This window comes from Mesomycoplasma ovipneumoniae ATCC 29419 (assembly GCF_028885435.1).
GTDB classification, from domain to species: Bacteria; Bacillota_I; Bacilli_A; order Mycoplasmatales; family Metamycoplasmataceae; genus Mesomycoplasma; species Mesomycoplasma ovipneumoniae.
Genome location: NZ_CP118522.1, coordinates 288,358 through 346,028, shown reverse-complemented (window position 1 = coordinate 346,028; position 57,671 = coordinate 288,358). Strand labels below are relative to the sequence as shown.

The window sequence follows — 57,671 nt, the reverse complement described above, 5'->3', positions numbered from 1 at the left end:
TTTGGACCTCAATATTATATTCTTGTTTTAAATATTCTTTGACAGAATCCTTTGAACTCTGTTCTCCTTGTGAAGCAAGTTTTTTTAATTTTTCGTCAAAAGTTTCAGAAGATTCAGTTTGAGACTCAACTGAAAACTCACCCTTGATTGCTTTTTTAACTAAATCAGGACTTTCTAGATATTTTTTAAGAACCTCGGCCACTTTTGAGTCTGGTGCTAAACTTTTTGTGTTATATTGAGAAATTAATTTAGCAATACTTTGATTAGGATTTTTTCTAAAATATTCCGCAACTTGTGGTTTTAGACTAATATATTTATTTTGATTTTTATTTATTTTTGCAAATATTTTATCTTTAATTGAGTCAACTGAACTAAGACCAGTAATTTCTAGTCCAATTAATTTTTCTTTGTTAGATTTATCCAATAATTTTAGTCAAATTTTTGCAGTACCTTTTGCATCGTCAATATCAATTTTAACTAATGATTTTTCAGAAGTAACTGGTAATAAAGTATACTCATTTGGAATTAGACTCTGTAATCCAGAAGCGGCAATTAATTCAAGTCCACCAAATGATTCTAAAGTTTGTTTAAGTGCAAGTTCAAGATTAGGATTTGTTGGTTTTAATTTAGAAACTAAAGGAACTTCAGGGGCTTTTGGGGTCTCAGGAGTTGCATCAACTTTAGGGGCTTCAGGGGAAGAACCGTCTGTGCCTGGTTGATTTGAATCACCTTGGGTTCCAGCGCCTGCTCCATTTGAAGCAGTGTCACCATTTGTTCCTCCGCCAGTTCCTGCACCTGTTCCTGCGCCATCTTGAAACTGAGTTGCCACTCCAGCAGCAACGCCATCTGGAGTTTTATTTACAGCATCAAAAATTTCAGGAGAAATCTTACGAAGATTGGTTAGTAATTGATCTTGAAATTTAAGGGCAAAAGCTGAAGGAAAAATTGAATCTGAAGCAAACTTTTTAGTTAGTTGAGATTTATCAAGATTGTATTTTGAAGACTCAGCAATGAAATTTTCAAGAAAATCTTCTTTGGCAATTGCACTAAATCCAGAAAGATTTGCAGTAAAAGCACGACTTGCTACTTCTTTTTTTGTTTTTTTATCAAAAACAAAAACAGTCAAGTTCCTAATTGAATTTGACTCAACCTTTGTTTCTTCAGTTACTTGAATATCGAAAAATAAATTAGAAAATTTGTTATCAACTTTTGAAAAATCAACTGCTTGACTTAATTTAAAGGCATATAATTTATCGTTGTGTAATTTAAATGCCTGTGAAGCTGAAATTTTGCTTCATTCGGGTTTTAGACTAAAATTGCTGATGGCGGCGACCAAATCAGCATCGTTTATTGGCGGGTTTAATTTCGTTTCGGACTTATCATTATCAAATAATGACTGATAAGACGAGTTAAGTGCTGATCGTTGTAGACCAATACCAACTCCGGCTGTAATTCCGATGAAACTAAGTCCCGCTAAAACTATTAATACTTTGTTGCGAATTTCTTTTTTCATAATGTAAAAAATTATACCAAAAAAAATTAATTTTTTTTATTTTTGAAATACTTAATTATCCTTTTTTTTTTTTTTTGCAGGTTGTTTGAATTTCCAAATATATTATAAATTATTTTTTTGACTAATAAATGAATTTCTCCTATTTTTTTAAACTATAATTTTCATAAATAGTAAAATTATACCAAAAAGAAAATTATTTTTTCCTTTTTATTCAAAAATATGCTAAAATTAAGGCATTTTCTGCGTCACTAGCAAGACCAAAGCCAAGACTAACCAAGCCAAAAACCGCCCTAATAAATAAAATAAAAATAAATTATATATTATATTAAAAAAGTGGTATAATATTTAGCGGTTAAAAAGAATGAGTTAATAAATTAAGGAAGGAAACTAATCTAATGAAAAAGGTTATCAATTTTTTTAAGACTTCTTCAGAACTACGGCTTGCATACCGTCTTTTAAAGCAGATTAACCAAAAGCGCGGTTATTATGGTTCAATGACCGATCAGGATCTTGCTAATCAGACAAATGTTCTCAAAAAGCGGCTTGCTAATGGTGAAAAACTCAAAGATATTCGGGTTGATGCTTTTGCCGTGGCCCGCGAGGCAACAAAAAGAATCCTTGGAAAAACGCCATATGATGTCCAAATTCTTGGTGGACTAATTCTTGACATGGGTTCTGTTGCTGAGATGAAAACTGGTGAAGGTAAGACAATTGCCTCAATTGCACCAGTTTATCTTAATGCACTTTCAGGCCAAGGAGTTATTGTCTCAACTGTCAATGAATATCTATCTGAGCGGGATGCTGAAGATAATGGTAAGGTCTATAATTTTTTAGGTCTTTCTGTTGGAATTAACAAAGCCCAAATGGATCCTGAAACTAAAAGAATGATGTACGCTGCAGATATTACCTACTCAATTCATTCAGAATTAGGATTTGACTATTTGCGTGATAACATGGTCTATAGTGCTGCTGAAAAAGTTCAAAGGGGACTAAATTTTTGCCTTATTGATGAAATTGATTCAATTTTAATTGACGAGGCTAAAACCCCTTTGATTATTAGTGGTGGAAAATCTAACCTTCCAGCTCAGTATTTATCTGCCAACCAATTTGTAAATACACTTGTAAATGAAGATTTTTATATCGACCAAGAAACAAAAGGTATTAAATTAAATGACAAAGGTATTGACAAAGCTAATGCTTTTTTTGGTTTGCGCAACCTTTATGAAATTGAAAACTCTGAACTTGTTCACCGGATTCAAAATGCTCTTCGTGCCAATAAGGTAATGAAAAAAGACGTTGAGTATATTGTCCAAGACGGTAAAATCGAGCTTGTTGACCAATTTACCGGGCGAATTATGGCCGGAAGATCTTATTCTGAAGGTCTCCAGCAAGCCCTTCAGGCAAAAGAAGGAATTGAAATTGAACCTGAGACAAAAACATTGGCAACAATTACTTACCAAAACTTTTTTCGCCTTTTTAAAAAACTCTCAGGAATGACCGGAACTGCTAAGACCGAAGAGCAAGAATTCATCGATGTTTACAATATGCGTGTCAATGTTATTCCAACAAATAAACCACTGGCGCGCCGCGATGAAAAAGATGAAATTTTTGCCACAATTGAACAAAAAAATAAAGCAATTATTGCCGAAGTCCAAAGAGTTCATAAAACTGGCCAGCCAATCTTAATTGGAACCTCCCAAGTTGTTGACTCTGAGACCTTATCAGAAATGCTTAACCAAAAAGGGCTGTTTCATACAGTTTTAAATGCAAAACAAAACCAACTTGAGGCTGAAATTATCGCAAAAGCAGGCCGTAAAAATGCAATAACAATCGCAACAAATATGGCCGGGCGGGGAACAGATATTATTCTTGAACCTGGAGTTATTGACCTTGGCGGACTTTATATTTTAGGAACAGACAAGGCTGAATCAAGAAGAATTGACAACCAACTTCGTGGTCGGGCAGGTCGTCAAGGTGATATTGGTGTCTCAAGGTTTTTTATTTCCCTTCAAGACCAGTTATTGCGCCGTTTTTCCAATTTTGAACAAATTTTTGACACATACGGCCTAACTGCAGGAGCAATCAAAGGAAAATATATTCACTCAGTTTTACTAGCAGCCCAGAAAAAAATTGAAGGCTTTAACTTTGATATGCGAAAAACCGTGCTGAGCTACGATGATGTTATTCGCCAGCAACGTGATTTAATTTATACTCAGCGTGATATTTTGCTCCAAATTGACAATTTTGATCACTATATTAAAAAAATGATCATTAGAACTGTTGAGGTTATTTTAGGTTATGACTTTATTTTGCTGCCAAACCAAGAAATTCACTATAAAAATTTAGTTGATTTTTTAAACGACAACCTTTCAAGAATAACTCGCTATGACTTTGGCCAAAGCGGACTTGAAAAATACCCTTTTGAAGAACTTAGCAACTTTTTAGTTCAGGAACTAAATAAAATTTATTTTGAAACTCTCCAGCCAACACTAAAAGAAAATATTGGCCAAAACTATTTTGACTCCGAGCGGCACATAATTTTATCTGTCCTTGATAATCAGTGACAAAATCATATTGACACAATCGACAAACTTCGCTCTTCGGCAAATTTAGTCCAGTATTCCCAAAAAAATCCTTACCAAATTTTTACCGAACAGGCTACTTCTAAATTTAACATTTTAATTTCCGAGTCAGCTTTTCAGGCAATTGTTGGCCTTTTTAATAATTCTAATGCCGAAAAAATCGAATATGTCCAGGCAATTCTTTCTGATGGTAGTGCAATTTCTTATCCATCTGACACCCCAGATCACATCGTTGCCCAGCTAATTGCAACTAATGAAGACCGAATTGCTTATGCAAAACAAATTGAAAAAGAATCCCAGCCTGAATTTATTTACGAACAACTCAAAAATAATAACATTCAAAGACTCGATGCTAGCGGCGGATTTGAACTCTGACAAATTGCCAACAATAAACTTGTTAATCTCAAAGAAGATATGCCCCTTGACGAAAAACGTAATATTTTGCTAAGAATGAACCAAGAACAACTTGAACTTCTGGGCCAAAAAGAACTCAAAATTGACTCTGGAATGCCGGGAGCTGAGCCTAACCAAAATGCTGAGAGCTTTTTTGAGGCAAGTCAGCAAAACCAAAATAACCAAAACAACCAAAATAAACAAGACGACTTTTTACCTTCAAACTTCTTTTTCGATGTAAAAGACGATCCTGATGCCATCATGAAAATGTTAGAACTTGACAGACAAAAAGAAATGGCCAAAGCTGAGCAGAGTACCCAACAAGAGTCAGAAAATTTGGAAAATACAGAAAAACCCAGACCAGATCAGGCTTCTGACTTGCAAAATTCAAGCGACTAAAGGACCCCCCTAAAATTAAAGAAAAACTTTAAAATGCAAAGAAAATAAGAAAACTTGCTTGTTTTTACTTTTTTCTTTGTTTTTCACTAAAAGATGCTAAAATTGGCAGAGAGGATAAGTCAAAGGATGCTAAAAAATACTAATGTTTTGCTTTTATTGGCGAAAATTAGCTACTTTTTGTCACTTTTAGGTTTTGTCCTTTCTGTTGTAGAAAATTTTTTCTACTTTTGGTTCTTTCAAAACTTCACCTTTGCGATTTTTGTAGGCCTTAGTGGTCTTGCTAGTTTTTTGTTTTTTTTGTTGCTTTTTTTGCTGTTTTTGCCAAAAATTAATCCAATTTATTGAAAAAATAGTTTATTTAATGACAAAAGATTCCAGAAAGATTTGTGCAATTTTTCGCAGAAAAAAGGTAAACCCTTTTTAATTGCAGTTTCTTTGGCTTTTTCATTTTTAATTATTTTCAATTTGGTTAATTTATTGTTGTACGGGATTATTTATTATAGTTTTTCATTAGTTTTTGGTTCTTGCTTTAGTCTTTTTTGGATTAAGTTTCGAATTTGCGCAAAATGTTATGCTGTTTAGAAATCTTTTTAACATTTGCAAAAATTTACTATCCAAAATGCTTTTTTATATTATAGTTTTTCATTAGTTTTTGGTTCATGCTTTAGTCTTTTTTGGATTAAGTTTCAAATTTGCGCAAAATGTTATGCCGTTTAGAAATCATTTTTAACATTTGCAAAAATTTAATAGCCAAAATGCTTTTTTATATTATAATATGCCTAAGAGGAGAATCATGACACCACATATTGAAGCTAAGAAACATGAAATTGCGTCAGTTGTATTAATGCCAGGAGATCCACTTCGTGCAGAATTTATTGCTAAAAATTTCTTAACTGACGCCAAACTTGTTTCAAAAGTCCGTAATAACTTAATTTTTACCGGTAAATATAAAGACAAAGAAGTAACTATCGCTGCCTCAGGGATGGGTTCTGGTTCTATTGGTATTTATGCCTATGAACTGTTTAAATTTTATGATGTTGAGAAAATAATTCGGATTGGATCAGCTGGTTCTTATGATAAGGATCTTGAAATTTTTGACCTTGTTATTGCAAAATCAGCTTGATCAGATTCTTGTTCATTTCCGGCACTTTTAGGTCAGGGTCAATCTCATTTAAGTTACCCTGATTTGGAACTTGTAGCAAATTTATTCCATAGTGCTGAAAAATTAGGTTTGAGTCCGGTTTATACAAATATTCACTCAACTGATGTTTTTTACTCTACCCGCGATTTATCAAAAACAATCGAACTTTCAAGAGCACAAGCAGTAGAAATGGAATCTTTTGCTCTTTTTACAATAGCTAATCACTTGCAAAAAAAGGCAGCTTCAATTCTTACAATTTCTGATAGTTTAATTACCAAAACTTCACTTGATCCTTTAGCAAGACAAGAAAAATTTGAAGAAATGATTGAAATTGCCCTTGGAGCACTTTAAAATATGAATTTATTTGAAATTATTGAAAAAAAAGTCAAAAAAGAACATTTAAGCGAAGAAGAAATTCATTTCATGATTAATGGATTTTTGTCTGGCCTAATTGCCGACTACCAGTTTTCTTCATTTTTAATGGCAATTTTAATTAATGGCCTTGATGATGATGAGCTTTATTTTTTTACTCGCGAAATTATTGCATCAGGTAAGACAATAAATCTCAGAAAAATTAACGGAGTTAAAATCGACAAGCACTCAACAGGTGGTGTTGGTGATAAAATATCACTAATAATAGGACCAATTTTTGCCGCTCTTGGCTACAAAGTGGCCAAAATGTCTGGAAGAGGTCTTGGATTTACTGGTGGTACAATCGACAAACTTGAGTCAATTCCAGGATTTCAAACTCAGCTAACTGAAGCTAGTTTTTTGGATCAAGTTCAAAAAATCGGAATTGCAATTACCGCACAGTCAAATGCAATTGTTCCTGCTGATAAAAAAATTTACGCGCTTCGTGATGTTAGTGGAACAGTTTCGTCAATTCCGTTAATTGCAAGTTCGATAATGTCAAAAAAAATTGCTACTGACACAGATGTTATTTTAATTGATGTAAAATGTGGTAGTGGCGCTTTTATGACTGATCTTGGACAAGCAAAAAAACTAGCAAGTAAAATAAAAATGCTCGGAAAAAGATTTGGGAAAAAAACTATTGTTAAAATTACCAATATGGATGCCCCACTTGGAAGAATGATCGGAAATAAAAATGAAATTATTGAATCACTGGCGATTCTTCAAGGTCAACAGTCCCAACTTGCTGATTTTGCAAAAGAATTAGTGGCCCAAACACTTTCTGAAATTGAAAAGCTAAAAATTGAAAAAGCCCGTGAAAAAGTTACTAAAATTATTGAGTCTGAACTTCCAAATGAAATTTTCTTAAAAATGGTAGTAGCCCAAGGTGGAAATCCGGCAACAATTCAGTCTTCAAACTTTTGAATTCCAGCATATAAGGAACAAATTTTTGCCCCTCAAAGTGGATATATAAAATGGGAAAATGCAATAAATTTTGGAAAAATTGTTGCATTTTTAGGCGGAGGTCGTACTAAATTAAACCAAAAAATCGACTATGAAGCCGGAATTTGTCTAGAAGTTGAATCTGGAACATATGTTCAAGACGATCAGTTAATTTTTAGCCTTTATTCTTCTAATCCGATTGACTTGAGCAAAATTCAGGATTTAATTGCAAAAACTTTTTCAATCAAACCTGAACCAGAAGTTGAAAATATGTTTTTAAATTAGGCTAATTTAAAAACATATTTTTTATTTTAAAAGGAGATTTATGAATTTCAATAAATTAATCGATCACACAATTTTAAAAGCCCAGACAACTTCTCAAGATATCAAAAACCTGATCGCTGAAGCAAAAAAATACAATTTTGGTGCTATTTGCATCGCGCCTACTTGAGTTAAATTAGCAAAACAAGAACTAAAAGACACTGATATTAAAATTGTCACTGTAATTGGCTTCCCGCTTGGAAATCAAGTTAGTGCTGTAAAACAAAAAGAAGCCAGTCTTGCGATAATGCACGGGGCTGATGAAATTGATATGGTAATGAACATTGGTAAATTTAAGGAAAAAGAATTTGACTTTGTTATCAATGAAATTAACCTAATAAAAAAAGAAATTGGCACAAAAATTCTGAAAGTTATAGTCGAAACTGCACTTTTATCAGCAAATGAAATTGCCGAAGCTACTAAAATTGTAAGCAAATCAAATGCAGATTTTATTAAAACCTCAACAGGATTTTCTTACCGCGGTGCAAGTCTTCAAGACATTGAAATAATGAGTGCTAATAAATCCAAAAACTTACAAATAAAAGCAGCAGGCGGAATTTCGACAATTGAAGATATTGAAACATATTATAAATTAGGCGCTACTCGGTTTGGGACTTCTAAGTCTGTAAGTATTGTTGAAAATTTGGACGATAAAAAATCTGAATATTAGTCTTTGAATTTTTTAAATTATGTTATAATTTAAAAAATTCAAATTTCAAAGTTAATTTTAATTTTAAATTTAAAGGAAAAAATTATGCAAGTAAATGTTAGTCATCCTATAATTGCTAGCGAAATTGCTAAAATAAGGCAAAATGTTTCTTTAGTTGATTTCCGGGCTGCAATTGAGAAAATTTCCTATTTACTTGCCTTCCCTGTTTTAGCCAAACTTAATTCAACAGATTTTAATGGCACATCTGTTCTTAAAGAACCTTTTTCAGGAACAAAAATTAGCGACTCTGTTGTTTTTGTGCCAATTTTGCGCGCTGGATTTGCAATGTTAGATCCTTTTTTGAATCTAGTTCCTGATGCAAAAGTTGCCCCTGTGGGAATGAAACGAAACTTAGATCTTTCAAATACGACTTACTATCTAAATTTGCCTAAAGCTAGTCCAAATTCAGTTGCAATTATTTTAGACCCTATTTTAGCAACAGGGAATTCGATAATTAGCACGATTGATTACCTTATTGAAAAAGGGTTTGACAAAATAATTATTGCTACAATTTTAACTGTTCAGGAAGGTCTTGATAAAATTGCCAAAAAATATCCGCAAGTAAGTATCTTTTTTGGCCAAAAAGATGAAAAACTTAATGAAAAAGGTTACATTATTCCTGGAATTGGTGATGCCGGTGATCGTTTCTTTGGGGATTAGAGTTGAAAACTTCAATTTCGTGAAATTCTAACTATAATTTCAAAATAGCAATTACTGGAATTTTATTTAGTCTTTCGCTACTTTTTTTTATTTTTTCACAAAATTATTTTTCCTGACCTCTTTTCCAAAATCTTGGGCTAAAATTTGACTTATCTACTCTTTTTTTAGTTCCAATATTCTTAATGGGTAGTTTTTGGTTAGGTTTTTGTTGCCTTGTTGTTAGGTTTGCAATAGGTCCTTGACTTATTTTTAACCATTTTTTTTCAATTGATATTATCTATTTTGGCCATTTTGTACTATTTTTAGCATCAGTAATATACATTTTTTCATTTTTAGGTTTTCGTTATCTTTTTATCAAAATTTTTAAAAATTTCGCTAAAATAAAAAGGTTTATTATTTTATCACTGATTGTCTCAACACTTACAACCAGTTTAATGATGACTTTTTTAAACGGAGTTTTGATTCTTCCAGTTTATTTAAAACTTTTGAAAGCAATAAGTTCAGTATCTCTTGACTTAGTTTATAAGGGGTGGGATGATATTCAAAAAAAGTTTTTAGGAACCGAAAATTTTTCGTATTGGTCTTTTATTTTTAGCGTTTTTATTCCTTTTAATCTTGCAAATTTTGCTTTCCAGTCAATTTTAGCTTCTCCTATTTACGTGATTATTGAACATTTTCACAAAAATAAGCGGCTAAACTAAGTAATTTATAAGCAAACTTCTTTATAATAAAAATATTTATTCATAATTTTGCTAATTTTTTTGAGTTGTTAAAATTTTTTTAGTTTTTGTGATATAATTATCTAGAAAAAATTGAAATAAACAATCAAAGGACATTTGAGGAGTTTTTACTATGCCAGTTCATTCATACCGATTTTTAGTCGCATCAGAGGATATTTATTTCCCAAACACCGCTCAGCAAACTATTAGTTTTAGTGACCCTGAATCAATTAAGATTCTCAGGGAAATTTACCATTCAACTTCACGGACAACTTTAACAAACAAAGAGTTGTTAATTGTTTACCGTAAAGAAAATGAAGAAGTAGATTTATTTGAAGAAGAAATTATCGATGAACAACTTGACAAAAAGGCCGCTGAACAAAACAAGTCAGGGGCTGCTGGTGCTGCTAAGTCTAAAACTTCAGAAAACGAAAAGCTAACTGTAGATCCCAAAATCGAAAATGACTTTTCGCCAAAAATTGTTGACATTGATGAACTTTCTAAATATGCTTCTCTAATTAGAGTTCAAAGTTATCGCGCAAAAACCAGACCTGATAAAAGCGATTGGCAAACCGTTATTTTAGATTTTACTGTTCTTGAAAAAGTTCAAGTTGTCGATTTAATAACTGACCCAAATAGTACAAAAGCTGACCAAATAACTATTAAATCAACTCGCGAAATTATAAAAAATCGTGAAATTCACGTAACTTTAATTAATGATTTACTTGAATTTGGGCGAAAAACAAAAAACTTTAAGATGCCAGGTGAACTTCTTTTGGTTGTTGACAAATTTCAAAATAGTAACACCGAAGTTGAAAAAAATGAATTCATCAAAGGTGTAACAAATACATTATCTTCATCTGTTAGTCTTAACTATCAACAAAAATACCATTTATTTTCACTAAATTCTTATGCCTCAAAAATTAAAAAACTATACGAGCATGTTCATACCTTTAATGAACAAATTCGACTTGAGGATGAAATTAATGTTATTCTCAAATCTAACCTTGACAAACAACAAACAGAATTTATCCTCAAAGAAAAAATTAAGGCAATCCGTAAAAAATTAGGCGAAGATTCCCGTTATGAAGATGAAATTGAAGAGCTTTTACACTCAGAAATTGGAAAATTAATTTTCCCCAAAGAAGTTGCAAAAACAATAAAACGTGAAGCTAACCGTTTAAAATCAATGATGGCTACTTCACCTGAGTCTAATATCACCAAAAATTACCTTGATTTACTAGTTGCCCTACCTTGAAGACGTGTAAGAAAAGACATTTTAGATATTCAAAATGTTCGCCAAAAACTTGAAGAAGCTCATTATGGCCTTGACGAAATTAAAAAACGAATAATTGAATATCTTGCTGCCCTAATTCACCGGCGTTCACAGTCAAATCAAGAGCCAACCCTTGAGAAAATTGATGGCGATTATTGTGATTCAAATTTATTTGTCAGTTCTAAAGTTCAAAAAGGAAGAACTAACTCAATTCCAATTTTAACACTTGTAGGGCCTCCAGGAACTGGAAAAACTTCAATTGCAATGGCAATTGCTGAATCAATTGGCAAAGAATTTGTTAAAATTTCACTTGGAGGTGTCCGGGACGAGGCTGAAATAAGAGGTCACCGTCGGACATATGTTGGGGCTCTTCCTGGAAAAATTATTCAAGCTCTCAAAAAAGCTGGCGTTTCAAATCCCTTAATTTTACTTGATGAAATTGATAAAATGGGTTCAGATTTTAAAGGTGATCCGGCCGCTGCGATGCTTGAGGTTTTAGATCCAGAACAAAACCGTTTTTTCCAAGATCATTACTTAGAACTTGAATATGACCTGTCGCAAATTCTCTTTGTTGCCACAGCTAATGAAATTCATGACATTCCTGAGCCTTTACTTGACCGGGTTGAAATAATTGAGCTCTCATCTTACACATTTTTAGAAAAACTACAAATTGCAAAATCACACCTAATTCCTGCAGTTCTAAAAGAAAACTCTTTAGACCCAAAATATTTCCCAATTGATGATGAGACAATCGACTACCTCATTCGCTACTATACTCGGGAGGCAGGTGTCCGGGGACTCAAACGGGTTTTTGACAAAATTGCAAGAAAAATTATTGTCAGACTGCTTGAAAACACATTGGCTGAGAACTTTAAAATTGATGTCAAATTTGCCCGTGAGCTTTTAGGAATTGAAAAATTTGACCCCGATCCTGTTGATGCTAGTCCACAAATTGGAACTGTAAATGGTCTAGGGTACTCGCCTCTGGGTGGTTCAACTTTGCAAATTGAAGTTAGCACAATTCCGGGGCGAGGTGATATTAAACTAACTGGTTCGCTCAAAGATGTAATGCAAGAGTCAGCCCGAATTGCCCTTTCATATGTTCAGTCTAAAGCTAAAGATTTTGGAATTGACTTTGATTTTGAAAACACACTAATTCACATTCACGTTCCAGAAGGTGCTGTTCCAAAAGACGGGCCGTCAGCCGGAATAACTTTTACAACCGCAATAATTTCAGCCCTTAGCCAAAAACCAGTTTCACATGATATTGCAATGACAGGCGAAATCACACTGCGGGGAAAAGTGCTTGGAATTGGCGGCCTAAAGGAAAAATCACTTGGAGCCTACAAAAGCGGAATTAAAACAATTTTTATCCCGCAGTCAAACGAGAAAAATCTTGTTGATCTACCTGATGAGGTTAAAAATTCAATCAAATTTATTCCGGTTGAGACTTACCAACAAATTTATGACTTTATTTTCAAATAATTTAACTTTTGTGATATAATTATTCTTTGTCCTTCAGGTTATTATTTGTCAAAAAGGATACTTTCAACAAATTTAGACTTTATTTTCAAATAGTTGGGCTTTTGTGATATAATTATACTTTGTCTTTCAGGTTATTATTTGTCAAAAAGGTATAAAATGAAAAACATAAAAAATTCTCAAAATAATTTTCGATTTTTTGGTATAATTAACCTTGAAAATTAAATTGAGAATTTTTGAAAATTTCTAGCACTTAAAACTAACTAAATAGGATAGGAAATAGTTGCAAGGCTATTCAGTGGTGGTTTTTAGTTTGTTTTAAAGCAAGTAAAAGAAAGGAAAAATATGGCAGTTGTTAAAACTGGTGCAAAAAAAGATTTTGACCGTTCAAAAGAGCATATCAATATTGGGACAATTGGTCATGTTGACCACGGAAAAACCACTCTAACAGCGGCAATTTCAACTGTATTATCAAAAAAAGGTCTAGCTGAAGCAAAGGATTATGCTTCTATTGACGCAGCCCCTGAGGAAAAAGCGCGTGGAATTACTATAAATACAGCCCACATCGAATATAGCACAGATAAGCGTCACTATGCCCATGTTGATTGCCCTGGTCACGCCGATTATATTAAAAATATGATCACAGGAGCAGCGCAAATGGATGGTGCCATTCTTGTTGTTGCCGCAACAGATGGTCCAATGCCCCAAACTCGTGAGCACATTCTTCTTTCAAAACAAGTTGGTGTGCCAAAAATGGTTGTTTTCCTAAACAAAATTGACTTACTTGAAGGTGAAGAAGAAATGGTTGACCTTGTTGAGGTTGAAATTCGTGAACTTCTTTCTTCATATGATTTTGACGGAGACAACACCCCAATAATCCGTGGTTCAGCTCGTGGTGCTCTTGAAGGAAAACCTGAATGAGAAGCTAAAGTTCTTGAACTAATGGATGCAGTTGACTCTTACATTGACTCCCCAGTTCGTGAAATGGACAAACCATTCTTAATGGCAGTTGAAGACGTCTTTACCATTACAGGTCGTGGAACTGTTGCTACTGGTAAAGTTGAAAGAGGACAAGTTAAACTAAATGAAGAGGTTGAAATTGTCGGTTACCGTCCTGAACCTAAAAAAACAGTTGTAACCGGAATTGAAATGTTTAACAAAAACCTTCAATCTGCAATGGCTGGAGATAATGCCGGAGTTCTTCTTCGTGGTGTTGACCGTAAAGATATCGAACGTGGTCAGGTTATTGCCAAACCAAAAACAATTATTCCCCACACTAAATTTAAAGCAGCAATTTACGCGCTCAAAAAAGAAGAAGGTGGAAGACATACTCCATTTTTCAAAAATTACAAACCTCAATTTTATTTCCGTACAACTGATGTTACCGGTGGAATTGAATTTGAAGCTGGCCGTGAAATGGTAATTCCTGGGGATAATGTTGACCTTACTGTTGAACTTATTGCCCCTATCGCTGTTGAGCAAGGTACAAAATTCTCAATTCGCGAAGGTGGAAGAACTGTTGGAGCCGGAACAGTAACTGAAATTATTAAATAAAAAATCTTTTATCTAATACAAACTTTAGGGCCGTGCCCTAAAGTTTTTTTTTTTTTTTTATTTTACAATCAAAATTAGTCAGGATTAGACTCCTGAATTTGGCAGTTTGATGGCAAAATTGACTTTTTTAGTGAATATAAATAGGCAAAAATACCGCTAAATCCAGGTTTTTTGACCTAAAGCCTTAATTTTTATTATTTTAAAATTGACCTTTTCAAAAAAAATAAAAAAAAATGCTTGGTCTAAGAAAAAATTATGTTATAATAACTTTCACTAAGAATAAATTAATAAATTTTTGATATTGAATTAAGGGGGAATTAATTATGTTTTTTGCGTAAAGAAAATCAGAAAATGCGAATTATCCATTATGTTTTTAAATATAATGGAATGCCTTAAATTTACCCGTTTAGAAATCTTTAAATTTAGGGCTTTTGGTTATTGTTCTTTCAAAACTTCATATGTTTTTTAGGCTCGCTGCAAATAAAAACGAGTTTTCTATTTGCATTGAGTTTAAATAGTAGTTGTATTTTTTTATGATTTTTGTTATTTTATCCATAAATTGATTTTTACCAGTGTTTTAAAATAGGTAATTAACTTTTGCCAAAAAGTTAAAAAGTGCCCAAAAATCGGACACTTTTTTAAGATTATCTCATCAAACTGGGAAACTCGTAAAAATAATTTGGACTTTAGTTTTTTTAGTGTATAATATCTAAATTTAAAAACGATTTCAGAGGTGGCTAATATGATTTTTTGCTCTTAAAAACATAAATTTACTACTAAAGTCAGACTTAGTTGGTAAAATTTATTATAAGTATTATTAAATTTAAACATTTATAATAAATAAGAAAATTTGGAGGCAAATATGAAACTATATTTTTCCCGTCGTCGAAAAGTTGTAATTTTAGCAATGGCAACAACATTGTTATCTTTAAGTTTGTACTCAGTTAATCAATCATTAGTTAATTTTGATTTTTTGTCCAATGAAGTTAGTTATTCAACTCAAGCGCCTTCAATAATTTTAAAAAATCAGCCAAATGATACTGGATTTAATTCGCCTGTAGCAAATACTGTTTTTGTTGCACCAAAAATTGAAACGCCTAAAGAGAAAATTGAAAATCCAGTTAAACCACAAATAGTAACACCAAAAATAGAAAAAATAGAGCCCTTACCTGAAAAAGTAACCCCTAAACCGATAAGAAGAATTCAAGCTGTTGAATCAACCATCCCTATTCGAACAACACATGCACGCCAAAGTCCGACTAGGACAATATCATCGCGGCCAACAATTTCAACTTCAAGACCAATAAGTCAACCTCAAACTCAAACTAGAAATAATTCGCGTTCTGTTAATGTTGGTGATGCAGCTTATCAACGCGCCCTTGGTTTGTGAAAACAACAACAAGACCGAAAAATCGCTGAAGTTAGGCGCGAAAGAGATAAATATCAAGCCGAAGTTGCTGAAGCAGACCGTGTTATTTCAATTATTAAAGAGCACTGAGAAAAATATGCGCCAACTGGAGAAGATGGTAAGCCAAAAGTTAGTCTAGAATCCTATCTTGAGGGGTATAAATACACTCGTTGAGTTGCAAATAATTATCTTGAGCGTGAACAAAATTACTTAAAAGTAATAGAGCAACGAAGACAACTTGACCAACCTTTTACAGAACAAGAATTACAATTGATAAAAGATGGTTATACTCCTGATCCTTCGACCGATGGATGAGAACCAAAAGTCAATAATGTCGTAAATGAAATTAAGGCAAATAATAAAAAAAGATTAAATGCCGTTGATTCAAAATGAACAAGATATGATGGAACTAAAATTGGTTCGCTAAAATATGAAGGATGAAATGACACTGATGTAAGTTCAGAAATTAGTGATCTCACCAATGGTAAGGGATTTTCTAACGGTAGCATTTCACTGATAAAATATACTCGAGCACCTGGAAATACCGCTGGTATCCTTTCAGAATTTAAAACTTTAGTTCTAAATGCGGATGATAATGCTGCCTTTGAAGTTTTTGCCGAGATTATGAAAAATGCTGCTAATAAAGACAATTCAATCAAGGCAATTGTTCTTAAAAATGTCGGAGCAAAACACAAAACCCAAAACATAAAAAAAATTTTAGACCTATTGCCACCGCAAATGCAAAAAGTTTCGCTCTTTTTAGATGACCACCAAGCAATTAATGGTCTTCGTGGACTTGAAAAATTCAGCAAACTAAGCGAACTAGAACTCTATAGTAATTCACGAACCAACGAAAGCAATTGAGCAATTAATCCTAATGCCCTAAAAAATGTTGACTTTATTTCTTTTGATTATATAAATAAAGGTGATATGCATCTCCAACCTGGAGAAAAAGTTGCTGGATCAATTATTTTTGACACTCTCCGTTGAGATGAGGGCGATGATACTAACAAAGTTAACGAAGGGCTTGAAATTGCTTTTAGTTCAAAAATTAATCAGCGCGTTTTTCAAGGAACCTTTGGTGGTCGAGGAGGATATCCATTACATCTTGACTTTTCTTCATCTAAAAAAATTAAGACGCTAAAAGGCATTGACTTTGCTAAAACAGAGAAACTTTTTAACGAAAAACTCCAAAGTTGAGAAGTTGAAGCTGAATCACAAAAAAATCCTGGCCATGTTACTTTGCTTTTCCAATATTTATATTTTGGGGCCTCAAAAATAAGCGATTCTGGCTCAACAGGTTCAAATTATGTGTATAAAGTCGACACAAGCGACTTTCAAAATTCCCAATTTACTTCAAGACTTGTTAATGGACCTATCCAACAACCGGGAATTTATATAAAAGATGAAAATGGAAAAACCCTTTCAAATATTCCACTTTATATAACTGGTAGTTCATTTTCTGGTGATGCTTTGAGCCAATTATCCAAATTTGTTGATGTTGCAAAGAAAAGTGCCACTTTTAACAAAATTTATGTCGAAAACGCAGCACTTCAAAGTCAACTTTCAAGTTTAGGTCTACCTGTTGAAACTAAAACAATTACAACAACAGACTAAGCTAATAAAAAGTAAAAAAAAATAATTATTTTTTACTTTTTATGCCCAAAATTTCTTTTTTACTTAATTTTATTGAAAAAAGCACAATTAAAATTTTTAATAAAAGGGTAAAATGGATCCAATTAATCATTGAGTTAATAAAATTCAAGAAAATCTGTTAAGATACCAAAAGGTTGTTGAACAATATCGAACAATAGCAATTTGGTGTAACGAAATTGAAAAAGTTTTTGCAATTAAGCCAAATTTACTTGATTTTCCACACGGAATTGGGCTTAAAAAAATACCATTTTTAAAAAACTGACCAACAAGAAAAATAATAACTCTTATTAACAACGGAAAATTAATAGAAAAATTCACTAGTTTTCAAAAATGAAATATTCATACAAATCGAAGCTTATTTAATCAAATCAAAGCTAAATTGTTAGTTTGAGACTATTATTTATCTTTTCTTGAAGGAAAATATTGAAAAACTTGAATTATCGAAGAAGTTTCATACACTAAAAATTTATATTTTTTTCGTGGGCTGCTTTGAAAAAACAAAAATTACACAATGATAGTTGGTCTTAATAAATTTCAGGGAACTAAAAAATATGCCACTGACTTTTGCTCCTTTTTTACCGCACTTTTAACCTCAAAAGAAATTAGTGATACTGCAAAAAAAATTGATAAAATTTCAAAAATTGACCGAATTTGGTACAATTATCAAAACAAGGATATAGATCAATATTCCAAACTTAGTTAAATATGTCATCTTTTTTATAATATTATTCTAAATTATTTTATAATTATATTATAGTAATTTATATTGGAGGGTGTATGGTTTGAGAAAATCCATTTGGAAAAAATAAAGTTCCATCAGTTGCTGAGTTGTGAAAAAATGAAAAAAAGCAATACCGAATTTGAATTTTTTCTTATCCGCTGTTACTCCTTTTGCTAGGTGTTTTTTTAAGTGTTCAACTTTTTTTAGACTTAGATATTAAAAATATTGGTCGCGCTTTTTCGATTTTATCAATTTTATTTACTGTTACAAGCTTATTTTTTTATGTATATTCTGTTTTTACATCATATAAAGCGAAAGATTTTGCACCTCTTGGCGATCGTTCCTTCTTTTTCACGTTCGTTTCATTTTCTACTGCTGCTCTTTCAATTATAAATTCAACAATAGTAATGATTGGAAATTTAAGCCTTAATAATCAAAATTTTGTCGCAATATTAACTATTCAAATAATTCTTATTGGCCTAATTTTTGTTTTACTTCCATTTTTCTTGACAAAAGTGCTTAAAATTAAGTCAATATTCAAACTATCTCGAACATTATTCATTATTGAAAAACGTATTGATGAAATGAAAAAAGATCCTAAGGCATATTCTGAATTTATGAATATTTTTGACTTAAGTCACCAAAATCCAATGAATGCACAGCAAGCAAATAACTCTGAAAACACACAAACTCAAGAAGCTCAAAACAAACCTAAAACAAAAGAAGAAAGAATAAAAATTGCACTTGAAAAATTAAATTTAACACAATTACACGAAATTGCCCAAAAATTAGAAATTTCTGGTTTTGAACAGTTGAAAAAACAAGAATTAATTAAGCTTTTAACTCAAATTCTTGCACAACAAGACTCTGGAAAATAGTTTGATATTTTTAAGCCTAAGAATTTTTCAGAAAAACAAAAAAATCAAAAATTTCTTTGTTTTAAACTAAAATATGTTATAATTATATTTAATGGTTTTTAGGCAATGGCACCATAGCCAAATGGTAAGGCATAGGTCTGCAACACCTTGATGTACCGGTTCGAGTCCGGTTGGTGCCTCCAAAATGTAATGCGCCCGTAGCTCAATTGGACAGAGTGTTTGGTTACGGCCCAAGAGGTTGAGGGTTCGACTCCTTCCGGGCGCGCCATATATAATATAATTAGACCAAGGAAAATTAACTAAATTATTTTAGTTAATTTTTTTATTTTTTCAGTTTTTTATGGTATAATTTCAAACTAGTTTTAAATTCAATAAAACATCCTTGGTTATTTTTATAACCCACAAGCCCATAAGGAGAATAATATGCCAAAATATGAAATTATGACAATTTTAGACCCAAAAGCAGAAGCAACAATATTAGAAAATTTGCTTTCTGCCATTTTTAGTCAAAATTCGTCATACAAACTTGTTAAGCTTGAAAATTCAAGTCTTGCTTACCCTATTAAAAAATCAAAAACAGCACAATATTTTTTAATTAATCTTGACTCACCAGCTAATTTAATTGAAGAATTTGTTCGCCGTGCGAATATTACCAAATCAATTTGACGTTACTTGATAATTAATCTTGATTCTGAAAAAGGTTTTAACCAAAAACCAAAAAATTCTGATCGCCATAAAAGAACAAATGCAAGACGTGATCATTCAGATCGACCTAATTTCAAATCAGCGCCACGAACTCGTCAAGACCAAAACTCACCTAACCCAGCAGAAAAAACTGATAAACCTTTTCAACGTCGAAATTTTAGACCTAATGCCCAAGGCGGAGCAAAACAAGGTTTTGCCCAACAGTCATCAGATAAGACTAACTCATCTCAACGCGGAAAAACTTCAACTTCTTCAACACAGGTAGAAACTGGTGTTGATAATACTAAAAAAACACAGGAATCCCAATAGTTTTTACCTATTTTAGTCAATAAATAAAAATAGGTAAAAACTATAAAAAAATATGAATCGAATTTTTTTAATTGGACGCGTTTCATCTAAACCTGTACTTATGACAGCAAAGTCAAATGTTAATTTTATTCGATTTAATTTAGCAATTGATAGACGAAAATATAGCCAAGATTCGCCTACAATTACTGATTTTATTCCCGTAGTTGCTTGACGACAAAATGCAACAGCGCTCGACAAACTAATTACCATAGGAAGTTTGATAGCAATCGAAGGTTCTTTACAATCTTATCGTAGTACGTCAAATACAACAAATTATTTTACTACTTATGAGGTAAATGTTGATAACTTTCATTTATTAGAAACTAAAGAACAGCTAGAAAAGCGTCGTCAAAAATTAGCTCAAAAAGTTAGTGAACCTACTTTTGAACCATTATTTGATGATTTTCAACTTCCCCAAAATGATAAAAGATCATTTCATGACGATACTATTTTTCAGACAGAACCCTCAGAACCTTCAGTAAATTTTAATGAAACTAATGTTGAAATTAGTGAAGATAATGATCCATTTGCTGACTGAGATATTGATGATCTTGATCCTAACAAATAAAATTAAAAAGGAATGCAAAAATGAACAAAAAATATGCTAAAAAATTCAAGAAAAAAGTGTGCCAATTTTGTGAAGCTAAACTTTTTTACATTGACTATAAGTCAACTGAAGTGCTTCAACGTTATATTAACTCTTTTGGAAAAATTCAACCATCAAGAATTACAGGTAATTGCGCAAAACACCAACGTAAATTATCACTAGCAATTAAAAGAGCCCGTTTTGTCGCTTTACTTCCATTTGTTGGTGACAGAATCCGTGGAAGCTACGATAAAACTCGAGTTTAATCATAAAAATATAATATGAATCTAAAAGCAGGTCTTATTGGACTTCCTAATGTCGGAAAATCCTCGCTTTTTTCAGCACTGACAAAAATGAATGTTGAAATTGCTAATTACCCCTTTGCAACAATAGACTCAAACATTGCAACTGTCGAAATCCGTGATCCAAGACTAATTAATTTAGCCGATATTGTTAAGCCAAATAAAATTGTATTTTCAACTTACTCTTTTGTCGATATTGCTGGTTTGATAAAAGGCGCTTCACTGGGCGAAGGATTGGGTAATAAATTTCTTGAAAATATTCGAAATGTTGACTGTCTAGTTCATGTTGTTCGCTGTTTTGATGATTCAAAAATAATTCACGTTAATAATCAAGTAAATCCTATTTTTGACATCCAAACCATAAATTTAGAGCTAATTCTTGCCGATTTAAGCTCAATTGAGTCAATTATTGCCCGACTTAGTAAAAAAATCAACAATACAAACGACAAACAAGCAAAAGTTGAGTTTGAACTTGCTAAAAAAGCAAAAGACCATTTACAAAAAGATAAGTCTTTACGCGATTTATCTTTAGATAATGAAGAGCGTCAAATAATCAAGAATTGGCAGCTTTTAAGCATAAAGCCAATTTTGTATGTTGCTAACATTGACCAAAAATCTGTTAGCGATCCGCTAAAAAATCCATATTTTTCTGAGCTTAAAGCTTATCTCGAAAAAGAAAATGCAATTTTAATCCCAATTTGTGTTGCCTTAGAACACGAAATTTCCCAACTTGACCAGGAAGAAAAACAACTCTTTTTACAAGAATTTGGACTTGAAAAATCATCTCTTGATTTTCTTGTTCTTAATAGTTTTAAACTTCTTGGCTTAGGAACTTTTTTTACTGTTGGAAAAAAAGAAGTTCGCTCATGAATATTTAGGAAAAATACAAGTGCAGTTGATTGTAGCGGAATTATTCACTCAGATTTTGTCAAAAAATTCATAAGAGTTGAAATAATTTCATATGAGGATTTTATCGAGTTCAAAAGCGAAAAAGCACTTAAAGAAAAAGGTAAAATTCGTCTTGAGGGAAAAGAATACTTGATTAAAGACGCAGAAATATGCCATTTCCGCATTAGTAATTAGTTCAAAAAAACTTTTAAAAAAAATCAAAAAATTATACATCAAAAAATTTATTTATAAATATTGATTGGTATAATTTTTTGGTTTTTTAAATTATCAGTTATTTCTAAAATAACAGCATTAAATTGGCAGTCATTATCCGAAGTTTGAAATTTTGTGCTTTTATTATAGCGAATTCTATTATAAACATCAAGGAATTTTACACCAATTGCATCATTTGCAGGACCTGTCATTCCAACATCAGTTATAAAAAGTGTTCCAAGCGATAATTCTCTAGCATCAGAAGTCTGAACGTGGGTGTGAGTTCCCAAAAGCGCATTAATTTTACCATTTAGATAAATTCCAAGCACATTTTTTTCACTTGTTGTCTCAGCATGAAAATCAACTATGTGAAAATCAGCATCATCTTCGGCAATAACTTTGTCAATTGCATCAAAAAAATTATCAGCAAATTGGTGATTTCAAGGTTTGACTAACTTATTAAATGCCACACCTAAAAGTGAAGTTATTCTGAATGTTTTTCCATTCTTTAAAATTGTAGTAGTACCTTTGCCACTATATTCTTTGTCAATGTTCAGCGGTCTAACAATATCTGGATTATCAATAATTAAAGCAATTTCAGGATTGGATCAAACATGATTGCCAATAGTAAAAATATCAACACCAAGCTCTTTTAAATATAAATAATCCCTTTTATTTAGTCCTTTTCTACCGGTAATATTTTCAGCCTGAACTATTATTAAGTCAAAATTATAGTTTTTTCTCAGAATATTAAGTTGATTTTTAAACATTTCTATACCAGGCGCGCCAAAAATATCACCAACAAATAAGACAGTAGCAGATTTCATTCAATTCCTTTAAATTTTTCAAATATTTTATTTGAAAAAAAATTAAAAAAGATGCTTTTATTTTAGCATCATTGGTCAAAAAGATATGGTGCCAACAACAGGAATCGAACCTGCGACCCCATCCTTACCATGGATGTGCTCTACCGACTGAGCTATGATGGCGCTTATTGCTTTAAAATTATAGCACTTTTTAATATTTTTAATCAAAAAAATATTAAAAAGTGAAGCAAATTTAAAGACAAAAACAAAAAAAATACTTTCGATGCAAGCAAATATTAAGTTTTGAAAGAGCCAAATTATTAATTCTTATTTATTTTTGCATTATACCACAAAAATTTTAAAAACCAAGTTTTTTTTATATTTTTAAAAAACTTGATGTATAATTTAATTTGTAAAATAACGAAAAAAAATATTTTATAAACTATCTGTTTTAAATTGTGAATTGCTCTTTTAAAAATTAATTAGCAAATTAATGATGATAGGCTTATTTGAAAACTTGTTATAAAATCAGAGGCTGAATACAGAAAAAAACAAGGCTAAAATAAGCTAAATTAAGGTGTTTTTTGATGAAAAAAACAAAAGAAAAAAAATTTACAAGTTCATTAATTTTTTCAAAATATTTAAAAACTAATCTTCGGAAGAATTGATTTTTATCATTTTTTCTTATAGTTTTTTCAATTTTTTCAATTTTACTTATTTTGTTTTTATGAGAAGCTGATAAAAATTTTGATTTACCCATTTATAATTCGCAAAATCAACGAATAACTATTGTCAGAAAAAATGGAAAAGAGTTTGGAAATAACAAAATTTCAGAGATAAAAAACTTAAAATCTGTTAAATATATTTCAAATGGTGAATCAGAATTAGATTTTGGCGATTTTATGAATGAAGACTCATCTACCGCCCCACCTTTTATACCAACTAAAATTTTGCCAGTTGAAATCAATGATTTTTTTAAAAATGATATGAAAAACTATACTAATTTTCATGGTAAATTTTTAGAAAATGATGATGAAATAATAGTTTCGCGAGATTATGCTGATTTAAAAAAAGTTAAAATTGGCGATTATATTGATTATAAATATCAAATATTAAACCGCGCAACTAATAAAAATGAATTAATTTATACTAAAAAATTTAAGGTTGTAGGAACAGTAGGATTTGATAATGATCATCAAGATTATCTTGTTGTAATGTCTAATAATGCGTATAAAAATTTACTTGAAAATATTTTTGATAAATCAAAAATATTTCTCAATCAAAACCAAGGTCAAAATTGGTTTTTTGAATCTTTAGTTAAAAAGTTAGCATACAATAGTGTAAAAACTTCAAATACAGAAAATGCTGTTGATTCTAAAGTTTCTACATTTTCTGATTTATATCCTAATGAAAATTTTAATCTTGATAAAAAAGATAAAAAGCTTAAAACAGGTCGTTTTACTGAAAATAAAAACGAAATTCTTGTTAGTCAAAGTCTAATTAATCATTTAAGTAAAAATTCCAATTTAAATTTAAATGTAGGTGATGAAATAACTTTTAAAATAGAAAATATTAATTTCTTATTTTTCAGAGATCATCCCTTTACTTTTAAAATTAGTGGAATCATTGAATCTGATGAAGCGAATAGAATAGAATTTAACCAAAATATAGCTCAAGTTTTCGCTGATTCAATAAATGAAAATAAACCTTTAAGACTAAATGTTTTTTATGATCAAAGTGAGCCAAATTTATTGTCAAAACTCAAAGAAAAAGGGTTTGAATTAGCACCAAAAATTGATTATGTAACTCATAGAGGTGTCGCTGATATCTACCCAATAATTTCAACAAGTGCAGTAATTATAATTTTACTTTTAACTACTGTTATTGTTTTTGTTTTTGCTTTAAGAAATTTCAAAATAAACAATGGAACTATTCAAAGTTTTGACGTTGATATAAGTAAAAAAGTAAATTTATATTGAATTTTTATATCATTATTTATTCTTATTGTTAGCTTTATACTGTTTTTTATTTCAATTAAATTACCATTTTTTAGTGATTTTGTTGCCGATAGATCAGCAGGTTACATAATTGGTCGCATTAGTTTAGATCTTATTTGAATCTCATTATTCTATATTGTATTTTCAACTATTATTTTTAGAGTCACTACTCATTTTTTAAAAATAAGAAAAGAAAAAAAATATAGAGCAATTGAAAATAAATTAGTAAATTAATTTACTTGAAAAATTTCATCTTTTTATTTACTACCTAGTAGCTAAATAAAATTTGTGATTTTGTCTCAATAACTAACATTGTGCCATAATAAACGAAGTTAGCGTTTTTATGCTGACTTCGTTTAATTTCTAGTCATTTTTTAACTTTTTGGCACATTTTTCAAAATATAAATGGATTAAGTGATATAATTATTAATTTTTGTGATTAATAAAAACAATTAAGTTAGTGATAATAAAATGAATAAAAATGAAGCAATTGAACAACTTATAAAATTTATCCAAACAAAACAAGCTAGACTAAAAAGAAATCAAAAAATTGCTTATTATGGCGCTAATGCTGTTAAATGGATAACTTTTTTCTCAAATATTATAGTAATTTCCTTGGCAATTTGGGTAATTATAACAGAAATTAATCGTTATCAATTAATTAAATCTGAAAATAAATCAGTTTTTAATGACCTTGGGCTAACTATTGTTTTGGCTAGTTTTATTTGTCTTACTTTTTTTATTAATTTATTTCTTGCTGTTTTTCGTGAAGTTATGAAGTTTAAAGAATATAAAAAAGCTCAAAGAGAACTAAGTTATTTATATTTTCAAATTCAAAATGATCCAAATTATAGTTTTGAAAAATTTGAACAGGACTATCAAGCGATCTCTGATTTTTATTTTCAAAAAAAGGATGTTTCAAAAATAAAAATTCTTAAAAAAATAGTTTTTGGTGGTAAAAAATGGTTATAAAAAATGTCCGACTTGATTCAGATTCTTATGAATTTGCAAAATTTTTATACAGAAAAACGCTTGTAAAAGCAAGGATTTTTCAAATTTTATTTTGAACGGTTTCCATTTTTAGTATTTTTTTTGGATTTTTTTCGACCTTGATGGGTATTTTTAAATTAGCTTCACCAAAATTAAGTGAATTTGAACCTTTTGCCAATTTTTTTATTTCAACTGACGAAAATGGTGCAAAAGTTGACCAATGACCAATTTTTGTCTTATGAATTAACCTTTCAATTTCAATTATTAACAGTCTTTTTGCCCTTTTTCTAATAAAACCGCGCTGAATTCGCAACCAAGAAATTAATGACTTTTTAAAAATTGAAATAATTTTGTTTGAAACCAAAACAGGAAAATATGCAAATTCAGAAAATTTACAAATTGAGCTTTTTAATTCAATTTGTAAATTTTTAGGAATTCTTAAAGCCCTTGAAAATAAACAAAAAGAGCAAAAAACTAACATTGATAAAAAGGAGCAAACTAATGAATAAAGAGAAATTGCTTTCAAAAATTGAACTTGATGTTATAAAATTAACGGCAAAAGCACGTGTTTCTAAGGGTATTTTTTTATTTGCTAGTATTGCCTTAATTTTAATGTCGGCTTTTAATGGTATTTTATCTGCGTATGCAATTACTAAAAATCCTAATCCAACTGCGGTTAAGTTATTTGTCGCAATTGCTTTTATTAACGCAATTATTAGTTTTGTAAGTTCACTTTCTTCTTTTTTTGTTTTTGAAAATGTTTATAAAAAAGCAACAGAAAAAATTAATTTCTATGAAGAAAAGAAAAATGAGCTTTTATCCCAAGATGCAAACATTGATGAGATTGCAAAACAATTAGGGAACATAAAAATTGAAAATTAGTTTGTATTATTTTTAAAAAATGTTAAAATGTATCTATAATTTAACTTAAATTTTATTTTAACAATTTTTTTTATAACACTGATACCGTTGTTATAATCCGAAAAAAACATTCATTTAAAGGAAAAAATGCCAACAATTTCTCAATTAGCAAAAGGATGCCGAGTTAAGAAAACTTGAAAGTCAAAAGTTCCTGCATTGAATATGTTATATAATTCTTTGCACAAAAAAGAACTAAAAATTAGCTCGCCCTTTAAACGTGGAGTTTGCACAAGAGTTGCAACTATGACTCCTAAAAAACCTAACTCAGCATTACGTAAATTTGCAAGGGTAAAACTTTCAAATGGAATTGAAGTTAATGCCTATATTCCCGGTGAAGGCCACAATTTACAAGAACACTCAATTGTTTTAATTCGTGGTGGAAAAGTTAAAGACTTACCAGGGATTCGTTATCACATTGTCCGTGGAACTCAAGATACAACTGGTGTTGCAAAAAGAGCCCAAGGTCGTTCCAAATACGGAGCAAAAAAACCTAAAACTTCAAAGTAAAAATCTGAAAAAAGCTATAAAATACGACATTTTTTAAAAGGAGACAATCATGTCACGAAAAAAACAAGCCCCAGTGCGCGACGTGCTTGCTGATCCAGTTTTTAACTCAAAACTGATCACAAAAGCAATAAATAGCGTTATGTTAGACGGGAAAAAAACTACTGCCCAAAACATTCTTTATTCATCATTTAAATTAGTTGAAGAAAAAACTCAAAAAGATGCTCTTGAAGTTTTTGAACAAGCTGTAAAAAATGTAACTCCCCTAACCGAAGTTCGTTCACGTCGTATCGGGGGAACAAACTATCAAGTTCCAATGGAAGTTCGTCTAAAACGTCAACAGACACTTGCTTTGCGTTGATTAATTCTTTTTGCCAGAAAACGTAACGAAAAAACAATGGTTGTTCGTCTTGCAAATGAAATAATTGATGCTTATAATAAAACAGGTGGGGCCTTCAAGAAAAAAGAAGATACTCACAAAATGGCTGAAGCAAACCGCGCTTTTGCACACTTTAAATGGTAGGAATTTAGAAATATGTCACGAAAATTTGAACTAAAAGATTACCGTAATATCGGAATTATGGCCCATATTGATGCCGGAAAAACAACAACAACCGAAAGAATTTTATTCCACACTGGTAAAATTCACAAAATTGGTGAAACTCATGACGGAGTTAGCCAAATGGACTGAATGGAACAAGAAAAAGAGCGTGGAATTACTATAACTTCTGCAGCAACAACTGCTTTTTGAAAAGGTAAAAGAATTAACATAATTGACACCCCAGGACACGTTGATTTTACCGTTGAGGTTGAACGTTCACTCAGGGTTCTTGATGGAGCAGTTGCTGTTCTTGATGCCCAATCAGGTGTTGAGCCCCAAACTGAAACTGTTTGAAGACAAGCAACAACTTATGGTGTTCCCCGTGTTGTTTATGTTAATAAAATGGATAAAGCTGGTGCTAATTTTGAGGCTTCAATTGAATCTGTGCGCACTAAATTAAACGGTAATGCCGTGGCAATTCAGTTAAATATTGGTGCTGAGTCTGATTTTAGCGGAATTATTGACCTTGTCGAAATGAAAGCTTATAACTACGATGGTCAAAAAGAAGAAGTTGAATACGAAATTCCAATTCCAAGTGAATTACAAGACAAAGCTGCCCTAATGCGACTTGCGCTAGCAGAAGCGGTTGCTGACTATGATGAAAATTTATTTAATGATCTTCTTGAAGAAAAAGAAATTTCTGCTGAGCAACTAAAAGCAGCAATTCGTAAAGCAACAATTAGTGGTGATTTTTTCCCGGTTGTTTGTGGTTCATCTTTTAAAAACAAAGGTGTAAAGAAAATGATCGATGCTGTTATTGATTATTTACCTTCACCACTTGATGTTCCACCAGTTAGAGCTTTTCGCGATGATCAAGAAATTACAATTCAAGCTGATGACGGTGAAGAATTTTCTGCCTTAGCTTTCAAAATTATGAACGATCCTTTTGTTGGTTCTTTGACTTTCTTCCGTGTTTATTCAGGAAGCCTGACAAAAGGAACTTACATAATTAACTCAACAAAAGGTAAAAAAGAACGTGTTGGCCGTATTTTAGCAATGCATGCTAATTCACGTGAAGAAATTAACGAAGTTCGTACCGGTGATATTGGTGCTTTTGTTGGTCTCAAAGACACAACAACAGGTGATACACTAATTTCTGAAAAGTCCAAAACTTTTGTGCTTGAAAAAATGAGTTTTCCTGAACCTGTTATTTCCCAGTCGCTCGAACCATTTTCAAAAGCTGAAGTTGAAAAACTAGCTAATGCCCTCCAAAAACTTGCAAACGAAGATCCAACTTTCAAAACTTGAACTGACACTGAAACTGGACAGACAATTATTGCTGGAATGGGAGAATTACACCTTGATATTATTGTTGACCGGCTAAAACGTGAATTTAACGTGCAAGCACGCGTTGGAAAACCACAAGTTTCTTACCGTGAAACAATTACAAAATCCGCTGAAGTTGAAGGAAAATACATCAAACAATCCGGTGGACGTGGACAATATGGTCATGTTTGAATTAAATTTGAACCTAACCCAGAAGAAGGCTTTGATTTTATTGATAAAATTGTCGGTGGAAAAATTCCAAAAGAGTATATAAAATCAATTCAAAAAGGTCTTGAAGAAAAAATGCAAGCCGGAATTTTGGCCGGATATCCTTTAATTAATGTAAGAGCAACTTTATTTGACGGTTCTTTCCACGAAGTGGACTCTTCAGAAATGGCCTTTAAAATTGCCGCCTCAAAAGCGCTTTCACGTGCTCGTGATGCCGTTGGAACTGTTTTACTTGAGCCAATTATGGACGTTTCTGTTTTTGCACCTGCCGAATATGCCGGAGACGTTATGGGTGACTTATCACGTCGTCGTGGACTTGTTCGTGAACAAGAAACTAGATCTGATGGAGCAAATGTTATTCGTGGACATGTTCCATTAGCAGAAATGTTTGGATATTCAACCCAATTACGTTCAATGACATCAGGACGAGGAACTTACCAAATGCAATTTGATCATTATGAAGTTGTTCCAAAAAATATTTCTGATGTAATTGTTAAACAACGGGCAATCAAATCTGACGACTAAAATTTATTCCCGATTTTCCCTGTTTAATAAGATAATCTTAAAAAGGTGCCAAAACTGGGCACCTTTTTAATTTTTTTGGCAAAATCAGGATAAATAACTATCAAAGCAAAAACACGAATTTTAAATCTAACACTCATGAATGCAAAATCTACTTATTAATAAAATAAAGCAATCTAAAAAAGCCAAATTATGAATTTTTAAACTACTTTTTTAGTTAAAACACTAACTAAATCATAAAAAAATATAACTACTATTTAAACTCAATGCAAATAGAAAACTCGTTTTTATTTGCAGCGAGCCTAAAAAACATATGAAGTTTTGAAAGAACAATAACCAAAAGCCCTAAATTTAAAGATTTCTAAACGGGTAAATTTAAGGCATTACATCATATTTAAAAATATGACGTAAAATTCGCATTTTCTGATTTTATCATGCAAAAAACATAACTAATCCCCCCTTAATTCTGATGTCTAAATTTATTAACTATTCTTAAGTGGTGTTTATTATAACATAATTTTATTTTTGACCAAGCTTTTTTTTTTTTTGCAAAATCTTAATTTTAAAATAATAAAAATTAAGATTTTAGGCCACAAATACCCGTAAATTTGGGTATTTTTTCATATTTGTATTCTATAAAAGTGAATTTTTGCCATCAAACTGCCAAGCTAAGATAAAGTTAATCCCGAGTTTCCCAATTTGATAAGATAATCTTAAAAAGCGTCTAGTTTTTCGAGCTTTTTCACTTTTTTGGCAAAGGCTAATTACAATTTTTATTAGCGATTTATTAAGATATCAAAGTAAAAATCATACCTATTTCAAATATTCGGGTCACTAGGCACGCCTTCGCGATTTTTAAATGTTATTTGCTGATCTAAAGTGTTAAATTCAACCCTTTGTCTTAATTTTTGCAACATTCTTACTAAACCAACTTCAGTTAGTCGACTGTTTTCAAATAACTTGTTATCACTAATATGTTTGTTGATTTTAAATATTATAGTTTTTAAAATAACTAGTGAGATAAAACACAAAAGTGTATGAGCTAGGATATGCTCGTCAATTCTTAAAAATACAGGACGAATATTCAATAAACCTTTTAGACTTCTAAAATTAGCTTCAATATTTGGCTGTTTATGGTATTTTTCAACTATGTCTAAGACATTCAAATTTAGTATATTTGTTTCATAAACGTAGTAACCATCAAATTGTTTGTCTTTGTCAATTTTACTTTGATCTAATTCAAATTTCATGTTTGAAATTTGCTTAAAATATTTAGGTTTTTTACCGAACAATTTGTCTATTTCAATAAAACCGTCTTTATTTTGTTTTTTAATAAAACTTTGGATTTGCTCTTCGCGAGCTTTTCTGTCTTTTATCGCTCTTTTTGTGCTGTAAGTAATAATTCTTCTTCTAATATTTTCAGTGTATCTTTTATTTTTATAAGATGAATAAAATTCTTCTTTTTTATACTTAAAATCGGCATTAACATCAACATAATCGCTAGGATCTAGTAAATAATTTTTAAATTTTTGACTGGCTACCTTTGGGTGATAAGAAATAATGAAATTATAGTTTCTTGATTCAAGAAATCGAATATTTGTAGCAGTCAATGTGCCACGGTCTGCAATTATTATCATTTTTTTGATATTATATTTGAATTCAACATCTAATACAAAAGGGATTAATGTGCTAGAATTGCCTGTATTTCCTTTAAAAACTTTAAAATGAAAAGGAATTCCGTTTTTATCACACGCTAAGGCAACAACAATTTGATCTTCTTGGAATTTAGCATCTTTTCTTTCAAAAGTCTCAAAATAGATTGTTGATGAATCAAAATAAAATTCATTGCCCCTTTGTCCAAGTTCGCTTATAACCATTTTGTTAAGACTATCTAAAAGTTGATTTTGTGACTCAAAAACAAGATCTAAGAGCTTATAAAAGCTATTTTTGGAAGCATTTATTTGATTTGAGTAGTCATCATTTTTATCAAAAGCATTAATAATGCTGCCAGGATCAGTGATCCGTTTTGAAATTAAGTAGTTAAAAATTTCCTTCATATTTTTATGTCTACTTTTAGGAAGTGATTCAAAAATATTGTGCTTTTCAATAAATTTTTCAATTAATTCCCCGCCAACAAAAACCGAACCTTCGATTATGGCGGAATTTTTAATAGAATCAAGTAAAACAGTCTTGACTTTATCCTTGTCATCTAAATTTGAAAACAATTTCAATTTTTCTTTGATAATTTGAATGGCATTTGGATTAATTTTTTCCAAATTCCGCTCATTTCCTAAACTAAATCAACGTTTTGGACCTTTGGAATAACCTTGTGTTCAGCCAACATATTTATATGGTTTATCTTTTGAAGATCCTCAAACATTAAATAAAATCAAATTTTGCTTTTTCATAGTGTATAATTATACCATATAATTACTTTAAAATGTAATTATTTGTAATTAATAAAAAATAAGGTTTTACAATCAAAAAACAACGATTTATGGGTATTTTTGCATATTGTATTCAATAAAAAGTGAATTTTTGCAATCAAACTGGGGAACTTGGGAAAAGTTATTGAAAAATTTGCAATAAAAAAACTACCGACTAGTAGTTTTTTTATTGAATAAATAATTTTTAAATTAAATTTTAATAAAAGGAGCAACATTTAAAAAATTAAATAAACTTGGAGTTGATCCTAGATTCATTACTGCTTGAGAAACAACAATATTGGTTGTAGCAGCGGCTGACTGTGTAGCTTTTATAGTTTTTAATGCATTTGAAAGTTCTTCAACAGATTTTAGCGCTTTTTGCAATTTTTCTGGCGCATCTTTTAATGCATCAATTTGTGTTTTAAGCGAATCTAGATCTAAATTTGCAAGTTTATCAAAACCTTCTTGAAATTTTTTAATTTGCTCAGAATCCAATTTTGAAAAAGTTTTTTGAAATTCTTCAAATGAAGCTTTGATTTTATCAATTTCGAAATTTTCGATTTGCTTTTTAAATAAAAAGTATAAAGTAGCAATTATTATTGCAAATAAGAGAATATTCCCAACAATAACAGCTAAAACTGTCGATACAAATCTTCCTATTTTACTCACTTACGCCTCCATAAATTTGTAAATTAAATTTTAATTTTTGGTCTTTTTTTACGATTCACCATCCTTATTTTCATTTACTTCTTCATTAGTTTCATTTTGTTTTTCTGTTGTTTCTGTTTTTTCTTCAGTTTTTTCTTCAGTTTTTTCTTCAGTTTTTTCGCTGTTATATTCAATTAACTTATCAACAACTTTTTTGTTTGTTATGTTAATTTGAATTTCGCTATGAGGAATTGTTTCGTTTAGTTCTTCGACAGATTTACCTGTGAATTTTGACAACAAGGCAATTTGCTCGTCATAATCTTGCTGGGTTGGAACTAATCCCTCAAGTTTTGCAATTTCGGCAAAAATAAAGGAATTTTTAAGTAATTTTCTTGCTTCAGCATCAAGTTGATTATGAATATCTTGCTCAGTGAATTTTGTAATTCGGCAATATTCCTCAAGAGTAAAGCCTTGTTGTTTTAAAGTTGAATTAAAAGTTTCATTTAAACGACTAACTTCAGCATTAACTAATTTAGTTGCAAGTGGAATTTCAACTTGGTCAACAATTTCGACAAGTGCATTTTTTTGAAACTCAATTCGTGCTTTTTCAATATTTTCACGTTTTGTAAGATCTTCAAGATAAACTTCCAATTGGCTAATTGTTTCAACATTTGGAATTTTTAATGAAGCAACAAAATCATTAGTCAATTTAGCAGGTTGACTTTCTTTGATTCTGTTGATTTTTACATGAAATCTTGCCTTTTTACTTGCATAAGCTGGAACATGGTAATCTTCTGGGAAAACCACATGAATATCGGCTTCTTTTTCAATTTCTAACCCAACTAGTTGTTCTTCAAAACCGGAAATAAAGCTATTTGAACCAATTCGAAGTTCAAAGTCTTGTGCTTCTCCACCTTCAAAAGGTTCATCATCAATAAAGCCTTTAAAATCAAAATTAATAATATCTCCCATTTTTACAGGACGATTTACATTAACAAATTTTCCTTTTGATTCTAAAAGTTTTTGTTTTTGGTGTTCAATGTCATCTTTTGTCACTTGTTTTACAGCGTATTTTGTCTTAAGATTTTGATATTCAGGAAGCTTAATTTCAGGATAAACAGGGTAAAGAAACTCGATTTCTAAGGTGTTTTTGTCCATTTGAACAATATTAAAGACTGGCGATTCAATAACATTGTCACTATCCATTACATTAGAAAAAGCTTGTTTTTCAAGTTCGGGTAAGTACATTCTAAGCGCTAATTCAAAAACTGCCTGTGGATTTAAATATGGGCGGGCTTTTTCTAATGGCACTTTCCCTTTTCTAAAACCGCGTAATGACACTTTTGCAACTTGTCTTTTTTCAGCTTTATCGTAATATTCAACTCATTTTTGCGGATCAGCTACTAACTTAATTTTAAGTTCGGCACTATTAGGTAAAAATTCACGTGTTATCATTAATAATAATCCTTAAATTGTTATATAAAAGTAAAATAAAACTAATTATAATTTAAATTATATAAATTTGTTCAAAATTTAAAAAAAATAATAAAAAACTTAGCTTTTTCTCTTAGATTTTAAGACAAATCTATTTATTTAAAAACTAAGGCTAATAATTTATTATTATCTAGGTTTTTATTTTTACTTAAATTATAATTTATTATTGCAAAATTTAAAAAATTTTTATGCTGTTTTTTGAAATTTCTTTTATTTTTTCAATGGCAAAATCTAAACTTGCTTGTATAATTTCAGATCTACTTCCGGTAAAATTCAGTTCTCAGACTTCATCGTTAATCGCAATAAATACTTGTCCGAGCTTGCCATCTTGAACTGTAGGGCCAGCATTTCCGGTCAAAGCAATTGCATATTTAGTTTGGAAAAAATCAAGACCGTATTTAGCCATTTTTAGGGCTGTTTTGGCATTAGTTACACCATTTTTTGTATCAATACCAATTTTTTCTTTAATTTCATTTTGATAACAAACAAGTCCGCCGGCAAAAAATTTACTTGCACCGGGTTTTTTTACAATTTCAGCAGCAAGTGCGCCTCCAGTTAAAGATTCAACCGTAGCAATGCTAAATGGTTTATTGGCCATTAATCAGTCCTTTTTATTAAATTTTTTGCTAATTGAGCAAAAATTACATTTAAATTCAATTTTTTTATATTTTTCAATTAAAAAATCAACATCTTCTTGACTTAAAAGTTTCAAATTTGCTTCAAAATTTGACTTTTTACAGTTACAAATATAATCCCATTTTTGGAAGTCAACCTGATTAAAATTTGAAAAAAAGTTCATGAAATCCGTTATTTTTTCATTTTCTAGTCAGGCTTCTACCTCTTGTAGTTCTTCTTCAGAATGATTAGGCAAAAGCTGAATAATTAAGGATTGAGCTTTTGTTATTTTTGAATTTTCATCAAGTTCAATTAAATTTTTTACTACTGAATTAATTTGCTGAGATTGGTGGAAAAAATAAGCTAAATCAGTGATAAAATCACCTTTTTGAAGCTTAACTTGACCTGAATAATTAGTTTTTTTTGTAAATTGGTTAATTTTTAAAAAACCAGAAGTTCCAATATATGAGCTTACAAGTAGGTTTGTGTTGTAATTTTTGAAAACATTAGTCGGGATTTCAAAATTATTTGCTGAAAAACTGGCACGAATTTGGCCTTTTTTATTTGTTTCAAGAACTAAAGATTCAACAGTTTCAGAATTAATTTTGACGGAAAATCCAGCTGTTTTTTCCTTAATCAAAGTTGGAAGTGGCCCAAAAACATTAATAAAACTTGCTAAAATAAGTGAACTAATATTCTTTAATTTGTGAATATTAATCGCTTTATTAACAATTTCAGTCATTTCTGAGACAACTATTAGAATATTTTTGTGCAAATAAACTTTAGAATATGATGACATGATTATATTTTTTTATTTTGCTTAGATATTGAATTTGTTCATTTTTCTCAAAGTTGTTTTCACTCTTGTTCATTTTCGCAACTTAAATACTCAAGAATTTGAGCATCAACTATAGGGTCAAAACTTGGCGAAATACCTAACTTTGTATAAAAATTATACCATTTTTTAATTTTTTCTATATCATCCATAACTTGAGATTCATTAACATCAAAAGTATACGATTTTATATGTCTTTTTTTTATAGGAAATTCTTTGGGGTTTTCGTAGTCATCTTCCTCTAAAAATGTTGCTACAATTGCATATTTTTCAGCATTTTTTAAAAATGCATATAATTGAGCTTGTTTTATGTATTTTTGCGGTAAATTTTCCCCTTTTTTGCCTCATCTTTCAAAATTTTTCAGGCCGGTTGTTTTAATTTCGATTATTATATTAGTTTTTTTGATAAAACCATCAGGAATTCCACCAATAATTGGATCATCACTAAAATAATCATAATTATATTTTTCGGGAGGAAAAGTTTCAATTTCTAGATCTAATTTTTCAGAAATGGCTTTAATGACAAGAGGCTCAATTGCAACTCCGGCATCAATATATTTAGTGTCTAAAATTGGCATATCCAATTTTGAAATTTTGACAAAAGCTCGGAAAGGGGAGCTAAAACTATCAAGTCCAAGCACTTCTCCAATTAAAGTTCCACCAATTTTTTTAAAACCGGTGTTAAAAGCAAACTTTTTGTTAAGTAATTTTTCATGAAAAGCAGGGTTAAGAATTAAAACCCGTTTTTCATGGTCAATAAAATATTCTTTTTTATTATAAAATTTACGATTTGTATACATATTTGTCCTAAAGTCAAGGTTGTAAACTAATAAGTGAAAGCGAAACTCCGATAATAATTAACAGAAAAACATTTACCTTTCGCAAATATAAAATAAAAACTGTTATAGACCAAAAAATTGCAAATAAAATAAAAACTCAAAGTCTTCAACCGCTTATAAAATCACTTACTTCTTTTGTGACAAAATATCCATTATTAGAATTAAAAGCATAATTTACAAGCACTAAATTGATAAAAAGTTGAAAAGCAAGCGCTAAAATAATTCCAATAATTGCCGGCCGAAAAATTTGTGCTTTTTTTATAAAATTTGAGCCATTTTTTTGCGAAACTCTATTTAAAGCCTTTAATCAAATTACAACTAAAAAAATTGCCGGTAATATAAATGCCATTAAAAAAATAAATGAAAGAAATCAACCTAAAACTCCAAAATCTGCAATTAAAAATCCAGTAACAGCGGCCAATTTAATTGAAAAAACACCTGGTGTTGAATTTGCGACAGTGAAAATTTGATTAATTTGTTCTTGATCAATGTCAAGGCCTAGCTCTCCAAGTTGTAATCAAAACCAGTTAAAAACAGGCATAAAAACTTGCCCGCCACCAAAGACAATTAAACTAATAACTGCTAGCCCCAAAATTGTTAAACTAATTAGTAAAATCACGGTTTTTCTTTCATTTTTTAAACAAAAATAAGACTGAATATATAAAAATAATTACTAAAATTGGGACAATTGCTAAATTATACGGGCTTGGAACAAACAAAGAATATGCAAAACTTAATAATAAAACGGTGTAATAAACTAATTTATTCATTGAATTCTTATCTTTTTTTCAATAAATATAACAAAATCCAAGTAAAATTCCGATAATTGTTGAAAAAATTGCTAAGTTAAAAGTGACTAAATATCTTGAAGGTAAATTTTTTACTAAAATAAATAAAGTAAAAAATAATAAAATATGTGGGAAAATTCCCAAAACTGTTGCTATAACACCCCAAAAAGCGCCTAATTTTTTAATGCAAACTAATGCCATCATTTGAAGTGATGAAGGTCCGGGGAGCAAATTGGTCAAAATTAAACCTTGATCAAAATCACTTTTTGAAATTCATCCTTTTTTGACAACTGCCTGACTAAAAATAATAGGCATTAAAGAATTTCCTCCGCCAAAAGAAATTAAAGAAATTTTTACCACAAACCATAAAAGTGTTAAAAAATCTCTCATTTTCATGTTTTTAATATTTTTTGTATTCATACTTAATAAAATAATATATTATTTTTTAAAAATGTGGTATAATTAAATCGGCCTAGAGGTGTAGTTCAATGGTAGAACAACGGGCTTCAACCCCGTATGTTGCGGGTTCGACTCCTGTCACCTCTGCCATTTTTTTTATTTTTTAATTTAAAAAATAAAAAAAATGGTAATAAATTCTAAACTTTTGGCAAAAGTTTAGAATTTATTAAAAGATACCCGAGTTTCCCAGTTTGATGATAAAAATCAATTTATGATAAAATAACAAAAATTATAAAAAAATACAACTACTATTTAAACTCAATGCAAATAGAAAACTCGTTTTTACTTACATTGAGCCTAAAAAATATATGAAGTTTTGAAAGAACAATAATTAAAAGCCATAAATTTGTAGATTTCTAAACGGGTAAATTTATGGCGTTCCATTACATTTAAAAACATAATGGATAATTCACATTTTCTAATTTTTTATGACAAAAAACATAATTAATTCCCCTTAATTCTAATATCGATTTATTAATTATTCTTAAGTGAGATTTATTATAACATAATTTTATTTTAGGCCAAGCATAAGTTAATATATTAATTTCAGACACATTCAAAAAAGGTGTGTTAAAATGAAACAATACAAATTTACAGTTGAAGACAAATTTAAATACATTAAAATTGCCGAATCTAAAGGGCTAAAAAATGCAATTTTGGATTTTGCAGAAGAATTTAGAGAAATTTACAAAAACAAATCTAAAAGTAAAAAAGCGGATAAAGAATGAATGTTGCATATATACGCTAATAATTTGATAAGAAATTGGCAAAAAAAGTTTTATAATAATGATATGAAAAGTTTAATTAGTACTCGTGGAAAAATCAAATCTCCACGCAAACCAAAAAAGAAATATACAATTAACGATCTTTCCGAAAATGATCGTGGAATTTATCAAGAAATAGTGGAGAGGGTTCTTAAAAGATCCGGAATTGACCCCGCAATTATTCTTGAGGAGCTCAAAAAATTAAAACAAGAACAAGAGAAAGATAAAGATAAAGATAAAGATAAAGATAAAGATAAAATCGAAAATTGCACTAGAATTTGTAGCGTTTTTAACGTTAATCGCACTTCTATTTATGAGAAAATAAGGGTGAAAAAACCACCAAAGAAAATGATTTGTGATGAAGACTTACTTGAGTGAATTCGTGAAAATTTCTATTTATATCGAAAGGTAAAAGGCCGCGACATCCTATATAATATTTACATAAATCAGGAAATTATGTAAGCACGTATGTGTTTCAAAAACACTACGAATTTTTAGGATTAAAATCAATTGCTTATAAAAAGCAAGGAAAACCGGCACCAAAAGAGAAAAAGTTTACACGAATTTGGACTGAAGATCATATCAAAGGTGAATTTAGCTCAGAAAATTTTGGTGAAAAATGATTTGCTGATATTAAATTTATCAAAATTAACAACGAATGATTTTACCTACACTCAATTATTGAAACAAAATCCAATTACTTGCTCAATTTTTCAATTTCTAAAACAAGATTTTTAGAAGAAACTATAAACTTAGTAAAAGAAACAATCAAAAAGTATAATATTAAACCGAAATTTTTCCATTCAGATCATGGAGTGGAATATGCGAACTACAAATTTGCTAATTTTTTAAAGCAAAACAATATCCAACAATCAATGTCACCAAAAGGCAATGCCCTTGCAAACAGACCTATTGAATATTTTTATGCAGTTTTTCAACGAGAATTGCTTAATATTGAGGGCGAAAATTTTGAAAATGTAGCTATTGCTTATCAAAAAATAAGTGAATTTATTGATTGGTATAACTATGAAAGGCCTCAAAGTTGCTTATCATATAAAACTCCAAGCTATTATATGAGGTAAATTATTTGTCCAAATTTTTTAAAATGAACATGCTAGAAAAAATTAACAAAAGTGGTGCAATCAAAATCATAGGTAAAAAACTAATTGTCTGAGATTTTTCTACTTATTTAAAAAAAATGTTTGGTCAAAAATAAAATTGTGTTATAATAACCATCACTAAGAATAAATTAATAAATTTTAATATTGAATTAGGGAGGAATTAGTTATGTTTTTTGTCTAAAAAATCAGACATTGCGAATTATCCATTATATTTTTAAATATGATGGAATGCCTTAAATTTAACCGTTTAGAAATCTATAAATTTAAGGATTTTAATTATTTTTTTCAGTTCTTTCAAAACTTCATATGTTTTTTAGGCTCAATGTAAGTAAAAACGAGTTTTCTTTTTGCATTGAGTTTAAATAGCAGTTGTATTTTTTATGGTTTTGTTAGTGTTTTAAACTAAAAAGCAGTGTTTAAAAATTTCATAATTTTGCTTTTTAAGTTAAAATTTTAGCTTTTTTAGTTTGCCTTATTTGAAACTGGGAAACTCGAGAATTAGATTCATATTTAAAATAGTTAGTTTTTGTCATCATTTTCATCTTGAGATTTAATTCTGGCAAAAATTTTGTCCATTTCATCGACACGTTTTGCAACAGGATCAAGTTTAAAGTGGAGTTCTGGAACCTTAAATCCTTCAAGAAGGTTGCCAAATTTGAGCCGGATAAATTTTTCAGCTTTAATAATTTCGCCTAAATATTTATCTTCGTCATATTCAAACTCTAAATAGATAAAAAGATGAGAATTATCACCTGAAAGTCGAACTCAATTTACAGCAATTGGCATTCTTTCAGAAAAATGTGAGTCAATAATTTTTGAAATTAACTGGTGATAATAAGTTTGCCGTTTTTCATGACTAACAGACATAATTTTCTCCTTTAGTTATCAATTTCAACTTCAATAAAAGATCTAAGTTCATCACCGATTTCGATGTCATCAAATTTGTAGATGTGTGTTCCAAATTCATTCCCAATTGTTACTTCTTTTACAGGATTTTTATCGCGCTGAAGTGATTCAATTTTTCCTGCGTGAATTAATTTGGAATTTCTTCACAATTCAATTTTGCAATTTTCAACAAATTTTCCATTAACAACGCTACATCCGGCAATTGAACCGACTTTTGAGAACCAAAATTTAGCAATAATTTTAGCAGTTCCAATATGTTGAAGTTCATATTTGATTTCACGCATACTTTTAACTTGTTTTTTAATTTCATCAATTATTTTATAAATAATGGTATGCTCGCGAATTTCAACTTGAGCTTGTTTAGCTTGAGCTTTTATTGCTGGCGGAACTTGTAGGTTAAAAGTGTAAATAGTTGAATTTGAAGTTTGGGCTAGTAAAATATCGGCTTTGTTAATAATCCCAACTCCTGAGTGCAAAATGTGAATATGAACATGTTTTGAAGCAAGTTGTTCAATTGTTGAGTGCAAAGCTTGGGCAATTCCGGTCACGTCAGCTTTGATTATAATATTTAAGGTTTTTTCTTTTGTTTGTTGTGTAGTTTGGGCTTTTGTTTTTGAAAGTTTTTCTGATTGTCTTCTTTCTAGGGCAAGTTGTTTGGCGAATTTTTCCTCATGGAAACCAAAAAATTTATCACCAGCTTCAGGAACATAATTTAGACCTGTGACAATAACCGGAGTTCCCGGAGGCGCAAATTTAATTGGCTTACCGTTTGTGTCTTCAAGTGAACGAATTCGACCGTATTGACAACCAGCAACAATGAAATCGCGAACCATCAAAGTTCCATTTTGGACCATTAGAGTTGCAATTGTTCCCTTATTATGGTGAAGTTTTGCTTCAATAACTGTTCCAATTGGGTAGCGATTTTTGTTTGCTTTTAGCTCAAGAATTTCAGCAACTAGTAAAATAGACCGAAAAAGTTCATCAATTCCTTGACCAGTTAGCGCCGAACCGTAGACAAAAATATTGTTTCCCCCTCATTCTTCGGTGACAATATTTAATGCTGAAAGTTCATTTTTGATCCGATCGACATCTTTATTAGGTTTGTCCATTTTATTAACAAAAACAATAATAGGCACATTTGCGGCAGTAGCATGACTGATAGCTTCTTTGGTTTGAGGCATAACTCCATCATCAGCGGCAACAACAAGCACGATAATATCGGTAACTTTCGCTCCCCGAGCGCGCATTTGGGTAAAGGCTTCATGACCTGGAGTGTCAATAAAATTGATAATATGGTCTTCAAAAGTAACTTGATAAGCACCGGTGTGTTGGGTTATTCCGCCGCGCTCATTTTTTGCAACATTAGTTTTTCTAATAAAATCAAGAAGTGTTGTTTTACCGTGATCGACATGGCCCATAACCGTAATAATTGGTGGGCGGTGGCTGAGATGATCAGATTCGTCTTTAATACTTACTTCTTCCATGAAATTTGATGCATCAATTTGGACTTCTTTTTTAAAATCAAGTCCAAATTCAAGACAAACTTCGGCAATTTCATCTTCAGACAGACTGTGATTTAAATTATACATTTTTGCCTGTTTGAAAAAATAAGTAATAATTTCATTAACAGAGACATTAATTTTTTCTGAAAGTTCGCTAATTGTCATTATTCCCGAAAAGAGGAAAACTCCGTTGTGAACTTTAGTTTCAACAGTTTTTAGTTGAGCCTTAATTTCGCCTACATTTGAGATTCTTTTTTGCGGTTTTTTCATAAGTTTTCTACCTCGATTGCTAAATTTTGGTAAGCAAAAGCGGAAATATTTGTTTTAAAAGCGCGATTAAAAAGTTTTCTTTTAATCGCATATTGAATTTTTTCATAATCATTGAAAATGTAAGCGCCCCTGCCACCAATTTTTTTATCAAAATGTTTATCAATAATTAATTTCTGATTAATATAAGTGAACCTAATTAAATTATTAATAGGATAAACTTTTTGATCAACTATACATTTTCTTGTGTGATTTTTCATTTTTTTACCTTAAAAGTCAAAATCGTCAATATCAATATCATCAACACCGGTGTATTTTACAAGATCATCATCTGATTTGAAATTTTTAATCTGTTTTTCATTTTGGATATATGATTCATTGTCTTCTTCGGTTCGATGACTGACTTGTACTTTTGGAGTTTTTTGCTCTTGTTTTTTGCCTTCTTCTTCTAAATGTTGTTTGTCGATTAATTCATTTTCGCTAATTGCCTCATTAAGGGCTGAGTCAAACAAAGAATCGGCATCAAAAAATTTTTTTTGACTTACATTTGAAAAAGAGTATGATTTTTCTTCTGAATCCGATTGATAATTTGAGTAATTTGGTTTATTTTCTTGTTTATTGCCGACTTTACCTGAAGGTCGATTTTTAGTTGCTGGTTGTTTTACAGGACTAGCGGGTTTAGCAACTTCTGGCTGAGTTTTAGCAGATTTTAGCTTACTTCTAGGGATAAATTCATTCTCAACCCCGTAAGGTTTTTCAAGTTCGAGAATATCTGATTCAAATTGCTGCAAAATTGAGTCAAAACTATTGCTAGGTCGGCTATATGAATTTCACTTATTTTGATTTTGATAAGCTCGACTTTGCTGACGTTGCATGTATTCGTTTTTGAGATCAATTAGTTCTTGATGATCTTTAACATTTCCGTTTCACTCAATTTGGAAATTATTGTCTTTTAGAACTGCAGAATAAGGCAAAATTTGAAGCTGACTACGAGTTAAATCGGCTGTTAATTTTACATTAGAACCGTTTTTTCCAATAGCAAGACTATGTTGAAAATCAGGCACAACCACAGTAAAACGCCGTAATTTATGACTTATTTTGAACTCTTTTACGCAAATAACTTTTGAAGGTGACATTGCATTTACGATAAATTGAATTATATTGTCATCATATTTAATAACTTCAATTTTTTCACCATCAAGTTCTTGGCTAATTGCAAAAATTCTTGAACCAGTCTCACCAACAACTGAGCCAATTTCGGAAATATCATTTGCTTCGGCATCATCAGTTTTTCGGATTGCAACCTTACATTTTTCACCAGGAATTCGTGCTATTGAAGCTATTTCAAGATATTTAGACTGTAATTCAGGAATTGCATCAATTATTTTTTTCTTAACAAGTTGAACTGATTTTGATGAAACGACAACTTGTGACTGTTTTGTATTTTTAGTTACATTTTCAATAACAACTTCATGACGTGAACCAATTTTTAAATTATTTCCAGTTGCATAATGACTTGGCATAAAAGCAGAAACCTTGTCATCATCAATTTCAAAAATATAACCAGCTGAAATTTTGTTTGTGATTGTCGCAGAGACAACTTGATTTTTTAATAAAGAATATTTATTAAAAACATTATTACGAACAATTTCAGAAATTTTTTGTTTAAAAGTGTGCATAATTGCTGTAAAGAGTCATTGCTCAAAAGCTGTAAGGTCAAGTTCAATTGAAAAAATGTCGTCAACACGGGCATTTTCGTTAACCTTTTTTGCATCAGAAACTAAAATAAATGAAATAGATTCATTAATTTTTTCTTCATTTGTCAGCTCATCAAAATAAGTATCTTCAACAACAATTCCGTTTGTATTAAAAACTTTAAAATTTGAATCTTCCAGATTAGCTTCAATCAAAATATGCGCATCAGGGTCAATTTTTCGTGATATAACAAATTCAATAGCTTCTTGGAAAATGTCAATAACTCTATCTAGCGATAATTCGCTATTTTTAGCAACCTCCTTAATTGATTGAACAATTAATTTTGCGTTGTCTTTTGGGTTAATTTTAGTAACTTTTTCTCTTTTTCTATTCATCTTGGCAATCCTGTCCTCTTGAAAGCACTTCTAAAATAAAATTATTTTCACTAGATTCAATTTTATCAATAAATTCAGAAATTTTTTTAGAAATCGCTTCAACTTGATCAAGTGAATTATAATTTGTAACAACTCTTAAATAGTTCAGACCGTCTTCTAAAACAAAATTAATTGACAAAATATCATTAAATTCATCTTTTAACCTTTGTATTAAATTCAAATTTTCTCCTTTTTCTTCAATGTTTTCAATAAGTTTGTTAGGTTTAAAACAAAAAAGTCGTCACAAAGGACAACCTTTTATTGAAATGTTAATTTTATAAAGGTTAAAATAATTATACAACTTTTAAAATTTTTTTAAAATAAAAAATTAAAAGTAAATGATTTTTAGCTGTTATGTTATAATTTAAAAATATGTTTTTTTAGCACATTTATAGAAGTTTTGCTATTTTTTCAACATAAGTATTATAACAACTTCTAGATTTATCGTTTATTTTAGCACTTTTTTGGGTTTTTATAGTAAATATGTTTATAAATTATGATACAGCTTTAATTAGAAAAAATTCGCGCGGCGAATCGTATTGAGGACCGCTAGGCTTAATTTTTAATTCAAACCGTTTTGAATTTTATTTATGATCACCTGATGCAACGCGGGTTCACTTTGCAATTTATGAAAATTTTCAAGACACAAATCCAACAGAAATAATCGCAATGACAAAGCGAGCTGATGTCTGATTTTGTGAAATTGATCAAAAATTTCACGGTTATCTTTATAATTTATTAATTGAGCACCGTGATTCAACAATAACCGAAGCGCTTGATCCTTATTCATATAGCATTTGTCCTTTTGATTGAACTAAAAATGAAGTTCCAAAAAGTTATTTAATTGATATTTATTCATCTCAGGCTGGTAAAAGTCCTTCAGAATTATCATTTCAAAGCAAAAATCCGCTGAATGATGCACTAATTTACGAATTAAATATTCGTGATTTTAGTTCAAAAAATTCAAACATAGCAAATCCAGGCACTTTTCTGGGTGCGCTAGATCAGAAAATTTTTGATTATTTATCAGGACTAAATTTTAATTTTCTGCAATTATTACCAGTTCATTCTTGTTATACTTTTAGTCAAAAAAATGTTTCAATTCTTAAAAAAGGTCAAGGAAAAGGTCATTTTACAAACTATAATTGGGGCTATGATCCACTTGGTTTTTTCTCAATTAACTCAAGTTACTCAACAAATCCGCTTGACCCGTATTTAAAAATAAAAGAATTTAAAGCATTTATTGACTCAGCACATAAAAAAAATATTGGAATTATTCTTGATGTTGCTTTTAGTCAAACTTTTTGCAAATCAATTTTAGATGATGTTGCCCGTGGTTATTTTTATCGCGATGAGGCTTTGTCTTTTCCTTCCCAATTTCCACCTCTTGATTCACAAAAGCCAATGGCATTTAGACTAATTTTAGACTCACTCATTTTTTTTGTTAAATACTATAAAGTTGATGGATTTCGCTTTGATGCAGCCTCATATTTTGATAAAAAATCGCTTGAAATCATAAGTATCGAACTGAAAAAAATAAATCCTAACATTATCTTGTTTGGTAAATTTTGTAAAAAAACTGACTTACAGCACAAAAATCGAACTGAAAAAACTAGTCGTTCTAATAATTTTAACTTTGCTTATTTAAATTATGGACTTCCAAATGTTATTCGCGGATCAAATGTTCCTGGTGATAAAGGTCTAATTTTGTCAAAAAATAGCTCAAAATTTGCCTCATATGTCTCACTGATTCCAGGTGGAATTTTTGATTTTGATTTTGGCGATTTTTATCACTCAGCTAGAAGAGATGACCTTTTTGCAAACGATATTAGTATAAATGTTTCTTATATAACTTCATATGATGGGCCTACTTTGGCTGACAAAATTTTAACAAGCGCCTCAGGACTGACAAAAAACGCCTTTATCGAAACTTATCGTCAAGCATTAATGATGACCTTATTTGTTCAAGGAAAAGTTCTTTTAAGTTCAGGAACTGAATTTGCCTTTTCAAAAGCATGTGATTTTTCGGGCGCTAGTTATTCAAATTGTCATCTTAATTTAAATTCAACAAAACCACCTTTTTCATATCAGGCCCATAAATTTCTTGATTTTTATTCAAATAAAACTACTGATTTTACTAACGGTCTTGATTTTAGCCTTCTTGAAATTAGCGAAATTAAAACTAAAATTTTTAATTTTTTAGCAAAAATTAACGAATTTCGCCAAAAAACCCAATTTTTTAGATTGCCAGATAATCAAACAATTTGTGATTCGATAAAATTTGAGACTGTTGACAATAAAAAAGGCTTAATTATTTTTAGCATCCAAATTAAAAACGAAATTATTAAGGTGATTCATAATTTTTCAGCCAATTCTTATGACTATGATTTTGAAGATTTTGATGTTATTTTTAATTCTAAATTACAATTTAGTCAAAATATTATTGAAAAACGACAGTCAATCTTGCTTATGAAAAAACTTTAGTTCTAAAATTTGCCTTCAATTTTAAAAACTAAAAAAACCAATAAAAACTCAGGAAAATAGGTAATTAACTTTTGGCAAAAAAGTTAAAAAATTCTATAAAACACGACACTTTTTTAAGATTAGCTCATCAAAATGGCAAACTCCAGAAACTAAAAAAACCAGATAAAACTGGTTTTTTTAGTAACTTTTTGAGCTAAAAATTTTATTTTTTATTATATTTTAGCCCTAGTGCATTTAAAATTACTTGGATTACAAAGTTAAATGGCTTATTATAGTGAGGCAAGAAGTAGAAATCTGAAAGAGCAATTTCAGGCAATTTTAGACCTTTTTGAATTGCTAGTGAAAGGAAATAAATTACTTCAGTGTGATTATATTCTTTTCCATATGAACCAATTTGAGCCCCGATTAATTTTAGAGTTTCTTTATCATAAGCAATTTTGATTCATACTTTAGATTTATTTTGCATAAATTCTGGGCGATCTCAGTCTTCAAGATATTCAACACCAACATTATCTAAGCCCATTTTTGGACAAGCATTTTCACAATATCCAGTTGAGGCATAATTAAATCCAAAAACGGAAATTGCATTTGTTCCAACATAACCTGGGAAAGGAATATCTTCACGCCCTGCGATGTGGAAAGCAGCAACTATCCCTGATTTTACGGCATTTGTTGCTAGCGCAATGTGAGCGTGTTGTTTAGTTACATTGTGAACCATTGAAGCTGAATCACCAATTACATAAAGATTTTCATCACTTAGGCAACGCTGGAATTGGTCAACTTTGATTGCACCATTAGCAGTTTTTTCAACGTCTGTTAAAATTTTAGTATTTGGCGCAAATCCAATAGCTAAAATTACAAGATCAGCGGCATATTTACCTTTGTCTGTCTCAACAAAAGCAACTTTTTTTCCACTTTCATCAGCAATGAAACGAACAACTTTTTGATTAAATTGTAAATTAATACCTTCTTCGACAATTTTATCCTCAATTTTTTGAGTAAATTCCTTATCAAAATAATTAGGGATAATTCTGTCTTGCATGTCAATTAGTGTTGTTTTTTTACCATATTTGTGAAAAGCTTCAAGTAATTCAATACCAATGTAACCACCACCGATAATAATTACATTTTTAATTGTTGGATCAACTGCTTTTGCTTTAATTTCTTTTGCGTGAGTAAATGTTTTTGAAACTAAAATATTTTCAAGGTCAATCCCCTCAAAAGGTGGAATAATCGGCCAAGTTCCGCCGGCAAAAACTAATTTATCATAGCTGTCTTTAAAAATTTCGCCACTAACTAAATTTTTAACAATAATAACTTTATTTTTACGGTCAATTTCGAGAACATCATGCTGTAAATGAACATCGATTCCCATTGATTTTAATTGTTCAGGACTTGAATAAAAAAGTCCAGATGGATCGCTAAATTCATCAGAAACTCAAAGTGCAATTCCGCAACCTAAAAACGAAATGTCAGTATTTCTATCATATGAGACAAGTTCTGCTTGTGGGTAAATAGTTTTTAGGGTTCTTAAAAATGAAGTTCCGGCATGGTTAGTTCCGATTGATATTATTTTCATAAAATCTCCTATTTTTAGTGTTTTTTCGGGAGTAAAAAATTAAATTTAATTTTATTAAATTATACAATATTTTTTAATTTTTTATTAAAATTAAGTCACAATTGAAAAAATGAAGAATAAAATAAAAAATTACTAAAAATGAATAAAATAGAAAATCTTTGAAATATTAGAAAAAACTAGTAAATTTCGAAGATTTTTTCACTTTTTTGCTAAAAAGTTAATCATTTATACACTTACTTAATAAAAAAATCGCTGCTGTTTCAGAGCGTAAAATTCTTTTACCTAAAGATACAACTTTAAAATCAAATTTTTGGGCTAGTTCTATCTCTGACTCATCAAAACCGCCTTCAGGACCGATTATTATAATTGTATCGCTTCCTGACTCGTCTATTTTTGTTTGGTTTTTCTCACCTTCAAAGGCGATTAATTTTTGACTAAAATTAACAGAATTTTTCAAAATATCACTGTAATTTACAGGTAAATTTATTTTTGGAATCAAATTTCGAAAACTCTGTTGTGCGCTGTGGAGGCAAATTTGCTCTCATCTTTTTAGTTTTTTTCTTAAATCACCCTCTAATTTTTGACTCACATTTTTACTAAAAAACGGTCAAATTTCACTGACGCCAATTTCAACAGCTTTTTGAATTGCAAATTCAAAAGATTTTGTCTTTAGAATTGCAAGTGCTAAAATAACCTTGTTTTTAGGTTCATTATTTAATTCAAGTTTTTCAATAATTTCAGCTTTGTTTGAATTTTGAACTAATTTTGTAAGGTAAAATTCACCTTTGTAAACACAGATAAAATTTTCGTTTTTAATTCGCACAACTTTAATATGATTTAAATTTAAATCATCAAGAATAAAAAAATTTTCTTGTTTTTCACTAACAAAAAAACGGAACATAGATAAAATTTTAATATAAAATTTTACAAATCCTAAAAATTAAGTAAAATTATTATTATAAGGATAAAACAAATGAAAAAATTATCAGCTAATGAAGTTCGCCAACTTTGATATGATTTTTTTCAACAAAAAAATCATCTTCTTATAGAATCTAAACCCCTTGTTCCCCAAAATGATGATTCACTTCTTTGAATTAATTCAGGAGTTGCGGCGCTAAAAGATTATTTTATTGGTAAAAAAATTCCCCCTTCAAAACGACTTGTTAATTCGCAAAAAGCACTAAGAACTAATGATATTGAAAATGTAGGTCAAACCTCAAGACATCACACTTTGTTTGAAATGCTTGGAAATTTTTCAATTGGAGACTATTTTAAACTTGAAGCGATTGATTTTGCCTTTGAATTTTTGACTAAATGATTAGAATTAGACCCTGAAAAACTTTATATAACATATTATGATAGTGATTTTGAGACTTTAAATAAATGGAAAAGTTTAGGCTTTCCTGAAAATAGACTCATTCCCGGCGGTAAAAAAACTAATTTTTGAGACTTAGGTCAAGGTCCTTGTGGTCCGTGTACCGAAATTTATTTTGACCGTGGTGAAAAATTTGATGCTCGTGGTGATGAATTAATAAGAAATGACATCGAAAATGACCGTTTTATTGAAATTTGAAACATTGTTTTTTCAGAATTTAATAACGACGGAGCGCAAAATTATTCCCCATTAATGTCAAAAAATATCGATACTGGTGCTGGTTTTGAAAGAATTGTCTCAATTTTGCAAAATGGTCCAACTAATTATGATACAGATTTATTTTTGCCAATTATTGCAGAAATCCAAAAGTACACTAATTTTAAATATGATATTGAAAATTATTTTAAAAAAGATGCAAAACAAGCCCAAATCAATAAAAGTTTTAGACTAATTGCCGACCACATTCGCGCAATAAGTGCCGCAGTAAATGATGGAGTTATGCCATCAAATTTACACCGAGGCTACATAATTAGGCGTTTAATTAGAAGAGCTTATTGAAACGGGAAAAAATTAGGAATTTCAGAAGAGTTTTTACACAAATTGGTCCCAATTGTCGCTAAAACACTAAATGCTAATTTTGATATTGAAAAAATTGAGTCCGTGATTTATCATGAAGAAAAAAATTTTATAAAAACTCTTGAAATCGGCCATGAACTTTTAGAAAATGAGATAAAAAAAACTGAAGGTCAAATTTCTCCAGAAATTGTTTTTAAACTTTTTGTTACTTACGGATTTCCTCCTGAACTAACTCAGGAAATTCTTCAAGAAAAAAATATCAGTTTTGACCTTAAATCATTAGAAGAATATCGCGAAAAACACGCTCAAATTTCCCGGGCAAATATTAAAAAAGGTATGGGGAAAGTTATTGATTCTTTAAATCAAGTTAAAGCACAAATTTCAGAATTTATAGGTTATGAATTTCACAAAACTGAAACAAAAATTGCTTTTTTAGCAAATCAATTTAATGAAATTGACCAAACTACTGAGGGCGAAATTTCATATGCAATTTTTGAAAAAACTCCTTTTTATGCAACAGCCGGCGGTCAAAAACATGATCAGGGTTATATAATTCAAGGCAACAAAAAAATTGAAATTATTGACGTTTTTAAAGATAAATTTTTAAATAATGTCCATGTTTTTGAAGGTAAACTGTCAAAAAATTTACCGGTAATTTTGGAGTTAAATTCAGACAACCGTTTGAATTTAGAGCGGAATCACTCGGCAACTCATCTTTTATTTGCCTCACTTCGGGCAGAATTTGGCCCTCAAATTAAGCAACTTGGATCTGACAATAATGAAGAAAGACTGACTTTTGACTTTCCTTGTGCCCAAAAACCTTCAAAAGAACAAATAAAATCTGTCGAAAACCGTGTAAATTCTTATATAAATCAACAAGTTCAGCGTGAATATTTAGTCACAAATCTAGAAAAAGCCCAAAAACTAAATGCAATTATGACATTAGAAGAATCAGAATACATGGATCCTAATGCGCTTCGACTTGTAGTTTTTCCCGGAATTACAACAGATTTATGTGGTGGAACTCATATTCAAAACACTAAATTATTAGAAAAATTCACAATTTTATCTTGTCAAACTAAAGGTTCGGGAATTTACCGGATTCGTGCTGTGAGCTCTTTTGCTAAAAATGTTGAGTTTTTAAAACAAAATATTGAACTTTTAAAGTTTCAAATTACTTCGCTGGTTAATAAAATTGCAAAAATTAGTCAAGATTTTACCTTTGATTTTCCAAGTTTTACTGATTTAGATTCAGAATTTGAGCACTTGACAAAAATTGAAGAAGAGCTCAAAGAAAAATATAAAAAAATCCTAAAAAATCAAGATATTTCTGAGTCATTAGAATTAAATTTAGACAATTTTGTTGACATTAATCAAAACAAGTTTTACATTGATTTGGAATTTAATTCCAAAAATCTAAAACAATCAGCAGCTACTTTTAGACAAAAAAATCCAAAGTCAACATTTATTTTAGCTACAAATCTCGAGGATGAAAATTATTTAATTACAGTTGCATCTTTTAACTTAGAATCAAATGTCATTCTTGAAAAAATTATGGAAATTTACGATGGTGCAGGAGGCGGAAATTCTAAAATAGCTCAGGCAAAAATCAAGAAAAAACCTATAAAAGACGATATAATTAAGCTTTTATGAGCATTAGACCCAGAGTTTTAGCACTTGATTTAGGGGTTAAATCTTGCGGCTTTGCAATTTCTGATTCAGAGTGGAAAATTTCACTACCTCTCGAGCAATATAATTTTAATAGGTATGATTTTGCAAGAGTTATCGCGCGAATTGGTTTTTGATTGGATCAATATTCTGTCTCAACTCTTGTTTTAGGTTATCCTTTGACTTTATCAGGCAAAATTTCTCCAAGAACAATTATGGTTGAAGAATTTGCCCAATTAATAAAAAAACACTATAAAATACAGCTTTTTTTTCAAGATGAGCGACTTTCTTCCAAGGAAGCAAACTCAATTTTAATTGACTCAGGCCTGTCCTTTAAAAAACGACAAAAAATTATTGACAAATTAGCAGCTCAAATTATACTTGAAAGATTTTTACAAACACAAAATGGATATGAAAAATAAAAAAACTTTAACTCAAGAACCAATAAACCTTTCAGACCCAGAGCGAGTAATAATCGCAAAAGAAATTTCAAATTCAACAAAACCAGCTTACGAAAAACTTTATTCACTTTTTTATACAGAATTTGAAGATTTAAGAATTTTTTCTGTTGTTTTTGATGAGAAAAAAAATATTCTTGCCTTTGAAATTGACAGAAATACTTGAGAAACTACAAAAACCTTTGTTGAATTTGACGATCAGACTATTGAACTTTTAGAGATGCAAATTAGTGAATTTTTTGACACAAACCGGTTCATATTCGAAGGTAAGCCAATTGATCCTTTTACTTTTTTTAATAATTTCTCGCCTGAAACTGATTATGATGATATAATTGAGGAACTTAGTGATAAAGAAGTAATTAGAGTTCCTGAATTAAAAAATAAAGCAAAAAAAGCTATAAAATCAAAGGTAAATTAAGATGAAACTAATTGTTGGACTTGGTAATCCAGGTGAAAAATACGCTCAAACAAAACATAATGTTGGATTTTGAGTTCTTGATTTATTAGCTGAAAAACTCGGATTGACCTTTGATCAAAAAACTGAAAACGGCGTTTTTTGTAAAACAAGTGATTTTATTCTTGCAAAACCAACAACATACATGAATAAATCAGGTGATTTTGTCTTTGAATTAGTCCAATTTTACAAAATTAATATTCTGGACGTGATAATTGTTTATGATGATATGAATTTTGAAATTGGCCAGGCAATAATTAGAGCAACTGGAAGCGCAGGCGGCCAGCGAGGTATGGAAAATATTATTGAAAAATGCGGTACTAAAGATATAAAAAGACTGAAAATTGGTATTTCGCGGTCCGAAAATTCTAAGGAATATGTGCTTAGTCCTTTTGAAAATCAGGCCAAAATTAAAGTTAAACAAGTTATTGACCAAGCTGCTGACATTCTTATTTTTTATTTATCAAATAGTTTTATGACTACGGTTCAAAAATTTAATGCTAACAAAAACAAAGCCTAAAGAAAAATTTTTAATTGCAGTTTCTGGCGGCTCTGATTCAATGTTTTTGCTTGACAAATATAAAAATAAAGATATAATTGTTGTTCATGTCAATTATAATTTGAGGCCACAGGCCATTTTTGAAACTTTATTAGTTTCAAAATTTTGCCAAAAATATAATTTAATGCTTAAAATTTTATCCTTTGATAGTTTTTCTGTTTCAGGGAATTTGCAAGCAAATTTAAGAAAGGTTCGTTACGAGTTTTTTTACCGAGTTTATAAACATTTTAAATGCACAAAATTACTTGTGGCTCATCACTGAAATGATTTTGTTGAGACAATTTTTTTGCAAAAAGAGCAAAAAAAGTTAGTAACATTTTGAGGAATCCGCAGGCAAAATTTCCTTTTTGGAATGCAAATCTCAAGACCACTTTTGTATTTTTACACAAAAAAAAGAATTCTTAAAAGTTGTAAAAAAAGAAAAACCCCTTATCTTGATGATGATTCAAATTTTACAGACAAATATAGAAGGAACGCGATTCGCTTTAAATTAGAAAAATTAAGCACTTTTTCTTTATTTTTTACTTTTTCTGTTCATTTCATTGCAAATTTTTTTAAATTAATAGAACTAAAAAAAAATTATAAAACTCTTGAAAAGTGGAAAAAAACAGAATATCATGCTTATTTTTTCCAAAAAATTCGAAAAAAACCAGAAATTATCTTTTTATATTTGCACCAAAATTTTGACAATATTAAATTATCAAAGGGAAAAATCAATTCAATAATTGACTTTATTAGTTCAAAAGCACCCAATGGATCGTTTTTAATAAAAAAAAATAACTATATAATTAAAAAAAAACTAAAAATATACGCAAAATCTAGTAAAATTTAGTAAGATTTGTTGAACTAGAAAGGAAAATCATGCAAGTAAAACAAAAAAAGAAGCCATCGGTCGGTTGAATTGTTCTTTTAATTATAGTTTTAGGGGTGATTACTTATTTTATATATACTCAATTACAACCTAGTCTTACTGTTAAAAGTTTATCCCATTTCGAAGAACAACTAATTAAAAACGCCAAAAACACAACCGATGGTAATTTCTTTTACTCAATTATTTTTGATATTAATGCTTATCGAATTCGTGTAGTTGAAGCTACTGAAGGTAAAATAATTGCTTATTCGGTAATAGCAAATCCTGCTGTTATTACAAAATTCCAATCTGGTGCTGCTGAACTTAGCCCATTGATTAAAAATCAACTGCAAAATTCAAATATTACAACATATTCAGAATTAGTTTCACTTGCAGTTAAAACAATTCCCTCAAATTATACAAATCCTGGAGTAGCAACAAAGGCTCTTCTTAATGAACTTTACAATTTAGTCGGTGCACAAAAACCCGAAGATAATGTCTATTTGCCTTCTTTTACTTCAGCCGATAGACCATCTACAACATTTGGTCAATATATTCTCTCATTTCTCCCTATACTTTTGCCAGCTTTAATAATTGGTTTTATTATTTTTCGTGTGAACAAAAATTCTCAAGGAGGTGCGGGTTTTTTCAATCCTGGAAAAAATCAAGCAATCCGTATTAAATCTGATAAAAAATACTCTGATGTTGCAGGAAATGTTGAGGCTAAAGAGGAAATTGCTGAATTTATCGACTACTTAAAAAATCCTGGGCGTTATTCTAGCGCTGGTGCAAAAATTCCACGCGGAATTTTGCTAGGAGGTCCTCCGGGAACTGGAAAAACATTACTTGCAAAAGCTACTGCTGGTGAAGCAAATGTGCCTTTTTTCTTCATTTCTGCATCTAATTTTGTGGAACTATATGTTGGAGTTGGAGCAAAAAGAGTACGTGAATTATTTAGAGATGCACGAAATGATTCTCCGGCAATAATTTTTATTGATGAGCTTGATGCAATTGGACGCTCTCGAGGTTCAGGAATTGGTGGGGGTAATGACGAAAGAGAGCAAACACTAAATCAACTTCTAGTCGAAATGGACGGTATGGTTGAAAATACCGGACTTTTAGTAATAGCAGCAACAAATAGAACTGACGTTCTTGATCCAGCCCTTTTACGTCCGGGTCGTTTTGACCGTTCAATAATTGTTGGTCTTCCTGATGTTAAAGAGCGTGAAGAAATTTTAAGATTGCATGCAAAAGGTAAAAGAATTTCTAAAAATATCACACTTGCAAATATTGCCAAAAGAACCCCTGGATTTTCAGGAGCTCAATTAGAAAATGTTATAAATGAAGCAACACTTTTATCAGTTCGTGAAAAAACTCAAGTTATTACAAGTGAGCAAATTGACGAGGCAATTGACCGTGTAATTGGTGGACCTGCTAAGAAAAATCGCGTAATAACTGAAAAAGAAAGAATAATGGTTGCTTATCATGAAGCTGGACATGCCGTTGTTGGTTTAAAATTAAGATCTGGGGTAAAAGTTCAAAAAATCACAATTGTTCCCCGTGGAAACACCGGTGGTTATAATTTAATGCTTCCTGAAGAAGAAAAATATAACAGTACAAAATCAGAACTTCTAGCAACAATTGCAGCATTTATGGGTGGTCGAGCAGCTGAAGAAATAAAATATGGTGAACAAGAAATTTCTACTGGTGCTGGTAATGATATTGAAAAAGCTACAAAAATTGCCCGTAAAATGGTTACCGAACTTGGAATGTCATCGCTTGGCCCAATTCAGTATGAACAAGATCAATCATCGCCATTTTTAGGAAGAGATTATATAAAAAATACATCATTTTCTTCAAAAGTTGGTCACGAAATTGATATTGAAATTCGCCAAATTATTTCTAATGCTTACAAACAAGCTTCTGAAACAATTAAAAATAATTTAGATTTACTTGAATTAATTAAGGATACTTTATTAGAAAAAGAAACAATTGTTTATGAAGAAATTCAACAATTAGCCGAAACTCTTGAACCGCTTCCAAAATCAGACCCAGTTCAAACCACCGCTGTAAAACCTTCTGATATTTTGGATGAACTTTTATCAGTAGATCCAGATCCTGAAGATAATTTAGAAGAAAATCCTCAACAAAATTCAGCGAAAAATTCTGAACAAAATTCAGGCGAAAACCTTGAACAAAAATCAGAAGAAAATCCTGAACAGAATTTAGATCAAAGTTCACAAGAAAACCTTGAACAAAATTCAGAACAAAACCCTGAAGAAAATTCAGAAGAAAATTCAGACACTACCCCAAAACAAGACTAATTAAAATTTTTTTCATTTTTATTTAAAATTTAGAAATACTGAAAATAGTTTCAGAATTAAACTGACGTTTTAAGGAATAAGACTATGTCAAAATTAAACGACCAACAACAATTTCGCCTTGAAAAACTTAAAAATTTACAGTCCAAAGGATTTAATTATCCAAAATCAATTTTTTTGCATGATAATTTGGGTGAAATAATTAAACAATATCAAGATAAAAGTCATGATTTTTTTGTTGAAAATCAGATTAAAGTCGCTTTTGCAGGTCGTCTTATTCGCCAACGTTCCCCATTTTTCATTATTTATAGCCAATCATTAGAATTTCAAGTGTATGCAAACAAAGATTTTCAAACACAAAATCAGTTTACTTTTTCAAATTTAGACCTTGGCGACATAGTTGAAATTTCTGGATATTTATTTAAAACCAAAACAAATCAAATAAGTATTAAAGCAGTAACTTTTTCAATTTTAGTAAAATCACTCCACCCATTACCTGATCAATATTATGGAATTGAAAATGCTGATGATAAATATCGTAAGCGCTATTTGGATTTATTAGTAAATGAAAAATCAAGACAAACTTTTATTATTAGAAGCAAAATCATCTCCTTAATTCGCAAGTTTTTTGACTCACAAGGATTTTTAGAAGTTGACACCCCTGTTTTGCAACCAGTTTTAGGTGGCGCTTCGGCTAAACCGTTTATAACATTTTATAATTCATTAAGTCAAAATTTTTACCTACGAATTGCAACTGAATTACCGCTAAAAAAATTATTAGTTGGCGGAATTGATGCTGTTTATGAAATTGGGAAAATTTTTCGTAATGAAGGTTTTGATACAACTCATAATCCCGAATTTACCTCAATTGAATTTTACCAAGCTTATTCAGATTTAAACAAGATAATGAAT

The 57,671-nt window shown here is 30.3% G+C and carries 50 protein-coding genes and 4 tRNA genes (2 of these 54 only partly in view); 36 read left to right on the top strand and 18 right to left on the bottom strand.

What is annotated here, in order from left to right; all coding sequences use genetic code 4:
* Positions 1 to 1,513: the 5' end (the start) of a P110/LppT family adhesin N-terminal domain gene (locus PWA39_RS01450; protein WP_075949643.1), read on the bottom strand. The gene continues 2,726 nt to the left of window position 1, outside the view; only the first 1,513 of its 4,239 coding nucleotides appear in the window; it begins with the start codon at positions 1,511 to 1,513; its stop codon lies beyond the left edge, outside the window.
* Between the two features lie 395 nt (positions 1,514 to 1,908).
* Between PWA39_RS01450 and secA the strand changes: the two genes are divergently transcribed.
* The 18 genes from secA to ychF all read left to right on the top strand — a co-directional run bounded on the left by secA (position 1,909) and on the right by ychF (position 21,789).
* The gene (gene secA, locus PWA39_RS01445; protein ID WP_069099201.1) at positions 1,909 to 4,887 is read left to right on the top strand and encodes a preprotein translocase subunit SecA; all 2,979 of its coding nucleotides are present in this window, start codon (positions 1,909 to 1,911) and stop codon (positions 4,885 to 4,887) included.
* 126 nt (positions 4,888 to 5,013) lie between these two features.
* Positions 5,014 to 5,469 (top strand): hypothetical protein, encoded by a 456-nt coding sequence (locus PWA39_RS01440; RefSeq protein ID WP_069099202.1) that lies wholly within the window; start codon positions 5,014 to 5,016, stop codon positions 5,467 to 5,469.
* 211 nt (positions 5,470 to 5,680) lie between these two features.
* On the top strand, positions 5,681 to 6,379 hold the full coding sequence (deoD, locus tag PWA39_RS01435) for a purine-nucleoside phosphorylase (protein ID WP_069099203.1): 699 nt from the start codon (positions 5,681 to 5,683) through the stop codon (positions 6,377 to 6,379).
* A gap of 3 nt (positions 6,380 to 6,382) precedes the next feature.
* Entirely contained in the window at positions 6,383 to 7,666 is a 1,284-nt protein-coding gene (locus PWA39_RS01430; RefSeq protein ID WP_044285915.1) for a thymidine phosphorylase, read from the top strand.
* A gap of 40 nt (positions 7,667 to 7,706) precedes the next feature.
* On the top strand, positions 7,707 to 8,372 hold the full coding sequence (deoC, locus tag PWA39_RS01425; RefSeq protein WP_069099204.1) for a deoxyribose-phosphate aldolase: 666 nt from the start codon (positions 7,707 to 7,709) through the stop codon (positions 8,370 to 8,372).
* Between the two features lie 84 nt (positions 8,373 to 8,456).
* Entirely contained in the window at positions 8,457 to 9,071 is a 615-nt protein-coding gene (gene upp, locus PWA39_RS01420; protein WP_069099205.1) for a uracil phosphoribosyltransferase, read from the top strand.
* Between the two features lie 2 nt (positions 9,072 to 9,073).
* The gene (locus PWA39_RS01415; protein ID WP_069099206.1) at positions 9,074 to 9,772 is read left to right on the top strand and encodes an MPN527 family putative ECF transporter permease subunit; all 699 of its coding nucleotides are present in this window, start codon (positions 9,074 to 9,076) and stop codon (positions 9,770 to 9,772) included.
* A 151-nt stretch (positions 9,773 to 9,923) separates the two neighbouring features.
* Entirely contained in the window at positions 9,924 to 12,551 is a 2,628-nt protein-coding gene (lon, locus tag PWA39_RS01410; RefSeq protein ID WP_069099207.1) for an endopeptidase La, read from the top strand.
* Positions 12,552 to 12,893: 342 nt separating this feature from the next.
* Positions 12,894 to 14,102, top strand: coding sequence for an elongation factor Tu (gene tuf / locus PWA39_RS01405; protein ID WP_010321121.1), 1,209 nt, complete (start codon positions 12,894 to 12,896; stop codon positions 14,100 to 14,102).
* Positions 14,103 to 14,964: 862 nt separating this feature from the next.
* Positions 14,965 to 17,127 (top strand): putative immunoglobulin-blocking virulence protein, encoded by a 2,163-nt coding sequence (locus PWA39_RS01400; protein ID WP_069099611.1) that lies wholly within the window; start codon positions 14,965 to 14,967, stop codon positions 17,125 to 17,127.
* Positions 17,128 to 17,239: 112 nt separating this feature from the next.
* Positions 17,240 to 17,869: a hypothetical protein gene (locus PWA39_RS01395; protein WP_069099612.1), complete on the top strand. Its 630-nt coding sequence runs from the start codon at positions 17,240 to 17,242 to the stop codon at positions 17,867 to 17,869.
* Positions 17,870 to 17,943: 74 nt separating this feature from the next.
* A complete protein-coding gene (locus PWA39_RS01390; protein ID WP_069099613.1) occupies positions 17,944 to 18,765 on the top strand; it encodes a Rho termination factor N-terminal domain-containing protein in 822 nt (273 codons plus the stop codon).
* A gap of 107 nt (positions 18,766 to 18,872) precedes the next feature.
* Positions 18,873 to 18,947 (top strand) — tRNA-Cys (locus tag PWA39_RS01385).
* Positions 18,948 to 18,956: 9 nt separating this feature from the next.
* Positions 18,957 to 19,033, top strand: a tRNA-Arg gene (locus tag PWA39_RS01380).
* Positions 19,034 to 19,188: 155 nt separating this feature from the next.
* Positions 19,189 to 19,779, top strand: a complete 591-nt coding sequence (gene rpsF, locus PWA39_RS01375) for a 30S ribosomal protein S6 (protein ID WP_069099614.1) — start codon at positions 19,189 to 19,191, stop codon at positions 19,777 to 19,779.
* Positions 19,780 to 19,831: 52 nt separating this feature from the next.
* A complete protein-coding gene (locus PWA39_RS01370) occupies positions 19,832 to 20,386 on the top strand; it encodes a single-stranded DNA-binding protein (protein ID WP_069099615.1) in 555 nt (184 codons plus the stop codon).
* A 20-nt stretch (positions 20,387 to 20,406) separates the two neighbouring features.
* A complete protein-coding gene (gene rpsR, locus PWA39_RS01365; protein ID WP_044284513.1) occupies positions 20,407 to 20,670 on the top strand; it encodes a 30S ribosomal protein S18 in 264 nt (87 codons plus the stop codon).
* Positions 20,671 to 20,685: 15 nt separating this feature from the next.
* A complete protein-coding gene (gene ychF / locus PWA39_RS01360; RefSeq protein ID WP_069099616.1) occupies positions 20,686 to 21,789 on the top strand; it encodes a redox-regulated ATPase YchF in 1,104 nt (367 codons plus the stop codon).
* Positions 21,790 to 21,836: 47 nt separating this feature from the next.
* On the opposite strand, the gene PWA39_RS01355 is transcribed toward ychF, so the two are convergent.
* Both PWA39_RS01355 and PWA39_RS01350 read right to left on the bottom strand, forming a co-directional pair.
* Positions 21,837 to 22,634 carry a TIGR00282 family metallophosphoesterase gene (locus PWA39_RS01355; RefSeq protein ID WP_010321111.1) on the bottom strand — a complete coding sequence of 266 codons (798 nt, stop codon included), beginning with the start codon at positions 22,632 to 22,634 and terminating at the stop codon, positions 21,837 to 21,839.
* Between the two features lie 86 nt (positions 22,635 to 22,720).
* Positions 22,721 to 22,796 (bottom strand) — tRNA-Thr (locus PWA39_RS01350).
* A 404-nt stretch (positions 22,797 to 23,200) separates the two neighbouring features.
* On the opposite strand from PWA39_RS01350, the gene PWA39_RS01345 reads away from it, so the two are divergent.
* On the top strand, positions 23,201 to 24,844 hold the full coding sequence (locus PWA39_RS01345) for a hypothetical protein (RefSeq protein ID WP_081311158.1): 1,644 nt from the start codon (positions 23,201 to 23,203) through the stop codon (positions 24,842 to 24,844).
* Positions 24,845 to 24,878: 34 nt separating this feature from the next.
* Here PWA39_RS01345 and PWA39_RS01340 read toward each other — a convergent pair whose 3' ends face one another.
* Positions 24,879 to 25,001, bottom strand: a complete 123-nt coding sequence (locus PWA39_RS01340; protein ID WP_265347906.1) for a hypothetical protein — start codon at positions 24,999 to 25,001, stop codon at positions 24,879 to 24,881.
* 80 nt (positions 25,002 to 25,081) lie between these two features.
* Here PWA39_RS01340 and PWA39_RS01335 point away from each other — a divergent pair, with 80 nt between their 5' ends.
* From PWA39_RS01335 to fusA, 6 genes are all read left to right on the top strand, one after another.
* On the top strand, positions 25,082 to 25,582 hold the full coding sequence (locus PWA39_RS01335) for a hypothetical protein (RefSeq protein ID WP_069099617.1): 501 nt from the start codon (positions 25,082 to 25,084) through the stop codon (positions 25,580 to 25,582).
* Complete coding sequence (locus tag PWA39_RS01330) at positions 25,573 to 26,109, top strand: DUF4231 domain-containing protein (protein ID WP_069099618.1); 537 nt, start codon at positions 25,573 to 25,575, stop codon at positions 26,107 to 26,109. Before PWA39_RS01335 ends, PWA39_RS01330 begins: the two co-directional genes overlap by 10 nt.
* Positions 26,102 to 26,482: a DUF4231 domain-containing protein gene (locus PWA39_RS01325; RefSeq protein WP_044284508.1), complete on the top strand. Its 381-nt coding sequence runs from the start codon at positions 26,102 to 26,104 to the stop codon at positions 26,480 to 26,482. The genes PWA39_RS01330 and PWA39_RS01325 overlap by 8 nt, the downstream gene beginning before the upstream one ends.
* A 126-nt stretch (positions 26,483 to 26,608) precedes the next feature.
* Positions 26,609 to 27,028, top strand: coding sequence for a 30S ribosomal protein S12 (gene rpsL, locus PWA39_RS01320; protein ID WP_010321104.1), 420 nt, complete (start codon positions 26,609 to 26,611; stop codon positions 27,026 to 27,028).
* Between the two features lie 49 nt (positions 27,029 to 27,077).
* The gene (rpsG, locus tag PWA39_RS01315) at positions 27,078 to 27,548 is read left to right on the top strand and encodes a 30S ribosomal protein S7 (protein WP_069099619.1); all 471 of its coding nucleotides are present in this window, start codon (positions 27,078 to 27,080) and stop codon (positions 27,546 to 27,548) included.
* Positions 27,549 to 27,560: 12 nt separating this feature from the next.
* Positions 27,561 to 29,645 (top strand): elongation factor G, encoded by a 2,085-nt coding sequence (fusA, locus tag PWA39_RS01310; RefSeq protein WP_069099620.1) that lies wholly within the window; start codon positions 27,561 to 27,563, stop codon positions 29,643 to 29,645.
* 773 nt (positions 29,646 to 30,418) lie between these two features.
* Here fusA and PWA39_RS01305 read toward each other — a convergent pair.
* The 7 genes from PWA39_RS01305 to PWA39_RS01275 form a co-directional block, all read right to left on the bottom strand.
* Entirely contained in the window at positions 30,419 to 32,050 is a 1,632-nt protein-coding gene (locus tag PWA39_RS01305; RefSeq protein ID WP_274827478.1) for an IS1634 family transposase, read from the bottom strand.
* A 228-nt stretch (positions 32,051 to 32,278) separates the two neighbouring features.
* Positions 32,279 to 32,737 carry a hypothetical protein gene (locus PWA39_RS01300; RefSeq protein ID WP_069099672.1) on the bottom strand — a complete coding sequence of 153 codons (459 nt, stop codon included), beginning with the start codon at positions 32,735 to 32,737 and terminating at the stop codon, positions 32,279 to 32,281.
* Between the two features lie 48 nt (positions 32,738 to 32,785).
* Positions 32,786 to 34,171: a trigger factor gene (tig, locus tag PWA39_RS01295; RefSeq protein WP_069099671.1), complete on the bottom strand. Its 1,386-nt coding sequence runs from the start codon at positions 34,169 to 34,171 to the stop codon at positions 32,786 to 32,788.
* A 214-nt stretch (positions 34,172 to 34,385) separates the two neighbouring features.
* Positions 34,386 to 35,624 (bottom strand): Hsp33 family molecular chaperone HslO, encoded by a 1,239-nt coding sequence (locus tag PWA39_RS01290; protein ID WP_069099670.1) that lies wholly within the window; start codon positions 35,622 to 35,624, stop codon positions 34,386 to 34,388.
* A gap of 2 nt (positions 35,625 to 35,626) precedes the next feature.
* Positions 35,627 to 36,460 carry an MAGa7180 family putative nuclease gene (locus tag PWA39_RS01285; RefSeq protein WP_069099669.1) on the bottom strand — a complete coding sequence of 278 codons (834 nt, stop codon included), beginning with the start codon at positions 36,458 to 36,460 and terminating at the stop codon, positions 35,627 to 35,629.
* 7 nt (positions 36,461 to 36,467) lie between these two features.
* Positions 36,468 to 37,091, bottom strand: coding sequence for a chromate transporter (locus tag PWA39_RS01280; protein WP_240534052.1), 624 nt, complete (start codon positions 37,089 to 37,091; stop codon positions 36,468 to 36,470).
* A 10-nt stretch (positions 37,092 to 37,101) separates the two neighbouring features.
* The gene (locus PWA39_RS01275) at positions 37,102 to 37,707 is read right to left on the bottom strand and encodes a chromate transporter (RefSeq protein ID WP_179853247.1); all 606 of its coding nucleotides are present in this window, start codon (positions 37,705 to 37,707) and stop codon (positions 37,102 to 37,104) included.
* Positions 37,708 to 37,761: 54 nt separating this feature from the next.
* Here PWA39_RS01275 and PWA39_RS01270 point away from each other — a divergent pair.
* The 3 genes from PWA39_RS01270 to PWA39_RS01260 all read left to right on the top strand — a co-directional run bounded on the left by PWA39_RS01270 (position 37,762) and on the right by PWA39_RS01260 (position 39,592).
* A tRNA-Trp gene (locus PWA39_RS01270) sits at positions 37,762 to 37,836 on the top strand.
* A gap of 485 nt (positions 37,837 to 38,321) precedes the next feature.
* On the top strand, positions 38,322 to 38,972 hold the full coding sequence (locus tag PWA39_RS01265) for a hypothetical protein (protein WP_274827477.1): 651 nt from the start codon (positions 38,322 to 38,324) through the stop codon (positions 38,970 to 38,972).
* Between the two features lie 8 nt (positions 38,973 to 38,980).
* Complete coding sequence (locus PWA39_RS01260) at positions 38,981 to 39,592, top strand: DDE-type integrase/transposase/recombinase (protein ID WP_274827476.1); 612 nt, start codon at positions 38,981 to 38,983, stop codon at positions 39,590 to 39,592.
* Between the two features lie 558 nt (positions 39,593 to 40,150).
* On the opposite strand, the gene PWA39_RS01255 is transcribed toward PWA39_RS01260, so the two are convergent.
* From PWA39_RS01255 to PWA39_RS01235, 5 genes are read right to left on the bottom strand one after another with little or no spacing between them, the layout of a single operon-like run.
* Positions 40,151 to 40,498 (bottom strand): ribosome-binding factor A, encoded by a 348-nt coding sequence (locus tag PWA39_RS01255; RefSeq protein ID WP_069099219.1) that lies wholly within the window; start codon positions 40,496 to 40,498, stop codon positions 40,151 to 40,153.
* Between the two features lie 11 nt (positions 40,499 to 40,509).
* Positions 40,510 to 42,309: a translation initiation factor IF-2 gene (infB, locus tag PWA39_RS01250; protein WP_069099218.1), complete on the bottom strand. Its 1,800-nt coding sequence runs from the start codon at positions 42,307 to 42,309 to the stop codon at positions 40,510 to 40,512.
* Positions 42,276 to 42,566, bottom strand: a complete 291-nt coding sequence (locus tag PWA39_RS01245) for a YlxR family protein (RefSeq protein WP_044284434.1) — start codon at positions 42,564 to 42,566, stop codon at positions 42,276 to 42,278. Before PWA39_RS01245 ends, infB begins: the two co-directional genes overlap by 34 nt.
* Before the next feature lie 9 nt (positions 42,567 to 42,575).
* Positions 42,576 to 44,396 (bottom strand): transcription termination/antitermination protein NusA, encoded by a 1,821-nt coding sequence (gene nusA / locus PWA39_RS01240; protein WP_069099217.1) that lies wholly within the window; start codon positions 44,394 to 44,396, stop codon positions 42,576 to 42,578.
* The gene (locus PWA39_RS01235; protein ID WP_044284445.1) at positions 44,389 to 44,616 is read right to left on the bottom strand and encodes an LSm family protein; all 228 of its coding nucleotides are present in this window, start codon (positions 44,614 to 44,616) and stop codon (positions 44,389 to 44,391) included. Before PWA39_RS01235 ends, nusA begins: the two co-directional genes overlap by 8 nt.
* Positions 44,617 to 44,918: 302 nt before the next feature.
* Between PWA39_RS01235 and PWA39_RS01230 the strand changes: the two genes are divergently transcribed.
* Positions 44,919 to 46,919 (top strand): pullulanase, encoded by a 2,001-nt coding sequence (locus tag PWA39_RS01230; RefSeq protein WP_081311130.1) that lies wholly within the window; start codon positions 44,919 to 44,921, stop codon positions 46,917 to 46,919.
* 202 nt (positions 46,920 to 47,121) lie between these two features.
* On the opposite strand, the gene PWA39_RS01225 is transcribed toward PWA39_RS01230, so the two are convergent.
* Together PWA39_RS01225 and PWA39_RS01220 are read right to left on the bottom strand one after the other, a co-directional pair.
* A complete protein-coding gene (locus tag PWA39_RS01225; protein WP_069099216.1) occupies positions 47,122 to 48,498 on the bottom strand; it encodes an FAD-dependent oxidoreductase in 1,377 nt (458 codons plus the stop codon).
* A gap of 217 nt (positions 48,499 to 48,715) precedes the next feature.
* Entirely contained in the window at positions 48,716 to 49,399 is a 684-nt protein-coding gene (locus PWA39_RS01220) for a 16S rRNA (uracil(1498)-N(3))-methyltransferase (protein ID WP_069099215.1), read from the bottom strand.
* 72 nt (positions 49,400 to 49,471) lie between these two features.
* Here PWA39_RS01220 and alaS point away from each other — a divergent pair, with 72 nt between their 5' ends.
* The 7 genes from alaS to lysS form a co-directional block, all read left to right on the top strand.
* On the top strand, positions 49,472 to 52,123 hold the full coding sequence (alaS, locus tag PWA39_RS01215; protein WP_069099214.1) for an alanine--tRNA ligase: 2,652 nt from the start codon (positions 49,472 to 49,474) through the stop codon (positions 52,121 to 52,123).
* Complete coding sequence (ruvX, locus tag PWA39_RS01210) at positions 52,099 to 52,539, top strand: Holliday junction resolvase RuvX (RefSeq protein ID WP_069099213.1); 441 nt, start codon at positions 52,099 to 52,101, stop codon at positions 52,537 to 52,539. Before alaS ends, ruvX begins: the two co-directional genes overlap by 25 nt.
* A complete protein-coding gene (locus PWA39_RS01205; RefSeq protein ID WP_069099220.1) occupies positions 52,529 to 52,993 on the top strand; it encodes a hypothetical protein in 465 nt (154 codons plus the stop codon). Before ruvX ends, PWA39_RS01205 begins: the two co-directional genes overlap by 11 nt.
* A gap of 1 nt (position 52,994) precedes the next feature.
* The gene (pth, locus tag PWA39_RS01200; RefSeq protein ID WP_069099212.1) at positions 52,995 to 53,549 is read left to right on the top strand and encodes an aminoacyl-tRNA hydrolase; all 555 of its coding nucleotides are present in this window, start codon (positions 52,995 to 52,997) and stop codon (positions 53,547 to 53,549) included.
* Positions 53,527 to 54,420, top strand: coding sequence for a tRNA lysidine(34) synthetase TilS (tilS, locus tag PWA39_RS01195; protein WP_069099211.1), 894 nt, complete (start codon positions 53,527 to 53,529; stop codon positions 54,418 to 54,420). The genes pth and tilS overlap by 23 nt, the downstream gene beginning before the upstream one ends.
* Positions 54,421 to 54,449: 29 nt before the next feature.
* Positions 54,450 to 56,762: an ATP-dependent zinc metalloprotease FtsH gene (gene ftsH / locus PWA39_RS01190; RefSeq protein ID WP_069099210.1), complete on the top strand. Its 2,313-nt coding sequence runs from the start codon at positions 54,450 to 54,452 to the stop codon at positions 56,760 to 56,762.
* 84 nt (positions 56,763 to 56,846) lie between these two features.
* Positions 56,847 to 57,671, top strand: partial view of a lysine--tRNA ligase gene (gene lysS, locus PWA39_RS01185; RefSeq protein WP_069099209.1) — the 5' portion only. Its footprint extends 642 nt past the window's final position; the window shows 825 of its 1,467 coding nt (coding positions 1–825); its start codon is at positions 56,847 to 56,849; its stop codon lies off the right edge, out of view.